The 57,671-nt window shown below is 36.4% G+C and carries 63 protein-coding genes and 1 tRNA gene (2 of these 64 running past the window's edge); 12 read left to right on the top strand and 52 right to left on the bottom strand.

The annotated features are described in order from the left end of the window. Positions 1-476 carry the final stretch of an asparaginase gene (ansA, locus tag AC27GZ_RS10740; protein ID WP_487095010.1) on the top strand. The gene continues 550 nt to the left of window position 1, outside the view, so the window shows 476 of its 1,026 coding nt (coding positions 551-1,026); the start codon falls outside the window, past its left edge; the stop codon is at positions 474-476. A 105-nt stretch (positions 477-581) separates the two neighbouring features. On the opposite strand, the gene AC27GZ_RS10735 is transcribed toward ansA, so the two are convergent. The 12 genes from AC27GZ_RS10735 to lrp form a co-directional block, all read right to left on the bottom strand. Next, positions 582-3,470: a DUF349 domain-containing protein gene (locus tag AC27GZ_RS10735; protein WP_487095009.1), complete on the bottom strand. Its 2,889-nt coding sequence runs from the start codon at positions 3,468-3,470 to the stop codon at positions 582-584. A gap of 111 nt (positions 3,471-3,581) precedes the next feature. Next, positions 3,582-3,890, bottom strand: a complete 309-nt coding sequence (locus AC27GZ_RS10730; RefSeq protein ID WP_487095008.1) for a YeaC family protein — start codon at positions 3,888-3,890, stop codon at positions 3,582-3,584. Between the two features lie 7 nt (positions 3,891-3,897). Beyond that, entirely contained in the window at positions 3,898-4,224 is a 327-nt protein-coding gene (locus AC27GZ_RS10725; RefSeq protein ID WP_487095007.1) for a hypothetical protein, read from the bottom strand. A gap of 111 nt (positions 4,225-4,335) precedes the next feature. Then, positions 4,336-5,844, bottom strand: coding sequence for an alanine/glycine:cation symporter family protein (locus AC27GZ_RS10720; protein WP_487095006.1), 1,509 nt, complete (start codon positions 5,842-5,844; stop codon positions 4,336-4,338). 58 nt (positions 5,845-5,902) lie between these two features. After that, the gene (locus tag AC27GZ_RS10715) at positions 5,903-7,045 is read right to left on the bottom strand and encodes a M14 family metallopeptidase (protein WP_487095264.1); all 1,143 of its coding nucleotides are present in this window, start codon (positions 7,043-7,045) and stop codon (positions 5,903-5,905) included. An 81-nt stretch (positions 7,046-7,126) separates the two neighbouring features. Next, positions 7,127-7,624, bottom strand: coding sequence for a TlpA family protein disulfide reductase (locus tag AC27GZ_RS10710; protein WP_487095005.1), 498 nt, complete (start codon positions 7,622-7,624; stop codon positions 7,127-7,129). Positions 7,625-7,815: 191 nt separating this feature from the next. Next, positions 7,816-9,096 carry a serine--tRNA ligase gene (serS, locus tag AC27GZ_RS10705; RefSeq protein WP_487095003.1) on the bottom strand — a complete coding sequence of 427 codons (1,281 nt, stop codon included), beginning with the start codon at positions 9,094-9,096 and terminating at the stop codon, positions 7,816-7,818. 86 nt (positions 9,097-9,182) lie between these two features. Next, complete coding sequence (gene crcB, locus AC27GZ_RS10700; RefSeq protein WP_487095002.1) at positions 9,183-9,584, bottom strand: fluoride efflux transporter CrcB; 402 nt, start codon at positions 9,582-9,584, stop codon at positions 9,183-9,185. Next, the gene (locus AC27GZ_RS10695; RefSeq protein ID WP_487095262.1) at positions 9,577-10,881 is read right to left on the bottom strand and encodes a replication-associated recombination protein A; all 1,305 of its coding nucleotides are present in this window, start codon (positions 10,879-10,881) and stop codon (positions 9,577-9,579) included. Before AC27GZ_RS10695 ends, crcB begins: the two co-directional genes overlap by 8 nt. 144 nt (positions 10,882-11,025) lie before the next feature. Further along, positions 11,026-11,736, bottom strand: coding sequence for an outer membrane lipoprotein periplasmic chaperone LolA (lolA, locus tag AC27GZ_RS10690; RefSeq protein WP_487095001.1), 711 nt, complete (start codon positions 11,734-11,736; stop codon positions 11,026-11,028). A 26-nt stretch (positions 11,737-11,762) separates the two neighbouring features. Next, positions 11,763-14,258 carry a DNA translocase FtsK gene (locus AC27GZ_RS10685; protein WP_487094999.1) on the bottom strand — a complete coding sequence of 832 codons (2,496 nt, stop codon included), beginning with the start codon at positions 14,256-14,258 and terminating at the stop codon, positions 11,763-11,765. Between the two features lie 64 nt (positions 14,259-14,322). Further along, on the bottom strand, positions 14,323-14,796 hold the full coding sequence (gene lrp, locus AC27GZ_RS10680; RefSeq protein WP_487094998.1) for a leucine-responsive transcriptional regulator Lrp: 474 nt from the start codon (positions 14,794-14,796) through the stop codon (positions 14,323-14,325). A 162-nt stretch (positions 14,797-14,958) separates the two neighbouring features. On the opposite strand from lrp, the gene ald reads away from it, so the two are divergent. The 5 genes from ald to infA all read left to right on the top strand — a co-directional run bounded on the left by ald (position 14,959) and on the right by infA (position 19,103). Continuing rightward, positions 14,959-16,077, top strand: a complete 1,119-nt coding sequence (ald, locus tag AC27GZ_RS10675; RefSeq protein WP_487094997.1) for an alanine dehydrogenase — start codon at positions 14,959-14,961, stop codon at positions 16,075-16,077. Between the two features lie 189 nt (positions 16,078-16,266). Beyond that, positions 16,267-17,214 (top strand): thioredoxin-disulfide reductase, encoded by a 948-nt coding sequence (gene trxB / locus AC27GZ_RS10670; RefSeq protein ID WP_487094996.1) that lies wholly within the window; start codon positions 16,267-16,269, stop codon positions 17,212-17,214. A 17-nt stretch (positions 17,215-17,231) separates the two neighbouring features. Beyond that, a complete protein-coding gene (gene aat / locus AC27GZ_RS10665) occupies positions 17,232-17,972 on the top strand; it encodes a leucyl/phenylalanyl-tRNA--protein transferase (RefSeq protein ID WP_487094995.1) in 741 nt (246 codons plus the stop codon). Positions 17,973-17,985: 13 nt separating this feature from the next. Then, a complete protein-coding gene (locus tag AC27GZ_RS10660) occupies positions 17,986-18,726 on the top strand; it encodes an arginyltransferase (protein ID WP_487094994.1) in 741 nt (246 codons plus the stop codon). 158 nt (positions 18,727-18,884) lie between these two features. After that, entirely contained in the window at positions 18,885-19,103 is a 219-nt protein-coding gene (gene infA / locus AC27GZ_RS10655) for a translation initiation factor IF-1 (RefSeq protein ID WP_011043571.1), read from the top strand. Between the two features lie 184 nt (positions 19,104-19,287). On the opposite strand, the gene AC27GZ_RS10650 is transcribed toward infA, so the two are convergent. From AC27GZ_RS10650 to AC27GZ_RS10625, 6 genes are all read right to left on the bottom strand, one after another. Continuing rightward, complete coding sequence (locus tag AC27GZ_RS10650) at positions 19,288-19,674, bottom strand: VOC family protein (RefSeq protein ID WP_487094993.1); 387 nt, start codon at positions 19,672-19,674, stop codon at positions 19,288-19,290. A gap of 66 nt (positions 19,675-19,740) precedes the next feature. Next, entirely contained in the window at positions 19,741-20,250 is a 510-nt protein-coding gene (locus tag AC27GZ_RS10645) for a DUF3087 family protein (RefSeq protein WP_487094991.1), read from the bottom strand. Between the two features lie 64 nt (positions 20,251-20,314). After that, a complete protein-coding gene (recD, locus tag AC27GZ_RS10640; protein ID WP_487094990.1) occupies positions 20,315-22,342 on the bottom strand; it encodes an exodeoxyribonuclease V subunit alpha in 2,028 nt (675 codons plus the stop codon). Further along, a complete protein-coding gene (recB, locus tag AC27GZ_RS10635; protein ID WP_487094989.1) occupies positions 22,343-25,924 on the bottom strand; it encodes an exodeoxyribonuclease V subunit beta in 3,582 nt (1,193 codons plus the stop codon). It abuts the gene before it with no gap. 8 nt (positions 25,925-25,932) lie between these two features. Then, a complete protein-coding gene (recC, locus tag AC27GZ_RS10630; RefSeq protein ID WP_487094988.1) occupies positions 25,933-29,421 on the bottom strand; it encodes an exodeoxyribonuclease V subunit gamma in 3,489 nt (1,162 codons plus the stop codon). A 204-nt stretch (positions 29,422-29,625) separates the two neighbouring features. Beyond that, complete coding sequence (locus AC27GZ_RS10625) at positions 29,626-30,480, bottom strand: hypothetical protein (protein WP_487094987.1); 855 nt, start codon at positions 30,478-30,480, stop codon at positions 29,626-29,628. Between the two features lie 245 nt (positions 30,481-30,725). On the opposite strand from AC27GZ_RS10625, the gene AC27GZ_RS10620 reads away from it, so the two are divergent. After that, positions 30,726-31,418, top strand: coding sequence for a crotonase/enoyl-CoA hydratase family protein (locus tag AC27GZ_RS10620; protein WP_487094986.1), 693 nt, complete (start codon positions 30,726-30,728; stop codon positions 31,416-31,418). Positions 31,419-31,465: 47 nt separating this feature from the next. Here AC27GZ_RS10620 and AC27GZ_RS10615 read toward each other — a convergent pair whose 3' ends face one another. Both AC27GZ_RS10615 and AC27GZ_RS10610 read right to left on the bottom strand, forming a co-directional pair. Then, a complete protein-coding gene (locus AC27GZ_RS10615; RefSeq protein ID WP_487094985.1) occupies positions 31,466-32,227 on the bottom strand; it encodes an SDR family NAD(P)-dependent oxidoreductase in 762 nt (253 codons plus the stop codon). 62 nt (positions 32,228-32,289) lie between these two features. After that, the gene (locus AC27GZ_RS10610; protein ID WP_487094984.1) at positions 32,290-33,405 is read right to left on the bottom strand and encodes an NADH:flavin oxidoreductase; all 1,116 of its coding nucleotides are present in this window, start codon (positions 33,403-33,405) and stop codon (positions 32,290-32,292) included. Positions 33,406-33,571: 166 nt separating this feature from the next. On the opposite strand from AC27GZ_RS10610, the gene AC27GZ_RS10605 reads away from it, so the two are divergent. Beyond that, positions 33,572-34,108, top strand: a complete 537-nt coding sequence (locus AC27GZ_RS10605; RefSeq protein ID WP_487094982.1) for a DUF6942 family protein — start codon at positions 33,572-33,574, stop codon at positions 34,106-34,108. Between the two features lie 109 nt (positions 34,109-34,217). Here AC27GZ_RS10605 and htpX read toward each other — a convergent pair whose 3' ends face one another. From htpX to AC27GZ_RS10475, 26 genes are all read right to left on the bottom strand, one after another. Then, positions 34,218-35,114, bottom strand: coding sequence for a protease HtpX (gene htpX, locus AC27GZ_RS10600; protein ID WP_487094981.1), 897 nt, complete (start codon positions 35,112-35,114; stop codon positions 34,218-34,220). 113 nt (positions 35,115-35,227) lie between these two features. After that, complete coding sequence (locus tag AC27GZ_RS10595; protein ID WP_487094980.1) at positions 35,228-35,563, bottom strand: zinc ribbon domain-containing protein YjdM; 336 nt, start codon at positions 35,561-35,563, stop codon at positions 35,228-35,230. Positions 35,564-35,718: 155 nt separating this feature from the next. Beyond that, on the bottom strand, positions 35,719-36,270 hold the full coding sequence (locus AC27GZ_RS10590) for a sugar O-acetyltransferase (RefSeq protein ID WP_487094978.1): 552 nt from the start codon (positions 36,268-36,270) through the stop codon (positions 35,719-35,721). Between the two features lie 53 nt (positions 36,271-36,323). Beyond that, a complete protein-coding gene (locus tag AC27GZ_RS10585) occupies positions 36,324-36,839 on the bottom strand; it encodes a lipocalin family protein (RefSeq protein WP_487094976.1) in 516 nt (171 codons plus the stop codon). A gap of 47 nt (positions 36,840-36,886) precedes the next feature. Next, entirely contained in the window at positions 36,887-37,357 is a 471-nt protein-coding gene (locus tag AC27GZ_RS10580; protein ID WP_487094975.1) for an HAD family hydrolase, read from the bottom strand. 35 nt (positions 37,358-37,392) lie between these two features. Next, positions 37,393-37,956 carry a dihydrofolate reductase family protein gene (locus AC27GZ_RS10575; protein WP_487094974.1) on the bottom strand — a complete coding sequence of 188 codons (564 nt, stop codon included), beginning with the start codon at positions 37,954-37,956 and terminating at the stop codon, positions 37,393-37,395. A gap of 44 nt (positions 37,957-38,000) precedes the next feature. Beyond that, complete coding sequence (locus AC27GZ_RS10570) at positions 38,001-38,615, bottom strand: DsbA family protein (protein WP_487094973.1); 615 nt, start codon at positions 38,613-38,615, stop codon at positions 38,001-38,003. A 64-nt stretch (positions 38,616-38,679) separates the two neighbouring features. Beyond that, complete coding sequence (locus AC27GZ_RS10565; protein ID WP_487094972.1) at positions 38,680-39,027, bottom strand: Fis family transcriptional regulator; 348 nt, start codon at positions 39,025-39,027, stop codon at positions 38,680-38,682. Positions 39,028-39,080: 53 nt separating this feature from the next. Continuing rightward, positions 39,081-39,551, bottom strand: coding sequence for a DUF2059 domain-containing protein (locus tag AC27GZ_RS10560; protein ID WP_487094970.1), 471 nt, complete (start codon positions 39,549-39,551; stop codon positions 39,081-39,083). Positions 39,552-39,837: 286 nt separating this feature from the next. Then, positions 39,838-40,419, bottom strand: coding sequence for a CAP domain-containing protein (locus AC27GZ_RS10555; RefSeq protein WP_487094969.1), 582 nt, complete (start codon positions 40,417-40,419; stop codon positions 39,838-39,840). Beyond that, the gene (locus AC27GZ_RS10550) at positions 40,413-40,538 is read right to left on the bottom strand and encodes a hypothetical protein (protein ID WP_487094968.1); all 126 of its coding nucleotides are present in this window, start codon (positions 40,536-40,538) and stop codon (positions 40,413-40,415) included. Before AC27GZ_RS10550 ends, AC27GZ_RS10555 begins: the two co-directional genes overlap by 7 nt. Before the next feature lie 117 nt (positions 40,539-40,655). Next, positions 40,656-41,993, bottom strand: coding sequence for an amidohydrolase (locus tag AC27GZ_RS10545; RefSeq protein ID WP_487094967.1), 1,338 nt, complete (start codon positions 41,991-41,993; stop codon positions 40,656-40,658). 455 nt (positions 41,994-42,448) lie between these two features. After that, the gene (locus tag AC27GZ_RS10540) at positions 42,449-42,811 is read right to left on the bottom strand and encodes a DoxX family protein (protein WP_487094966.1); all 363 of its coding nucleotides are present in this window, start codon (positions 42,809-42,811) and stop codon (positions 42,449-42,451) included. Positions 42,812-42,921: 110 nt separating this feature from the next. Beyond that, the gene (locus AC27GZ_RS10535; protein ID WP_487094965.1) at positions 42,922-43,326 is read right to left on the bottom strand and encodes a DUF1801 domain-containing protein; all 405 of its coding nucleotides are present in this window, start codon (positions 43,324-43,326) and stop codon (positions 42,922-42,924) included. 109 nt (positions 43,327-43,435) lie between these two features. Then, positions 43,436-43,822, bottom strand: a complete 387-nt coding sequence (locus AC27GZ_RS10530) for a hypothetical protein (protein ID WP_487094963.1) — start codon at positions 43,820-43,822, stop codon at positions 43,436-43,438. Positions 43,823-43,915: 93 nt separating this feature from the next. Next, on the bottom strand, positions 43,916-44,269 hold the full coding sequence (locus AC27GZ_RS10525; RefSeq protein WP_487094962.1) for a DUF1428 domain-containing protein: 354 nt from the start codon (positions 44,267-44,269) through the stop codon (positions 43,916-43,918). Positions 44,270-44,420: 151 nt separating this feature from the next. Then, positions 44,421-44,615: a glycine zipper domain-containing protein gene (locus AC27GZ_RS10520; RefSeq protein WP_487094960.1), complete on the bottom strand. Its 195-nt coding sequence runs from the start codon at positions 44,613-44,615 to the stop codon at positions 44,421-44,423. A gap of 135 nt (positions 44,616-44,750) precedes the next feature. Next, positions 44,751-45,005 carry a DUF2164 domain-containing protein gene (locus AC27GZ_RS10515; RefSeq protein WP_487094958.1) on the bottom strand — a complete coding sequence of 85 codons (255 nt, stop codon included), beginning with the start codon at positions 45,003-45,005 and terminating at the stop codon, positions 44,751-44,753. Positions 45,006-45,125: 120 nt separating this feature from the next. After that, on the bottom strand, positions 45,126-45,335 hold the full coding sequence (locus AC27GZ_RS10510) for a hypothetical protein (RefSeq protein ID WP_487094956.1): 210 nt from the start codon (positions 45,333-45,335) through the stop codon (positions 45,126-45,128). A 121-nt stretch (positions 45,336-45,456) separates the two neighbouring features. Continuing rightward, positions 45,457-45,753, bottom strand: a complete 297-nt coding sequence (locus AC27GZ_RS10505) for a hypothetical protein (protein ID WP_487094955.1) — start codon at positions 45,751-45,753, stop codon at positions 45,457-45,459. Between the two features lie 130 nt (positions 45,754-45,883). After that, complete coding sequence (locus tag AC27GZ_RS10500; RefSeq protein ID WP_487094954.1) at positions 45,884-46,333, bottom strand: hypothetical protein; 450 nt, start codon at positions 46,331-46,333, stop codon at positions 45,884-45,886. Between the two features lie 113 nt (positions 46,334-46,446). Next, positions 46,447-46,992, bottom strand: coding sequence for a hypothetical protein (locus tag AC27GZ_RS10495; protein WP_487094953.1), 546 nt, complete (start codon positions 46,990-46,992; stop codon positions 46,447-46,449). 110 nt (positions 46,993-47,102) lie between these two features. Further along, entirely contained in the window at positions 47,103-47,492 is a 390-nt protein-coding gene (locus AC27GZ_RS10490) for a hypothetical protein (protein ID WP_487094952.1), read from the bottom strand. 126 nt (positions 47,493-47,618) lie between these two features. Continuing rightward, complete coding sequence (locus AC27GZ_RS10485; protein ID WP_487094950.1) at positions 47,619-48,224, bottom strand: hypothetical protein; 606 nt, start codon at positions 48,222-48,224, stop codon at positions 47,619-47,621. Positions 48,225-48,354: 130 nt separating this feature from the next. Next, the gene (locus tag AC27GZ_RS10480; RefSeq protein WP_487094949.1) at positions 48,355-48,612 is read right to left on the bottom strand and encodes a hypothetical protein; all 258 of its coding nucleotides are present in this window, start codon (positions 48,610-48,612) and stop codon (positions 48,355-48,357) included. 104 nt (positions 48,613-48,716) lie between these two features. Beyond that, on the bottom strand, positions 48,717-49,181 hold the full coding sequence (locus AC27GZ_RS10475) for a hypothetical protein (RefSeq protein ID WP_487094948.1): 465 nt from the start codon (positions 49,179-49,181) through the stop codon (positions 48,717-48,719). Positions 49,182-49,679: 498 nt separating this feature from the next. Here AC27GZ_RS10475 and AC27GZ_RS10470 point away from each other — a divergent pair, with 498 nt between their 5' ends. After that, positions 49,680-49,802: a hypothetical protein gene (locus AC27GZ_RS10470; protein ID WP_487094947.1), complete on the top strand. Its 123-nt coding sequence runs from the start codon at positions 49,680-49,682 to the stop codon at positions 49,800-49,802. Between the two features lie 111 nt (positions 49,803-49,913). Here the strand turns inward: AC27GZ_RS10470 and AC27GZ_RS10465 are convergent. From AC27GZ_RS10465 to aroG, 6 genes are all read right to left on the bottom strand, one after another. Continuing rightward, positions 49,914-50,004, bottom strand: a tRNA-Ser gene (locus tag AC27GZ_RS10465). Between the two features lie 116 nt (positions 50,005-50,120). Beyond that, entirely contained in the window at positions 50,121-50,504 is a 384-nt protein-coding gene (locus AC27GZ_RS10460) for a DUF4870 domain-containing protein (RefSeq protein ID WP_487094945.1), read from the bottom strand. Positions 50,505-50,629: 125 nt separating this feature from the next. Then, entirely contained in the window at positions 50,630-52,729 is a 2,100-nt protein-coding gene (locus tag AC27GZ_RS10455) for a transglutaminase TgpA family protein (protein WP_487094944.1), read from the bottom strand. After that, positions 52,726-53,766 (bottom strand): DUF58 domain-containing protein, encoded by a 1,041-nt coding sequence (locus AC27GZ_RS10450; RefSeq protein ID WP_487094943.1) that lies wholly within the window; start codon positions 53,764-53,766, stop codon positions 52,726-52,728. Before AC27GZ_RS10450 ends, AC27GZ_RS10455 begins: the two co-directional genes overlap by 4 nt. Then, a complete protein-coding gene (locus AC27GZ_RS10445) occupies positions 53,766-54,725 on the bottom strand; it encodes an AAA family ATPase (RefSeq protein WP_487094942.1) in 960 nt (319 codons plus the stop codon). Before AC27GZ_RS10445 ends, AC27GZ_RS10450 begins: the two co-directional genes overlap by 1 nt. Positions 54,726-54,817: 92 nt before the next feature. Beyond that, positions 54,818-55,876 (bottom strand): 3-deoxy-7-phosphoheptulonate synthase AroG, encoded by a 1,059-nt coding sequence (aroG, locus tag AC27GZ_RS10440; protein WP_487094941.1) that lies wholly within the window; start codon positions 55,874-55,876, stop codon positions 54,818-54,820. 186 nt (positions 55,877-56,062) lie between these two features. On the opposite strand from aroG, the gene add reads away from it, so the two are divergent. The 3 genes from add to deoD all read left to right on the top strand — a co-directional run. Next, positions 56,063-57,061: an adenosine deaminase gene (gene add / locus AC27GZ_RS10435; protein ID WP_487094940.1), complete on the top strand. Its 999-nt coding sequence runs from the start codon at positions 56,063-56,065 to the stop codon at positions 57,059-57,061. Between the two features lie 34 nt (positions 57,062-57,095). Beyond that, positions 57,096-57,266 (top strand): XapX domain-containing protein, encoded by a 171-nt coding sequence (locus AC27GZ_RS10430; protein WP_487094939.1) that lies wholly within the window; start codon positions 57,096-57,098, stop codon positions 57,264-57,266. A 192-nt stretch (positions 57,267-57,458) separates the two neighbouring features. Next, positions 57,459-57,671, top strand: partial view of a purine-nucleoside phosphorylase gene (gene deoD, locus AC27GZ_RS10425; RefSeq protein WP_487094937.1) — the start only. Its footprint extends 492 nt past the window's final position; the window shows 213 of its 705 coding nt (coding positions 1-213); the start codon lies at positions 57,459-57,461; the stop codon falls past the right edge of the window.

Genomic DNA, 57,671 nt, shown 5'->3' with positions numbered 1-57,671 from the left:
CTGGTATTAATATCAATGTAGTTGAAGGTAAGGTTTCTCACAGCATTAAACATCAAGGCGATGTTATTGTTCGCGATATTACCCCTCAACCTATAGGGGTTGTGCATTTATATCCAGGTATAAGTAGTGAAGTGATTGAAAATGTGATCAGACAGCCAGTAAAAGCATTAATTTTACGCAGTTATGGTGTCGGTAATGCCCCGCAAGATGAAGCTCTGCTTGCCTGTCTTTCAAAAGCTAAAGAGCAAGAAATCATCGTTATTAATTGCAGCCAATGTATTAAGGGCACTGTCAATATGTCAGGATATGCTACCGGCAATGCCTTAAGCCAAGCTGGTGTAATCAGTGGTCATGACATGACATTAGAGGCTACCTTAACTAAATTACATTATTTACTTAGCCAAGCACTTAGTTACCAAGAAATATGTCACTTAATGCAAATGAGTTTACGTGGTGAATTAACTCAAAACCAATAAACAGGCGTCTGTATTAGTTACCTCAACAGCTTTCAAGGAGAACACGCTTAATCAGCTATTTAAGTCTTGATTAAGCCACAGTTAAGAAAGCTTAAGGTAAACTGATTAAGCCTGCTTGAGGTACACGCTTTCTAGTCGTTCTAGTAAACTCAAATCATCTGAGTTTAGTGCACCTAACTGTAACCATTCAACGAGTTGTGTCGTCAAATCAATCGTTGCGCCAGATAACATTTGCTCTTGCATTAATTCAACTTGAATTGCCATACGCTGTTGAGAAAGCTCTATTGGTGATTCAACTTGCGCTAATATTTCGATGATCAATGTTTTCTTATTACGTAAATCAGCCTCTGCAGTTTTAGAACTTTGCACTTGATCCTGTACACGCTTTTGCCAAGCAACAGTTAAGTGCTCATACTCTGCTAAATTAGTTACCTCATTAACCGTGATGAATTGTTCTGATTTAGCCAAAGTTTTCAATAAAGTAAACAAGCATTGCCAGTTAGCTTTTTGAGCTTTAACTTCAATATCTGTTAATTGACTTTGATTACTTTTGATAAAGTTTTCAATATCATTAGCTAAGGTTTTAATTACTGGTTTATTGGCCAGTACTTCAGACAAAAGGTTCTCTGCAGATTGTATCGCTTGTTTGAGTGAATTTTTATCAACAGTACTGCTTAGTTGAGTTTTTATGTTATCTAACGCTTGGGTAAATTGCGCTATCAATTCAGTTTTAGCACTTTGCTGTTGTAATTTTAATTGCTCACGTTTAGCAAATATTTCGTCATTCGCTTTTCTAAAGGTTTGCCAAAGTTTATTTTCTTGACGAGGTCCAGCATAACCAATATCACGCCATTGCTGTTGTAATTGCTTCACGTTTTCCACAGCTTGAAATACATCTTCTGTTGAGAGTTGTTGTATTGCTTGTTGGATTAACGCTTGTTTCTTCTCGGTATTAGTGACATGAAAAGCTTTGATTGTATTTTTGATAGGCGTTAACACGCGAGTAAATTGTTTTTGTAGAGATTGATACTCTTTCCTATCGACCTCACCTGCTTGCTTCCATGCCTGTTGTAACTTGTTGAGTTCGCCATCAATTGCTTTAAAGCTTACCGCTTGATCTTTTTCCGAAATTTCAGCATCTTGCTCAGAAAGTGATTCAGCTAAACGACTAGCTTGACTAATTAAATCACGACGAGCAATCAAGTGTTGTTCGCGAAGTTTTTCTTGCTCTGCGTAAAATAAGCGACAAGGGGCAAAGGCTTGCTCACATGCTTGGTTAAATTGCTCATTAAGCGCTTTGTCAATTTCCTCATCAGCATGACCAAGCGAATTCCAAGTATGTCGATATTGCTTTACCTTTTCAGCTTGATCATTTGGATTATCAAGTGGGTTTTCGATAAGAGCACTCACTTCTTCAAGCAATTGCTGCTTACGAGGTGTGGCAATATAATGCTCCCAGTCACTTATCTCAGCAAGTTTTTCACTCACCTGTTCAAAATCACGTTGTAGCTGCTGCTGTTGTTTAGCTGAAAGTAAAGACTGTACTTGCGTAACGCCTTTGAATAAACCAAAACACACTTTAAATTTACCGTTAACGAGTAATCGCTTGATATCTTGTAGCTTTTTCTTATTTTGAATAAATAATTGTCTTTGCTCTTCTTGCAAGGGTTTTAGTCCTTGCTGCCACATACAAGTGATTTCGTTATAAGCATCTATAATTGACTGAGGTAATGAACCATATGTTTTTTTCTCGACTTCATGCCATTTTGTTAACCATTGATGATAAGTTTCTTGACGATCATTGAGATCCGATAAATCTTGCGGAAGTGATAATTGAGATACTTTAGATATAAGGTGTGTAGCCGCAGTAACAGACTCTGCTATTTCAGGAAGCTGAGTTAAGCGAGTATTCAACTCATCGACTTGTACTAAGAAGACTTTCTGCTCTTTATCATTTAACACACTATCAGTTATCGTTTGCTGAAGTTCAGTAAGCTGTTGAGTAAAGCCTTGTTGATCAATACTTTGATCTTCGAATACTGAATTAGTGATCTGTTGATTAACATCATCAATAATTTGATTGAATTCGGTTGTCGCTTTTATCTTTTCTGCTTGAATTTTTTGAGCGATCTTTTCTTGCTCGTAAGCTTCAGCTTTACTAACAAATAACTGCGCTAATTGCCAAGTTATCTTTTGATATTTATCGTGCAAGAGTTTTTGTTGTTCTTCACTTAAACACGCTAGCTCTTTAACACCTTCTTGCCATTCTACGATTAACGCTTCACGTTTACTCAGATAAACGTCATAGTCAGCAACATCTTTTAAAGCAAATAACTTAGACAATACTAACTGTAACTGTTTTTGAAGTTTGATCGGTTTTTCAATAGCTGCCTGTAATCGCTCAAGTTTATTGTTTATTAATGAACTCACAGCTTCAGCGCTGGATTTCTTCAACAACTTAGTAAGAAAGTTAACATCTGATAATTCAGGTAAATCTAAAGAAAGCAATTGTGTTTGTATCTCGATAGATTGCTTTTGAGTGAATAACTGCATTAGTTTGTTGGCAGTATTTGTTTTTTCATTACATTGTTGATTAAAAATTGCGAGAACAATCTCAGGCTCCTGCTCTACCTCAAGCCACTTAGCAATGTATGCTTTACTATTCGGTTGTTGTAAAAACGCTTTTTTAGCCTCTGTAGTTAAACAAATATCATGGCTATTGGTTAATATTTTATTTATCTGTGACGCTGAAAATTGCTTTACTTTGTCATTATCATTGTTTTGACTAGCCGATAGGTAAATATCAAAGTCGTTTAATTTAACGAGTGCTGCCCGTCGAACTAACTCATTTTCATCTGTATTAAGTAACGAAATTAAAACCTGTTTTTCTTCTGGGTTATTAAGGCTTAGGGATTCATTGATTGCAGCTATACGGGTATTTATATCTTTAGCTTGCCAACTTTGTTTGGTTTTGAATAAACGAGAAAAAATCATAAAACAGTTTTTACTTATAAAGTTATTTGGTTAGTACTTGTGAAAAAGAATTGTCACTATCTTTTAATAATCCACAAAAAATTAAATCCGTGAAAATTAACCCCGTACAAATTAAATATCGGTGAAACGGGCAATATCTGGCTTTACACACGGGGTAATAGGCTCATCTTTGGCAGCAGAAGAAAACTCGGCCTTTAACTGACGTTTATTTTTATTAATAATGTTGCCATCATTTCCTATAGTTAGCATGTCATCATTGTTTAAATGACGTGCTTGATAAGCCATGGTTAATTGTAAGGCGGTATTTCGCTGAGCTTGATCTACAGGTGTTCCTTCTGGCCACTTTCCTGTTTCTGCAGCGCATTTTAACCGTAAATACATTGCTTCGCTCATCTGCGTTATGGTGCTTTCTAAATTCATGAAAATCCTATTTTTGACGTTTAAAGAGCAATAATTTTACTCGAATAACTATGTATAAAATAAAACCAATGACGCAACAGGTCATTGCTAAAGTATGCTGCCATGATCCTGGCTCAACATTATCCCAGAACATAAATAAAAAACCGCCGCAAAAGAGCAACATAGCAATAAAGGAATAATTCATTAATCTTTGCCCTTGATTAATGCGCTCAATACGATTCAAGCTCGCCAATTTTTCAGTATCTAATTCTGTCAAATCAAGCTTACAATAATTACATTGCTTGGCTTTATCTGAAATTTTCTTTTTACAACTAGGGCATTTAATAACTGCCATAAACTATACTTCTGTACGTAGATAAGTATTAAATATTCTACCTTTTTTAAGGCAAAAAAAAACGCCCCTAAGGACGTTTTTTACGATTAATATTTAACTAAGTAGCTTTTACTAAGTAATGTTTTCATCTTTTGCTTTAGATTTTGCGATACGATCTTCCCAGAATGTCGCTCCTTCAATACCAAGTGCTTTAGGATCAAAACTATATTCCTTAACACCTGCTTTTTGCTGTTGCTCATAATCTTTAAGAGCTTTAATTGCCGGTTTAGACATAAAGAATATGATAATAATACCTATAATGTTTAACCAAGCCATTAAACCAACACCTATATCACCAAGTCCCCAAGCAATATTAGCTGCTTTGATTGTGCCGTAGAAGGTCGCACTCATAATAACAACTTTAAGCAAAAATACGGCGCCAGGAATATTAAAGGTTCGCTTTATATAATAGATATTATTTTCAGCAATAAAGTAATACGCCAAAATAGTCGTAAATGCGAAAAAGAACAATGCTAGGGCTACAAAAGGTTTGCCAACACCGGTAAAGACACTATCAACAGCCATTTGTGTAAAAGCAGGACCATTTGCGGCAACGTCACTAGCAATGTTTTGAACAATAAATACATCACCTACACCATGAACATTATAGGCTCCTGTGATAATAATCATAAAAGCAGTAGCAGAACAAACAAATAAAGTGTCGATATAAACTGAAAATGCTTGTACTAAACCTTGTTGAGCTGGGTGATCTACTTCAGCAGCAGCTGCTGCATGAGGACCAGTACCTTGCCCTGCTTCATTTGAGTAAACACCTCGTTTAACACCCCAACCAATAGCAGCGCCAACACCCGCCATTGGTGTGAATGCATCACCTACAATTAACATAAATGCTTTTGGTAACTCGGTAATATTAAGTGCAATAATAATCAGTGAAATTAAGATGTAAGCTAACGCCATAAACGGCACAACAATTTGTGTGAAGTTAGCAATACGTTTAATCCCGCCAAAGATAATAAAACCCAGTAATAATACTATAGCCGTACCAGTATAAAGCTTAGCGTAGCTCACAACACCGATTGCAGTATCAATACTGCCGGCTCCAGAAAATACCTGTTCAATAGCACCGCCAATAGTATTTGACTGAACTGTTGGTAATAAAATACCGGTGGCTAAAATTGTGGCAATGGCAAATATCCATGCATACCACTTTTGACCCATGGCTTTTTCAATATAATAAGCTGGACCACCATGGTATTTGCCGTCATGCTCTTCTTTATATATTTGAGCATTGGCAGATTCGATATAGGCTGTTGCTGCACCAAAAAAGGCTACAACCCACATCCAAAAAACAGCTCCTGGACCACCGAAACCAATAGCCGCAGCAACACCTGCAATATTACCTGCTCCAACACGACCAGATAGAGAAACTGCTAACGCTTGAAATGAAGAGATACCCTGTGATGAACTTTTACCTGACATTAATAAACGCCACATTTCTGAAAATTGGCGAATTTGAACAAAACGAGTAAGTACGGTAAAAAATAAACCTGCGCCTAAGCAAAGATAAATTAATGCCGAGCTCCATATATAACCATTTATAGTATTGACAAGTTCTTGCACTGAAAACTCCTGATATTATTGTAATTTTTATTATGAAATAAATTGAAAAACGGATGATTTATCGTAAATCATCAACCATATGATATATGCCGGTTAAAAAATCACGGCCTAATAAACTACTGCGCATATCTGACCAACCAACACTATAGTCAGGTAACAAGTCATTATCTTTAAATGGCATTTCAATAGTATAGGCTAAGCACTTAAATTGATTACCTACCCAGTTTGTACCAACAGTAGGGTTAGCTTTACCTGGTTCGTCCTTATCATAACCTCGTTCATCTTGAAATTCAGGTGTAATAGCTAAAAGTATATCTTTAAATTTATCTTCTAACGCTTTATGACGTTCATCATAATTTACAACGCCTTCACAACCAGCAACAAAATTAACAGGCAGCGCTTCATCACCATGAACATCCAAAAACATATCAACGCCGGTTTCAAACATTTTTTCTCGAACCAAATAAACTTCCGGGCTACGTTCCATGGTTGGTGTTAACCACTCACGGTTTAAATTAGCACCAACGGCATTAGTACGCAAATGACCTCGCACACTGCCATCAGGATTCATATTAGGCACAATATAAAAAACGGCTTTATTTAATAATGCGCGCGCAACACCGTCATCTTCATCAAGTAAGCGCTCTAAAAAGCCCTCAATAAACCATTCAGCCATAGTTTCGCCAGGATGCTGACGGGCAGTTAACCAAATAACGCGTTTGCCCTCACCTTCATCTCCAACTTTAAGTAAGCTCATATCCCGACCATCAAGTGTTTGTCCTAACACTTGCAGTTGGCAATCAATATGCATTTGCGCACTATGTAATAAATCTTGATGACGTTCGTAACTATAAGGAGAGAAATAAGCAAAATAGACTGAATTGTATTCAGGCGTAAAGGAGATGGTGAGCTTTTCGCCATCATAACTCGTGGGTACTCGAAACCAATGGTCTCTATCATAAGAGGCTACAGCTTGATAATCTTCCCAACCTTCTACATAAGCAGCCTGCCCTGCATTGGTTAAATGAATAACATGCTCTTGAGATCCACTATTAGGATTTGCAAAGGTGTGAAGTTTGAAGTGAAACCATTGATAAAAATCAGATTGATTGTCATGTTTGATTTCACATTGAATATTACTGATATCACTGGCATCGATAACGCGAATATTGCCACTATCAAAGTTATCAGTTATTTGCACCGCTGGAGCTTGCATAAAGGCACCTTCATGAAGTTTTTAAAAAGATGAAAGTCACAGTGTACACAAACAAAAGTAAGATCACTACAATGATCTTAGATAAAGCCCTAATTCTGAAGAATATCCCATAGATTTAGCAATAACGATATTTTCTTCGTTAATAACATAATAACTAGGATAACCACTTATAGAAAAGCTTTGTTTGATAGCTTCGTTTCCTAGTGCAATGGGAAAGGTTAATTGGTGTTGTTGAGTAAAATTAGTGACCTCTTCGATGCTAGAATAATCGAGTACGACAGCAATAACATCAATATCTTCATTTTTCTCATAAAGGTTTTGTAAATTACCGATACTGACATGACAAACTTGGCACCAAGGGGCAAAAAAATATAAAACTGTTTTTTTATCTTGTGAGGTTAAATCTACAGCACCTCCTGTTAAGGTCGGTACCTTGGTTATGACTTGAGTTTCAAATTTAGTAATTTTGTCATCTTTAGACAACATGCTTGTTTCACGAAAAAAAGATAACACATGGAAAGCTAAAACAAAAATAATGGCTTGTATGATAAAACTACGTAACAAAACAACTTCCTTAACGGGCAACTAATAGTCAAAATAATAAAGTAGGTTCTTTAATAGACCCGATCATCGAAAATTTATTGCAATGAATCAGTTAGAATTTTCAGATAAGGTGAAGTTATTTGGCAATACCGTATAGTCAGGAAATAGCCGACTACCCTTCAAAAAAGATCAGTAGTCGACTTCAAGATAGCTTAACTAATATTTGTTAAGCCATTCATATAAGGTTGCAACGCTGTCGGCACATCAATACTGCCATCGGCTTGTTGGTAGTTTTCTAGTATTGCTACTAGAGTACGACCAACAGCTAAACCAGAGCCATTTAAGGTATGGAGTAATTCAGGTTTGTTTGTTTCACTATTTCTATAACGAGCTTGCATACGTCGAGCTTGGAATGCGCCCATATTCGAACACGATGAAATTTCACGATAGGTATTTTGAGCAGGTAACCAAACTTCTAAATCAAAGGTTTTAGCGGCACTAAAACCAACATCTCCACTACAAAGCACCATAGTACGGTATGGTAGTTCAAGTTTTTCTAAGATAGCTTCAGCGTGGCCGGTTAGTTCATCTAAGGCAGCAAATGAGTCTTCAGGTTTAACTAACTGTACCATTTCAACTTTATCAAACTGATGTTGACGAATTAAACCACGAATATCGCGACCACCCGAGCCAGCTTCACTACGAAAACATGGCGTATGAGCCGTCATTTTAATCGGTAACTCTGCTTCATCAACAATCTCATCACGGTACATGTTGGTTAATGGTACTTCTGATGTTGGAATTAAAGAGAATTTTTTACCGGATAAGTCAGTATGGAATAAATCTTCACCAAACTTAGGTAACTGACCTGTACCAAATAATGAGTTTGCATTCACCAAATAAGGCACGTACATTTCCTGATAACCATGCTCTTCAGTGTGCATATCTAACATAAACTGTGTTAATGCACGGTGTAATTTTGCAATTGTACCGCGCATAACAGCAAAGCGAGTTCCTGCTAATTTGGCACCACTTTCAAAGTCTAAACCTTTATCAATTGCTAAACCTAAATCAACATGGTCTTTGACTTCAAAGTCAAATTCACGAGGCGTACCCCAACGTTTAACTTCAACATTGTCATCTTCATCTTGACCAACAGGAACAGATTCATCTAACAAGTTTGGAATAGCACTGGCTATATCGTTAATTTTAGCAAGCACTTCATCTTGTTCAGCTTTTGCCACATCGAGATCATTACCTAGTTGGCTAACTGCAGCTAGTAAAGGGGCAATATCTTCACCGCGTGCTTTTGCTTGGCCAATGGACTTAGAGCGACTGTTACGTTCGCTTTGTAATTCTTGGGTTTTTACTTGTATCGCTTTTCGTTGCTCTTCTAAAGCATTTAAAGCCTCTATATCAAGGGTAAAGCCACGCTTTTTAAGTTGGCTAGCGATATTGTCTAAATCTGTTCTAAGTTGTTTTGCGTCGAGCATAATAATTCACGTTTTATCTGTTTTAAATTCAAAGTTAAAATATTAATAAATGGCTAAGTTTTCTATTATAAAACTCATCCTAAAATTTATTTAGCTAAACTGGATACTAAATAAAGTCCAAATCCAGCGGCTGCTATACATAGGGAGACATTAAGCAATACGTTAATGCCTGCTTTTAATACATCACCTTGTTGTAATAACAATAAGGTATCTAATGAAAAAGTTGAAAAAGTGGTAAAAGCACCTAAAAACCCTATACCTATTAATGTTCTATGCACATGAATTTCTATTAATTCATGACTAATCAACTGGTAAAGTACACCCATAACAAATGAGCCTGTGATATTAACTAGCAAGGTGGCAAAAGGGAAACCTTTTCCTAGCCAATTTAACACTAATTGCGAAATATAAAAACGTAAGCTTGCTCCACAGGCACCACCTAATGCAACAAAGGCATATAAAGTGAAATTGCTAACCGTATTAGTCATAGCGCTGCTCATTACTCTGTTGATTTAATTGTTTAAGGTAATTAAGTTTTTCTTTTAATTGTTTTTCTAAGCCGCGGTCAGTGGGCTGATATAACTCAGTATTGTAACCTGAAGCGTTAGCTAATGCTTCAGGAAAATAATTTTCACCACTAGCAAAAGCATTTTCTTCATTATGTGCATAGCGATAGCCAGCGCCATGACCTAATTCTTCAGTAAGTTTACTGGTAGCATTTTTTAAGTGATTGGGAACATCTAAGCTTGATGTTTGCTCAGCTAATACCTTAGCTTGATTAAACGCAATATAAACCGCATTACTTTTTGGCGCTAACGCTAAGTAAACCGCTGCTTGAGCAATAGCACGTTCCCCTTCACTTGGACCAACTCTATGATAAGTATCCCAAGCATTTATGGCTAATTGCATAGCACGTGGATCAGCGTTTCCGATATCTTCACTGGCAATGGCTAATAAACGACGAGCAACATAAAGGGGATCGCCACCACCCGTTAAAATTCGCGCGTACCAATATAATGCCGCATCAGGACTGGAGCCACGTACAGATTTATGAAATGCACTGATTAAATCATAAAAGGCATCACCGCCTTTATCGTATAAGGCAACTTTCGAACCAGCTACTTGGCTAATTAATTCAACCGAAATACTTTTTTTATTTTCTACTGTGCTAATACTATCTAGGCAATTTTCGACAAGGTTTAATAAACGCCTTGCATCACCGTCAGCTCTATTAATTAAACTTTGTTTCGCATCTTGACTAAGGTTGATGGAAATATTCTGACTGCTTTCTACGCTGGTTATAGCTCGATTTAATACTTGAGTTAAATCCTGCCTAGTGAGTTTTTTTAATGTATAAACCCGAGCACGCGATAAAATAGCCTGATTAAGTTCAAATGCTGGGTTTTCTGTTGTCGCACCAATGAAAATAATAGTGCCATCTTCTATAAACGGTAGAAAGGCATCTTGTTGGGACTTATTAAAACGATGAACTTCATCAACAAATAACACGGTTAGATTATCATTGTTGTCATTCGTTGCCCTGATTTTTGCTTGTTCAATAGCAAGGCGAATGTCTTTGATACCTGAGGTTACTGCTGACAACCTGATCACTTTGGCATTAACATGGTGAGCAATAATTTCAGCTAAGGTTGTTTTTCCACTTCCCGGTGGCCCCCAAAATATAAGGGAATGACAATGTCCTTGCTCAATACTGGTTCGTAGTGGCGAGTTTTCAGCTAATATATGTTGTTGACCAACATAGTCCGATAAACTTTTAGGGCGCATTCTAGCCGCAAGTGGTGCTGCATCATGGGTATTTACTTGTGCACTCGCCTCATTGTTATCGCATTCATTTTCTTCGAAAGCTAACAAACTTGCTTGTAGGGTTTCTTCACTCAAAACTAGGCCTTACTCTACACACGAATGAAACTAACGTTGATCATCAATTTGTGTATTGGCTGGAACAACAAATTTAAACGTTTTTTCATCAGGTGCATTTTTATCGTTAAATTGACTTAATTTAACATGACTTAACTGACCTGTGGCATCAAGAAAAGAAAACTCACTTAATTGCTCCCCTTGCTCATTGGTGTTGAAGGTCAAGGTTAAATGCTTAATTTGGCTGTTTACGTCAGTTGCACTAATGATGTATGTGTTTTCTTGTCCAGTTTTTTGTTCAACTGAATATTGTTGCCATAATGATTCATCATTACTGGTTAATAATAAAATCGGTGTACGTGCTATCGCTGATGATAGCGAATAAATGCTTACTTGCTCTATCCATGGATTATAAAACCAAACATTTTCACCATCTGAAACAATAGATAGCTCATCTGGCGTCTCTACCTGCCAATTGGCTAAATTAGGCTTGCTCAGTGCTAGATTGCCAGTGCTTTCTTCTATGATATCACCAGAATCGCTAATGACTTGCTGAGTAAAGTTTGCAGTAAAAAAATTAAGGTGTTTTAATTTTTTGATTAATATTGATTTACTATCACTTAATTGTATTTGATTAATTGAGTTTGCTTGATTTAAATTTTCAGTTGCTAACGGTAAATTATCCGCGTGAATCACTACACTGGTCGTAATTGAGCAAAAAGCTAACGTTCTAACAACGTTAGCTAATGATTTTTTATTCATGGTAAATGCTTTCTTTTATAAGTGAATTAATCTCTAATCGGAGGCGGCGCTAATACTTCTCGGGCACCGTTGTGTCCTGCTGAAGATACGACACCTTGAATTTCCATTTGTTCAACAATTCTGGCTGCACGATTATAACCAATTCTAAATTGCCTTTGAACACTTGATATAGATACACGGCGCTTCTCAGTGACAAAATTTACCGCTTCATCATAAAGGGCATCTAAATCTTCATCTCCACCTTCAGCCTGCTCGCCTGGCAACAACATATCTTCATCGCTACCACCCGCTAAAATTTCTTCAATATAGTTTGGCTCGCCACGTTGTTTCCAATCATTCACGACCGCATGAACTTCATGATCGTCTATAAAAGCGCCATGAACACGGGTTGGAACACCGGTACCCGGTGGTAAATAAAGCATATCACCCATACCGAGTAATTGTTCCGCACCTTGCTGATCTAAAATGGTGCGCGAGTTTAAACCTGAAGATACCTGAAACGCCATTCTTGTTGGAATATTTGCCTTAATCAAGCCAGTGATAACATCAACTGATGGACGCTGCGTTGCAAGAACTAAGTGAATTCCAGCAGCACGTGCTTTTTGCGCAATACGAGCGATTAATTCTTCAACTTTTTTACCCACAATCATCATCATGTCAGCAAATTCATCAACAATTACGACTATGCTCGGTAATTTATCTAAAAGTGGTGGCGTTTGATCTAGACCGTCACTCGGTTGCCATAATGGATCTATAATAGGCTCACCAGCTTCAATTGCACCAAGTATTTTCTTGTTATAACCTTTTAAGTTTCGAACCCCGAGTGCTGACATTAATTTATAACGACGCTCCATTTCACCCACACACCAACGTAAGGCATTTGCAGCATCTTTCATGTCGGTAACCACTTCGGCCAATAAATGCGGAATGCCTTCGTATACTGAAAGCTCAAGCATTTTCGGATCAATCATGATCAGGCGGACATCTTCAGGGGTTGATTTATAAAGTAAACTTACAATCATGGTGTTAACACCAACCGACTTACCAGAGCCCGTGGTACCCGCAACCAGTAGATGTGGCATTTTTGCTAAATCAACCACCACAGGTTCACCTGCTATATCTTTACCTAACACCATGGTTAACGCAGAAGATGACTCTTCAAAGGCTTGACAAGCAATCACCTCACTTAAACGGACAATTTCACGGTGCTTGTTAGGTAACTCTAAACCGATAACTGATTTACCAGGAATTACTTCAACCACACGAACACTAATAGCAGAAAGCGCACGAGCTAAGTCTTTTGATAATGAAGAGATTTTACTGACCTTCATACCCGGTGCTAAGTCTAATTCAAACCTTGTAATTACAGGTCCTGGGTATACTGCTACCACTTGTGCTTGCACTTTAAAATCGAGTAACTTAGCTTCAACTAAGCGGCTTACTTGTTCTAATTCTTCTTGGTTAATTGGGTTTTGTGCCTTATCAGGTCGATCAAGCAAATCAATAGAAGGCATGCCTTCGAAGCTTTCAGGCTCGTTGGCAACAAGGTTTACTTGGCTAGCATCACTGCTTTCAACCACAGCATTTTTAACTTGCTCTTGCTTATCATCTTCAACATTCACTTTTTCAACATTGGCAAATGCAGCGGTGATTTCAGTTTCACTGACATGTTCTTGAACATTGCCAGCAATGGGCCCTGAGATAAGTTCATCAATGTCAACAAACGGTTCAATGGCTTCTTCAGTAACGGGCAAATGTTCAACCATTGGCGAAGGCTCGTTAGTTACTTTAGCTGGGGGTTTTTCATTACTCTTAGCTTGTTGACTATTTTCAACAGGAGAAGTACCAAACTTATCAATAATATATCTCGGTAAATGTTGGATAAACATGATAGCTGCAATGGTATAGCGACCAACATTATCGATAAAATTCAACCATGAAAAGCCTGTCACTAAGACAAAACCTGCACAAGTAAATAAAACAAAAATCAATGTTGAGCCAACAAAGGAAAAATAAGGTAAAAAGCTATTGCTTAAAACGTCGCCTAAAATTCCACCTGCAGAAAAATAGAAAAGATCATCAAAGTTCATGCTAGCTAATGAGGTAATGCCTAGATAGAACATGAAAAAACCAATTAACTTTAAACCTAGTGTTAAATAGTCTAATTGCATCAGTTGATGAAATTTTTGAAATAAAAGCCAGCCAATAACGGCTACAACGAAAGGTAATGTATAGGCTAAAAAGCCAAATAAATTAAGTAGTAGATCAGACAAATAAGCGCCGACTGCACCACCAAGGTTTCTAACCGGTGTTTGGTAACCTGTTTGTGCCCAACCAGGATCTGCCGCATCAAAACTAAATAATGCCAACATAAGAAACATAGCGAACACGCTAAAGAAAAGTAAACCAGTTTCAAGTAGACGTTGTACACCACTTAACTGTTTAGGAGCAGGTTCATTTTGTTGAGTATTTTCTAACTCATCAAAGCTTTCATCAGTATTTTTCATAAGTTCTGAAGACAATTAATATTCCATTGATGTTATTCATTAAAAATGAAAGTAAGGCAGTAAGGAGTAAAGTAACAAATTATCGCTTAATTGGTAACATATTACTGGATTTTATTTCATCCATGACAACATAGGTTCTACTTTCACTTACCGCAGGTAATTTCAATAAGGTATCCCCTAATAATTGTCGATACGCTAACATATCTTTTACGCGGGTTTTTAACAGAAAATCAAAATCACCTGACACTAAGTGACATTCTTGAATTACATCAAGTTCATGTACTGCAGCAGCAAAATCGTCAAATACATCAGGACTCGTTTTTGTAAGGGTTATTTCAACAAATACTAATAAAGCGAGATCTAACTTCATCGAGTTTAAATTTGCTTGATAGCCAGTTATATATTGCTCTTTCTCTAAACGTTTTACTCGCTCAAGACATGGTGTAGGACTTAAACCCACACGTTTAGAAAGTTCAACATTGGAAAGTCGTCCATTTTTTTGTAGTTCAAATAAAATATTTTTATCAATACGATCAACTTTCTTATTCGTCATAATAACCCTATATATAATTATCTAGAATTTACCAAGTTTTTAGCATTATATACTGCAATTATTTATAATTCGACAGGTTATTCCAATAAACTACTCATATAATAGTCGCATCTAAAAGATACTCATTTGCTTTGTATTGCTAGAACTATAAGAGAGATTATTATGATTGTTGGTGTACCTAAAGAAATTAAAAACCATGAATACCGTATTGGATTAACTCCTGCTGGTGTAAAGGAGTTATCTGTCAATGGCCACGAAGTGATTGTTGAAAATAATGGCGGTGCCGCTATTGGTTTTGATAATGAACAATATATCGCAGCGGGTGCAAAAATAGTGAATAGTGCTGCAGAAATATTTGCCAGTGCAGATATGATAATCAAGGTAAAGGAGCCACAACCTATCGAGTGTGAAATGCTCCGTCCGGGTCAAATTTTATTTACCTACTTACACCTTGCCCCTGATCCACAACAAACAGAATTATTAGTAGCCTCTGGTGCTACCTGTATTGCATATGAAACCGTGACAGCAGAAAACGGAAGTTTACCACTTTTAGCGCCGATGTCTGAAGTAGCTGGTCGTATGTCAATTCAAGCTGGAGCCCACGCATTAGAAAAAGCACAAGGTGGTTTAGGTGCTTTATTAGGTGGTGTGCCGGGTGTTGCTCCTGCGAAAGTTCTTATTGTAGGTGGTGGTGTTGTAGGTACCCAAGCAGCTCGTATGGCTGTTGGCATGGGAGCTGATGTTACAATACTAGATCGTTCATTACCTCGTTTACGTCAATTAGATACCGAGTTTGATGGCCGATTAAAAACTGTTTATTCAACAGCAGATGCGATGAACCAACTTGTAGTTGAAGCTGACTTAGTAGTTGGTGCAGTTTTAATTCCAGGTGCAGCTGCGCCTAAATTAGTAACGAAAGAACATATTAGCATGATGAAAAAAGGTGCGGTTGTTGTTGATGTTGCTATTGATCAAGGTGGCTGTTTTGAAACATCAAAACCGACAACACATCAAGAGCCTACCTACGTTGTTGATGGCGTTGTACATTATTGTGTAGCAAATATGCCTGGTGGTGTGGCACGTACTTCTACAATGGCGTTAACAAATGCCACTATGCCGTTTGCAGTAACGCTGGCGAATAAAGGTGCTAAAGAAGCCTTACTAGCTGATGAACATTTATTAGCGGGCTTAAATGTTGCTGCAGGTAAAGTCACCAACAAACCTGTTGCTGATGTACTAGGTTATGAGTATGTTGCACCACAAATAGCGCTTAATGCATAACTGTTAAATTTTTATCTATAGCTTGAAAAAAATTATTTTTTTAAAAAGAGTGTACACACACTGGCAAATAAGTATATGTGGGCTCTTTTTTTTTTAGCATATAACAAACAAGTTATTTACCCCCTTGCTTTATTTCCTTATCATCCCTATTTATAAATAATAAGATAATTACTTTTTCTTGGAGAAATCATGAGTGACGTAAGACACTGTCCTTTATTAATTTTAGGCTCAGGCCCTGCTGGCTACACTGCCGCTGTATATGCAGCTCGCGCAAATTTAAAACCAGTAATGATTACCGGTATGCAACAAGGTGGACAATTAACCACAACTACTGATGTTGAAAACTGGCCAGGTGATGCTGATGACCTAACAGGTCCAGCACTGATGGAACGTATGCAAAAGCATGCTGAAAAATTTGATACTGAAATTATTTTTGATCATATCGAGTCTGTTGATTTTTCATCTAAACCATACAAATTAACTGGTAGCAGTGAGTATACTTGCGATGCCTTAATTATTTGCACTGGTGCATCTGCACAATATCTAGGATTGCCATCAGAAGAAGCCTTTATGGGCAAAGGTGTATCAGCTTGTGCTACCTGTGATGGTTTCTTCTATAAAAACCAAAAAGTTGCGGTTGTTGGTGGCGGTAATACCGCTGTTGAAGAAGCCTTATATTTATCGAATATTGCCAGTGAAGTTCATTTAATTCACCGTCGTGATACTTTCCGTAGTGAGAAGATTTTAACAGATCGTTTATACGAGAAAGTTAAAAACGGTAACATCATCCTTCATACTGACCGTACTTTAGATGAAGTATTAGGTGATAACATGGGCGTTACTGGTTTACGTTTAAAAGATACTAAGTCTGATGCAACCAATGAACTAGAAGTTCAAGGTGTATTTATTGCCATTGGTCACAAACCTAACACGGATATCTTTAAAGGCCAGCTTGATATGAAAGATGGTTACTTAACCATTCAAAGTGGCACTGAAGGTAATGCAACACAAACAAGTGTTGAAGGGATTTATGCCGCTGGTGATGTAGCGGATCATATTTATCGTCAAGCCATTACTTCTGCAGGTGCTGGTTGTATGGCTGCACTTGACGCTGAACGTTACTTAGATGCTCAATAGGCTTTATTTTTAATAAAGTGTTATATCAACTTAACGATGATCCTTTGGCTTTCCCCCCGCTGCATTACGCGCTAACAGAGCCAAATGGATTATTAGCTTTAGGCGGTGATTTATCCCCTCAACGGTTAATTGCCACTTATCGCCAAGGAATATTTCCTTGGTTTAGCGAAGGAGACCCACTTATGTGGTGGTCTCCGGATCCCAGAGCTATTATTAAACTTGATGATTTACGCATCAACCGAACCCTTCGTAAAGCAATAAAAAAATCACCTTATAAAATCACCTTAAACACGGCTTTTGAAGAAGTTATTGAGTTGTGTGCTGATGCCCCTTTTCGTGATGACGGAACTTGGATCTTACCCGATATGCAGGCGGCATACTGTAAGTTGCATCAGCAAGGTTATGCCCATTCAATTGAAGTTTGGCAAGTTAACGAAGCAACTAACTCACCTAAACTCGTTGGTGGATTATATGGCGTTGCTATTAATGGCTTTTTCTCTGGAGAATCAATGTTTTATACCGCAGCAAATGCTTCAAAATTTGCTTTAGTTGCTTTAGCAAAGCTACTTGGCAGTATTGATATTAAATTTATTGATTGTCAACTACTTAACCCATTTTTAGCAGATATGGGGGCTTCTGAAGTTTCACGTACTGAATTTGTTACTCTCAAAGAAACTGCTATAAATAAAGTAGTGTCTCAAACTTTTTGGCAGCCCAGAGAGTTAGATGAGAATTTAGTAATAGATGTACTGAAGTGATAAAGGGTGTTTTATGAATGACAATAGTTTTAAAGTTGGCATCACTAAAACCTTTCCTTGTAGTTACCTTCCTGAAAAACAAGAACGTTTACTTCTTGCGGTTGATGAGCGTTTACAAAATAGTCAAAGCTATAGTTTATTAATGTCAGAGGGTTTTCGCCGCAGTGGCGATCAAAGTTACCGTCCTTACTGTCCAAATTGTGATGACTGTAAATCAATTAGAATTCTTGTAGATCAATTTAAAGCCTCTAAAAGTCAAAGGCGCTGTCAAAAACGTAATAGCCATTTCATCATAAAGTTCTCTGATGAATTAAAACCGAGTTATTACCCTTTATATGAAAATTATATCAACACTTGTCATCAAGATGGCAGTATGTACCCTGCTAACTATCAGCAATTTGAAAGCTTTCTTACCACCAAATTAAGTCAACAGCTGTTTATCGAAACTTGGCATAAGATTGATGATGAAGAAAAGCTTGTTTGTGTGGCCATTACTGATGTTCTACCTAATGCCCTATCTGCTGTATATACGTTTTATCATACTGAATACAAAGCAAATGGTTTAGGCGTTTTTTCTATATTAACGCAAATTAATCATTGCAAACACCTTGGTTTACCCTACCTTTATTTAGGTTACCAAATAGATGCTTGCGCAAAAATGAATTACAAAAACCGATATTTTCCTTATGAAAAATTGATTAAAGGTGTTTGGGTTCATACCGATAAAAAGTCAAACAATTCGCAAATTAGCTAAAAAACACCATAAATAAAAGAAGAATTCTAAATAAACAAGCGCAAAGCTTTACTTTAGCCGTGCAATTAGGCATCATGCGCGCAGCTTTTTTTATCAGCTATAAATCAACCTAATTTAGATTATTAGCTAGTTTGCACAACACAGAGGTTTAGCGCCCCATGGCGAAAGAAGAAAATATTGAAATGCAAGGTACGGTTCTAGATACCTTACCAAACACTATGTTCAGAGTTGAACTTGAAAACGGCCACGTAGTTACCGCTCATATCTCAGGTAAAATGCGTAAAAACTACATTCGTATTTTAACTGGCGATAAAGTTACAGTTGAGTTAACGCCATACGATTTATCTAAAGGCCGCATTATTTTCCGCGCTAGATAATTTGCGCTACCTAGTTTTTTAATTCATTTTTAAAGTTAAAAACAGTAGCTGATGTTTGGCATTCATGTTTATCGCATGACTATAAATATGAATACCATAAAATAAAACCAGCATTATTTCGAAGAAATAGCTGGTTTTTTCATGCTTAAATTTTACGTTCGTATAGCCACTGAGCCTTTACTATTTAGTTTTTTGGCGTATCTATGCAAAAAGCATTGAGTTTATTGCCATCTAAATCACGAAAATAGCCTGCATAAAAACCTGTCATTTCACCTCGAGGCCCTGGTTTACCTTCACAAGTTGCACCTAGTGCAATCGCTTGTTGATAAAAAGCATCAACTTTATCCGTTGAATCAAGCATTATCGCTACCATAGTACCATTTCCAACGGTAGCTGGCTTACCGTCAAAAGGCTTTGTAATTGAAAGGCCTGCCTTGTCCATACCTGTGCTCCAGGCAACAAATTGCTCTGTTTCTAAAAAACGACCTGCGCCTATAGAGGCAAATAATTGATCGTAAAATGACACTGCTTTTTCCAAATCATTTGTACCTAAAGTGACATAACCTATCATTGGTAACTCCTTTTTTAGTTAACCTAAGTACTTAAGAAATTTTAAACGTAAATTTATCGACAGCTACTAAGCATAAGTAAGTAACATCGCCTTATCAAATTGTTCTGCTGTTACTGTTAGGCTATTCTCAATCATGATTTCTTCTAAGGTGGAAATTTCTTTTTCTACAGTAGACATCGTTAGAGTATTGTCATCAAGCGTATAAACTAATTTTAAACTTTGATAGTAAAATATTAAGATGATCAAGGCATTTTCCTCACCAGTTTGTGCAGCCCCTTTTATCTTACTTAACTTTCTATAGATACTGTTTTGTAATTGCTTTAATTGCCAAACATAATAAATTTCAGTGAAAAATGATGAGTGCTTTGCACTATGTAAAATTGCAGCGCAAGCAAGCAGAGCGAGAATAACACCCAGTAAATTAAATTTAAAATTACTTACTCCTTCTTCGCCAAAGCCCAAAATAAGCAGTTGTCCAAAAACAATGGCTAAAATAGCTAGTGTGGCAATAAAGCCACCAATAACTATATTTAAATTTTTACGATAAAGTGTTTTGTCGATATTTTTTAACTGCATGGATGAAAGTTCCGATAAAATAATAAAATATAATTAACTGATAACAAATGGACTGAAAAAGAGCTTAATCTAAGTGCTTGCTGAGTTTTAAACCTGAGTGTCGTTTTACTGCCTTAATAACACCTTGTTGCCAAACTGACTGACTACTTGCAATAGTAAGCCGTTTCTTAGCTCTGGTGATGCCAGTATAAAGCAATTCGCGGCTCAGTAATTGACTATTAATATTTTTAGGTAAAACCATGGCAACATGCTCAAATTCACTGCCTTGAGTTTTATGAATAGTCATCGCATACACAGTATCAAACTTTGGTAAACGTGATGGCAGCAATGGCTTTAAATAACTAACATTAGTTTCTTTATCTTGCTGCTCAAAATAGGCCATTAGCGTTGTTGACTCGTTGTGTTCTAACTTAGTCGACCAAATAATGCCAATATCACCATTATATAAACCAAGTTGATAATTATTTTCACTAATCATGATCGGCATACCGTGATAAAGACTGTGCTCTTGTGAGCTTCTATATGTTGAAAGCAATTCGATAATCCATTGATTAATAGCATCAACACCATACTCACCTTGGCGAGTTACACATAAGACCCTAAACCTTGCTAATAACTCAAAAGCTTGCTCGACAGTTTCACACTGAGCAAGTCCTTGATAATATTGTTTAACTAGCGGCAACAACCAACTATTAAGTTCACCTTGTACTAAAGCGAGTTGAGCATCTTTAATTGCCGTATTGCCAATATTTTGTTGCAACAATTGCCAACTTGCTACCTCGTCACCTTGAATAACCTTAGTGGCTATCTGCCCTATTTCCCCATCACCATCAAAGCGACGACTCTTTAATAACAAGCTGAGGTGATCACATGCTTTATTTTTAATATTGCTATTTACGCTAGTACTATCATTAACTAAAGCGTGTTCTAACTGTTGTGCATCCATTTGGCATACTTGTGACAAGTAGTGATAATTAGCTTGGCTAAAGCCTTGGTGTGGCCTTGGCGCTATATCAGCTAAAACACTTCCTACAGCAACTGAAGGTAATTGATCAGCATCGCCTAACAAAATAACTTTTGTCTCAGGGGTTAAAGCACGAAATATACGCGTCATCATAGGTAGATCAACCATAGATACTTCGTCAATTAATATAACATCATAATTTAACTGATTATCTTGATGATGACGAAAGTTGGGGCTGTTTGGAATTACACCAAGTAAACGATGAATAGTCTGTGCATCTCGCGGCATGCTCGATAAAATAGCATCATCAATCAAACCTTTGAAACCTTCAATAGCTTTAGTGATTGATTCACTTAAACGTTGTGCAGCTTTACCTGTTGGCGCAACCAATGCAATATTTAATGAAGGGAAATTATCAGTTTCATGGCTTCCTTTCACTAACATCAATAAAGCAGCAAGCAATTTAGTCACAGTATAGGTTTTGCCTGTACCTGGGCCACCTGCAATAACACTAAAATTTTTATTAATTGCGTTTGCAACCGCTATTTTTTGCCAATCAATGTCATCACTCTTGTCATTGCTACCTTCGTTCATTGATAACTGAAAAGGAAACAGTGTTTGCAAACAGTCAGATATTTGTGAAACAGAAAAATGACTTTGCTGTGATAATTTTTGACTGATAAAGCCTGCTAGTTCCGTTTCAAAATTGAAATAACGTCTCATGTATAAGTTCTGTTGGTGGAACACCAGCAGTTCTTTTTTGTCATCTCTTAATTCAAATCGTTGCAGAAGGTTAGATAGAGTAACTTCATCTGAAAAGGTATAGCCTTGGTGGCTACAAATTCCCTCATCATCATAGGCACTCCCCCAACATTTATTGGCGATATCAGCTATGGGTAAACAAGTATGTCCTGCTCGAAATTCAAAACTTAAGACAATACAAATAAACGCTAACGTTTCATAATCACTATCATGAATATTTGTTGCCTGACAAACTTCTTTAGCAAAGAAGTAATCTATCGCTTCAATACCGCAAATTCGTTGCTGAGCATGAGAAAAACTTGTAAGCGCTCTCTGTTCATGACTAGGTAAAGTATGACTAACCGAAGTATTCGTAACTAAAGTCATCTAACACTCCTGCTCTTGTAACGCAGGTTCACCTGCAAACAGTTTATCTAATTGTATTAATTCTTTACTCGTAATGTTACGAAAATATACACCTGCGCCACGGTGCGTTATATCATTGGTCATACCGCGTAAATATAGGTAGTAAATACCACCAAAGTGATCATCCGGATCATAATTTTCAAGGTTTAAAGACAAATAACGATGAAGGGCTAAACTATAAATAAGATATTGTAAGTCATAGTAATTATTCTCTACATTCACTTGTAAAGCATCTTGATGATAATCATCAAAATGATCCCCTAGGTGACTCGATTTATAATCACAAACATAGTATTTACCTTGATGTTCAAACACTAAATCAATAAATCCATGCATCATACCTTTTAACGATTGATAACTTGGCAACCTGACGTTATTCACAAAGCGTTTACCCTTTGAACTACTGTCAATAAGTAGGGTATTTCTATTTCGATGATCGGTTAACAATTTAGCTAAACATTGCATACTTGCTCCGGCTAACGGGAAGTAAAACTCACTTTCTCGCAGCGTTTTAGCACTAGCAATATCTGATAAATTAAAATGTGTAGCAGGATTATTTTGTGTATTTATTAATGGCGCTGCAATAACCTCTTCTATCCAATGGATCAAATCATCTGTAGTAAACGATGATGGTAAATCTCCATATTTTACTAATGGCCATTTAATTGATTCAAGCAAGTTACTATCACTAAAATCTGTATGCTCTAAAATATCATGTAATAAATTACCGCTATGAGCACCTTTAGCTAAGGAAAATCGCAACATACCTGCATCATGATTATTTAGATAATGTATTGTAGACTCAACTCCTGCATCTCTATCAGGTAGAGAAACACCACCATGGCGAAGATTTCTACTTAATGCTGAAAAAGAGCTAAGCCACCAATCACGCTCAATTTTGCCGACAAACTGGCTCGCTTCAAGTGCTGTTTTTTCTTGTTCAACGTAAGTTAAAGCAACTACATCCTCAATGCATACATCATCTAGTGATACTTGTTTGAAACTAGCCGCCTGTGGTATCTCAGCAATAAATTCTTCCAGTGCTTGGCTTAAGTCAGTATCGGTTTGCCACTGCAAGGTTTTGCCTAATGGTGATAAATGGAATTTATCAAAGGCGGCAGTCAATAAATAACACCGCTTTTCTGCGCGCGTTATTGCAACATAAAGTAATCGAATAGTTTCAGCGTAGGTTTCGTTAGCCGTAGCGAGTTTTGCTTGCGCATCTCCATCAAGCGATAAGCACAATTGGCCTTGCTCATCATGATATTCTAGATAACTAATATGTTGGTTACCGAACTTAAGGGGATCTTTATGTCTTGTGGCAAAGGGAATAAAGACAACAGGATACTCTAACCCTTTGGCACCATGCTGCGTAACAATGCGAATAAGATCACCATCACTTTCTAATCTAAGCTCTGCTTCTAACTCACTATTTAGCGAATCTAATTGGCATTGTTGTTCAAACCAGTACAGTAGCTCTTCAGGTTGTAAAAATCGTTGACTGGCCGCTTGTAATACCTCAAAAAGATGCAAAATATTAGTTAATGCTCTGTCTCTATTAGTTTCTGGCAAGTCAAAATGTTGATGCATTAAATTAATGGCCATGGCGATAAAACCTTGTTGTTGCCACTGTTTTTTATAATCAAAAAATGCAAATTTTAACTGCTGATAAGCCATTTCATCTTGTTGCAGTTGATGAAGCTTAGTTGGTGTCAGCCCTAATAAACCACTAGCTAGTGCTGCTAGATACGTTCGTTCATTCTCAGGGGTTAAAACGCCCTGTAACAACCTTAATAATTGTTGTGCTTGCTGGCAGTGGAACAAGTTTGCACGATCAGATAAAAAGACACTGGCAAGCCCTGACTCCTGAAGCGCTTGCTTTATGAATTGGGCTTCTCGACCATCTCTGACAAGAATGGCAATATCTTGCGGTTTAATCTGTTCATTCGTTAATAAATGGCTAATTTCATTGGCGCACCAAGTGGCCATCAAAGGAAATGCTTGCGATAAGGGGATTTTATCATCATCACTAACAAAATTGATAAACTGTAATGCCTTGCCTGATTGGTTTTCGTCTTTGAGTTTATCTCGTTGCTTTCCTGCTTTGACAATTTGATAATCAATTTGAAAACCAAATACTGCATCATCACTTTGCCCTGCTTTGCTCATAAAAATTTGATTGTAGGCATCAACCACATCAGGTGTAGAGCGATAATTAGTGTCCATTAACCAGTGATATTCGCAATGATGACGCGCAGTTAAGTAAGCGAAAATATCGCCACCTCTAAAGCCATAAATCGCCTGTTTAGGATCCCCTATCAAGTATAATGCAACTTCATTAGCGTTAGCTTGATCGCTATAATATAAGCCCTGTAAAATTGAAAACTGCAAAGGATCGGTATCTTGAAACTCATCAACCAAAGCAACGGGATATTGTGCGAGTAAGGCGTTAGCCAAACCATTTTTGGCATTATCAGCTGACAAACTGGTCGCTAGGTTACGAATAAGATCGTCAAAATCAAGAATGTTTAATTGCTGCTTATGTGCTGAGACTTGTTGGCGAATGGTATAAATAGCCTGACGGACAAGTTGAAAAGCTTTTGCTTTATTAATGGCTTTTGCTAGGTGTTTTATTTGCTCTTTAATTTTTTTACACTCAGATAACACCTCAGCTAATTGCACTTTATACGCTTTTGGGTGTCGGTTACCGTTAAGGAGGTAATCAGGCATTGCGATACTGACCGAACTTAATAGCGATGCTTCATCATGACATTGGCTCAGTTTTGCTAACCAAGTGTGTAATTTTTCTAATTCGACAGCTCGTTTGTCTTGTTCTTCCGATTTCTTATGACTAACAAGGCCAGCTTTTAATACATCCTCATGAGTATCCAGCTTATGTTTTGCTTGTTTAGTTAAAGCAATAAAATCGTCAATTATGGTTTGACTATCAATTGTACTTAACTCACCAGTTTGATTTATGGCTTTCGAAAAACTTTGCATGAAGCTGTTTGGATGAGGCCAAAATTGAGCAATTAATTCAAAGTGCTCTGTATTTTGTTTGGCTAATTGACGGTACCAATCTTGGCATGCTTGTAATACTAGTTCACTACTATTGGTAGATAGCGTGGCATTAAAGGGTAATCCACTGGCAAAAGCATGCTCTGACAGAGCTCGTTGACAAAAACCATGAATGGTGAAAATAGCCGCTTCATCTAAAAATAATAATGCTCGTTTTAATAAAAACTGTACTTTATCGTCATTAACGCGTTCACTGATTGTTTTAAAATAAGGATCATCAATACACAATTGTTGCCAATTGGCCAATGCATCACGGATAAAAGAATCTATCCGCCCACGTAACTCTTGTGTTGCATCATTAGTAAAAGTCATCAGCAATATTTGTTCTACTGTTAATTCTCGCTCGAGCAATAATCGTAGATAGATGCGGGTTATGTTATATGTTTTACCCGTACCAGCACTTGCTTCAATTAAGTGTTTACCTGTAAGTGGAATTTCGGCAGCGTTTAAGTTTTTTTGATTCATACTTCCCTCTACGCCATCTTAACTACATGCTGATATAATGCTTGATAAATGCATTCAATATCGTCGATATGTTGCATAATGTCAGGGCATTCCGGCCAAAAATATTGTCGGTATAAGTCATCGGCAAAACCTATTGTTGATTCATTACCCCACCACAACTGCTCAAAACGCTCTTGTGTCATGGCAATAGTTTTACCACGGCTTTTCTTATAAACTTGTGCTGCAATATCGCCATCTACCAGTAGCGCTTGTTGATGACCTTTTATGTAATAGCGAATAAGCTCTGCCAACAAATCTGATGACAGTTTTGCTGTATTGCCTTCAACATCATGATCTACTTGATCTTGAATTTGATACTGCTCAACTTTTTGTGCTTTAGTATTAAAGTAATAGCCTTTTACTCCTGATACTTCGCTAAGAATATTGTCTTGATAATCAATTATATGACAGTTCTGATTCTGCCAGCATTGTACAATTAAATGATGGATATACAGGCTGAACAAATCCTTTGCTTTTGCGGTAGAGCTACGATAAAAGGTAATTTGAACACCATTAACCGTGCGCTTAACAGGTACTTGAGCGCTTAATTGAACCACTTGCTTGCTATTAAGAGTAATAGCTAGTTGGCAATGGATTAATTCAGGGTTGTCAGCTTGTTGCTCAAGAATAACCTGCGCAAATTGTTCACTATCATTAAGCCAAGTTTGGTATTGCTCATCCATACTAGGTAAATCAGGAAAATTACCTGATAGTTGTGCTTTACGTAGTGCTTCTTGTGCACAAGTATCGTTACTGTCTAATTGAGAGGATAACAAAGCCTGCTTTAACAAATAACTATCTAAGTGATTAGCCGTGAATGGTTCGACATCTTCAAGTGCTTGTTCATTTTGATCCAATGATAAATTAAGCGCGGTTTGTGCAAAAACTTTGCTTGGCTGCTGAAAAAAACGAATTAACTGGTTGGCGTCTATTTCTAATGAGTTTAAAGATAAAGCGTCTGTCTCACTTATAGCCATGATTAATGGCTTAGAAGTAAGTTCATCAATAGTTTCACCATCAACAAAACGCTCTTGCTTAGCTAACTTCAACCAATGTTGATCAAAACTAGCTTTAGCATGGTTTTTTAATTGTTTATGAGAATAATAATTAGCTTCACTGAAGGGCTGCATTGGCATTTGAACAATAGAGTTAACTTGCTCATTTTCAAACTGCCAACCATAGCCGTGACTTAAGTAATCCATTAACTCTTTTAATACTATAGAAGGTTGTTTTTCATTGTTATTTTTTATATTCCTTCCTTGGTAACTCAAGTACAAATTTTGACGTGCTGAGATAATTGCTTCTAAAAACAAATAGCGATCATCCCCTCGACGTGATCTATCTCCTAGTTTTGATCTAGCTTGAGCCATTAAATCAAATCCAAGTGGTTGCCTTTGCCTTGGAAATTCACCGTCATTAAGTCCAAGGACTGCAATCACTTTAAAAGGGATGCTTCGCATAGGGAGCATAGAGCAAAATGTTACTTGCCCTACCATAAACTGCCTTGTTGTATCTCCTTGGCTGAAATGATTGTTGAGAAAATCAGCAACTATGCCAAGCTCAATAGTTTCAACGAAATTAGCCTGTTGGCAATACTCAACAAAGCTAGCGATAGCATTTTCAATGATCGCTAAAGCGTTATCAATATCATTATTTATGGATGATACATGAGGGTTTCGGGCAAATAGACGCTCGACTTGCGATAATAAAAACGTTTGCCATTGTTTTGGTGTACGGGCTTGAGTGATTTGTTGAGCAAATTGTTGTAATTGCTCAATCACTAACATCAGCTGGCCAAGCAATACGGCATCATCGCCTTCAATATCGGCTAAGAGCAACTGGTCTTGATAAATCGAGTCTTGATCAGCAAAAGAAAAACCGCGTAACAAACGGGATAAACCTTGTTGCCAAGTGAAACTATTACTGGCATTAGCACCGATTATTTTTTGTTTGTGTGCTGCATCAATGCCCCAATGAACACTGGCATGTTCAAGCCAAATACTGATCTTATCGATATCTTCACTGTTGATAGCAAACTTATTAGCCACAGCACTTTGTCTGATAAACGCTAAAATATGACTAACTTGAAAACGGGATTCTGGTAGTGATAACAAATCATTAAACGCTGCAACTAATGGATCACTATCCTTAGCACTTCTATCAGCAATAGAACACGGTAATGGTGGGATTTCATCCCCTAAATTTTGCCAACCTCGGGTAAACACAGCATTGACATAAGGAGCGTATTGCTCAATTTGAGGACACATAACTAGCACATCTTTAGGTGTCAATGGCTCAGCTGTGCCAGTTGAATGATTAAATAAATGCAATAAATAATCATGCAAGGCCTGTACTTCACGCAATGCACTATGACAACTGGTTATAGTAATTGAGTCATCAATCAGGGGAAGCTGTGTTTCTCCTTTTTGCATCTGTGTTGCATCATCAAGGTTTAAAATATCGTTTTGCAATTGATGTAAAATACAAACTTTATTCTGCTCATGATGCTTCTCACCCGCTTCAACAAACAGTTCAACATTTACAGTAGAGTATTCTTGTAACAGCACTAAAAACTCACGCCCTTGCTGGCCCAAGTTGGCTAATAAAGGGTTTCCTACAAATAAATGCTCGTCATCAGCACCTGCAGACCAGTCGTTTAATTTTTTCATGGCCTGTTTTTCGCTGAGAATATCACCCCAGAAGGCAAAGCAAGGGTTTAAGTGAAAAAAGTTAACTTCAATATGCTGACTTAAAGCATTAATAAAAGCTAACCACATAGGTGGCATAGTATTGATAGCAAAAAAGCTTAATCGTTTGGGCAGTATTGATGGATCAGCTGCAACTTTCTCTTGAATATTTTCAATCGCTTGGCTTATTAACTCAACAGGATTATAAGGTTGCTGCTTAATTAACAATTGCCATAATTTAGCTTGCCAAATAAGCTCTTTAGGTAATGACTGGCTAAAGTCATCCTTACATGAATTCAGTTCATTATCCTGCCAATGATTTAACCAATTCGGCCTAAAAATCAAATATTGCTCATATAAGTCAGCTAATTGTACCGCCAGTTGATAGCGCTTTAATTCAGCATTATTTTCAACTTGCCAATATGTATTGGCAGCAGAAAAGTCAGGATCAGATATAACCGTTTCACTCGCTAATAATGCGTAAATACGCCATGAAAGCACTTCTCTAGAATAAGGTGACTGCTCAAGCACTTTATTGTCGCCAGCTAGTGTTCTAATGAGCTTCCAGAGTAATTGCGACGGTAACGCATAACCAATATTCATACTGATACCGCGTTCATTTGCAATAGATAAGTTTAACCAATGCTGCATGCTAGGGTTTTGTACAACAATGACTTCTTGATTAAAAATACCTAAAGGAGAAACTTGAGAAATTTTGTTAAGTAGCGCTAATAAATTTTCCATTTTGTTAGCGGGATATAGGTTAATCAACGGCTTACCTTGGTTATGAATATTTTATATATAGCAGTCGTGATAAGTAGTGAATATTGCTATAACTAAATTTAACCACAAGATAGCTGATAACACTAGTAGTTAAGCACTATTATCAAGGTAATGTCCTATTGGAGACTTATCATTAGTTCTAACTTTAAGTCTTTATATTTATAGAAGGTTTAATGCTCACCTTAAAGGCAATTAATGTTCAAGTAAGCTTGAATAACTCAGCTCACGAGACAGTAGCTTTTTCGCTTCATAAGAAAACTTATGAGTTGTATGACATTGGGCGCAAGCCTGTACTGCTAAAGTGCCAAGTGCCCTACCTTGCTGTTTTAACGTACCGGTTTCAAGGTGAGTTGCTAAACTCGTAAGGGTTTGTTGCATAACTGCATTAGGGTAAGGTTTACTACCTTCTTTATGGCAATTAATACAGGTTTCACCAAGTTCATGCATCGATGCTTTTAAATCCTGAAACGCGTTAATCGATAATTGTTGTTGACCATCAACCATAGCTATTTTAATACTGTTTACTTGTTGCGTTAACTGCGTCATATGATCAGCAATAGGTAGTTTGTCATTAACCTTAATAGTAGAGAAGTCTGGCGCACGATATATAAGCGCTGTAGCCGTTTGAAATTGTTGATGGCAGCTATCACAGTTATCTTGTAACAAGGCGACATTTTTTAAAACTGCCGGATAATTTTTTTCAGTGACATTTTTGAGTAACAAGTTAGCCGTTAGATTATCAAGTTTACTTGCCCAACTCGGCACCATTTCACCAATTTTAAAATAATGTTCTGTCAACTTAGTTGACCATTTTTCAAGTAAAGCTTGCTCTTTATTTTCAGCATATAGCGTAACCGCTTGCATTTCTCTACGTAAGCTGAACATATTATGTAGCCATACTTGACGCTTATTTTCGGGTTTATACCACTGTCCTAATGCTTTAGGCGGAGTTTTGACGACACTCACTTTATCCTCATGTAGATGAATAAGATAAACAACTGCAAATACGACAAATATTTGTATGATGAAAAAATAAAGCCAGCGCATATATTAAGAGTCTTTAATTAATTATTCTGCTAGTTTAATCCGTTATAAAATTACTAAGTTGATCAGGCACAAATAAAGCGACATTAGTTACCATTATGCTAGTATTAGGACGATAACTCTAGAGCCCATTACTAAGTGAGACCTTCAAACGGTTACCTTTATTGATAAGGGCTAATTGAATTTTTTTTTAATACTCAGGAATAATACTTAGGTTATATACTTTAGTTTAATATTTAGGAAAAAACGTGAAATTAATTGACTTTGAACTTAACGAACAAATAGCAACAATCACTTTAAAGAATGGCAAAGTAAATGCTATTTCACATCAAGTTATTTCAGAAATAAATGAGGCATTAAATCAGGCGGAAACGGCCAAGGCTGTTGTAATCATAACAGGTCAACCGGGTATTTTTTCAGCCGGATTTGACTTAAAAACCATGAAAGAAAGTTCAGACTCTGCTGTTGAGCTCGTAACATCAGGCTCAACATTAGCACGTCGTATGCTTGCCTTCCCACAACCTATAATTGCAGCCTGTACGGGTCATGCTATTGCTAAAGGTGCTTTTTTACTATTAAGTTGTGACTACCGTATTGGCTGTTCAGGCCCATTTAATATTGGTTTAAATGAAGTGGCTATCGGAATGACGATGCATCAAGCAGGTATTGAAATTGCGCGTAACCGTATACCGACAAACTATTTAACACGCTCGGTTATCAACGCTGAGTTGTTCTCGCCAAAAGATGCTATACCTGCTGGTTTTTTAGATACTGTAGTTGAGCCTGAGCTATTACTATCAACAGCTAAAAAAATAGCTAAACAAATGCTCTCACTCAATATGACAGCTCATCACGGTACAAAATTAAAAGAAAGAAAAGCAATATTAGCCGCATTAGATCATGCTATTGAAATGGATAAAAATATCACCTTATCTTTTTAAGCCGTTAAACACACATGAACTTCAGGCTGTAGCGTATAACTTGGAATTCATTGTGCTGAAACACCGCCATCAAGCGCAATACATTGCCCAGTCAAATATGTATTAGCTGGAGAGAGCATCATTAACATCATAGCGACTACTTCCTTTGGTTGACCAAGTCGTTTCATGGGTGCAAGTAAGCTTATTTTAGCCTGCATATCTTCATCAATAAGATTAGTAACCATGTCCGTTTTAGTAAAAAATGGGCAAATAGCATTCACACGAATGTTAAATCGTCCATATTCAACCGCAGCAGTTTTAGTTAAACCAATTACCGCGTGTTTAGCCATTGAATAGGCAGAAGCTCTAGGTGCACCACTTAAGCCAGCCATTGAGCTTACATTCAAAATACAACCGCTCTGTTGCTTAAGCATCTGTTTTATTTGATGACTCATGCCAAACTGAACCCCTTTTACATTGATAGCAAACTGTTGGTCCATAACCGCTTCATCAATTTCATGTAACGCACAAAAGCCATGCGCAACGCCAGCATTATTTACCGCAATATCCACGCGGCCAAACTTTGTTACAGCAAGATCAACCATGGCCTCACATTCATTATTGTTCGCTACATCGCACTTAATTGCATGAACCTTTGCTCCTGAGGAGGCAATATTATCTGCAACTTTTTTAACAGCAGACGCTTTAATATCCCCTATTACAAGTTTCGCTCCGCGATTAGCCAGTTCAATGGCTAATAACTTACCAAAGCCTTGTGCTGCGCCCGTTATAATGACAACTTTTCCTGTAAAATCTAATAATGTATCCATATTCATCCTTACAGTTTACGTCTTTATAAAGCTAATGATTAATAGTAATGGTTATCTCAACATTAAGTTAGTTTCATTAACGCTTCTTTATTAAATGGCGCTATTTCATCATCTTTTTCATGATAAATTTTATTGACCCACTGAGGATCTACTAATAAAGCACGACCAATGGCTACAAGGTCGAACTCATTATTATTTAAACGGGTAATAAGACCATCAATATTAGTCGGGTTTGATGTGCTATCTAAGCCCTTAGTTCCTTCGCCAGTAAAATCACTATCAAGCCCAACACTACCAACTGTGATCACAGGTTTATTTGTTATCTTTTTAGTCCAGCCAGCTAAGTTTAATGGTGAGCCATCAAATTCGGGTTGCCAAAAACGTCGAGTACTGGCATGGAAAATATCAACACCAGCGTTACTCAATAAACTTAAAAAAGTTTCGAGTTCTTCAGGGTTTTGACATAACTTAGCGTTATAATCTTGTTGTTTCCACTGTGAGAACCTAAATATGATAGGAAAGTCTTCTCCCACTGCTTTTCGAATTGCTACAACAATTTCAACCGCGAAACGACAGCGGTTTTCTAATGAGCCACCGTATTTATCTGCACGCTGATTAGTGGCTTGCCAAAAAAATTGATCAATTAAATACCCGTGTGCGCCGTGAACTTCTATCGCATCAAAACCAATTGCTTTAGCATCAGATGCCGCTTGCGCAAATGAAGCAACAACTTCATTTATATCTTGTTGAGTCATGGCTACACCATTAGGTGCTCCCTGCTTGTATAAACCTGATGGGCTATATGCAGGAACAGACTTTTCTGGCCCTATACCTTCTTTTCGTACAGACCCTACATGCCACAACTGCGGCGCAATTTTTCCACCTGCAGCATGGACTTGTTCTACGACATGTTTCCAACCAGCTAGGGCTTCTTTACCGAAAATAGCCGGTACTCGTTCATAACCATTAGCAGCTTTGTGAGAAATAAAGGTACCTTCGGTAATAATTAAACCAACATTACCTTCAGCTCTACGGCGATAATATTGTGCAACATCATCTGTGGGGACATAGTTGGGAGAAAAAGTGCGTGTCATGGGCGCCATAACAGTACGATTTTTTAAATTTAACTTAGTGGTTGAAAATGACTCGAAAAGTTTAGCTGCGCTCTTATTGCTCATATCCATGTTACTCATACTAAAATTAGGCCTTAAATACTGGCTGGTTATGGACAGTTAGCCTAAAGTATTCGTTAAAAACAAGCTAGATAAAAATACTTTCCACCTTAAGCATAATGAATTTACAATATGAAGTTCTTTTTAGTGACATTAAATTAGGTAATATTAATTGAGTGATATAGGTTTAGGCTGTGAAAACTTTACGCTTGCTGTATATATTGGAAATAGACCTAATATGTTGGAATATCTACAACTTACGTCTGTTTCGCCCGTTACTTCTAGTGAGATCAATACCATTAATACCGCATGTGGTAATGGTTGGCGTAAGGTATTTAATGTTTATGCCAAGTTACTTTATGCGCTTGATGAAAAGCATTTTAATTATGCAACTTGTGCAGCGACATGGCAGAAATACCGTGATCATTTTTTACTTCAGCAACAAAGTAAAACAGCTTTATTGTTTTCTCCACCTCAGCCATCACAACATAAAACTGCCCTTCATATCATTTGTGGTAGAACTTATGCCAAACAGTTACTGGAAAATAATAAGTTAAAAGCTCATTTTGTCTGGTTAGATGATGAATTTGCCATTGATAGATCACAAAATTTAATTGTATGTCCGTACTTTGATTATCGACAATTATCAAATATTAAGATCGAGAGATTAGCAGCTTTATTAAAAGGTTTAAAAGTCACTGAAAATTAGAATAAGTGGAAATTAAAATTGCAGAGCACTATAAACAACAGACGATCAAAAAGAGAATAGCACGGCTATTCTCTTTTCATTTGGTTTACTAGCTACTGAGTAATTTAAGTTACTCACCCTTTTGCTGAGCCCTATACTCAAGAGCAGCAATTCTGTCTTCAATTGGCGGGTGTGATGACCACAAATGACTCATACCTTGTTTAGCCTTTTCTCCAATACCAAAAGCAGCCAGTTGCTCTGGTAATGCTTCAGGCTCTTTTTGAGCTAAGCGCTTTAATGCATTAATCATATTTTGATGACCCGCTAGATCAGCGCCACCGGTGTCAGCAACAAACTCACGTTTTCTTGAGAAATACATAACTACGATACTAGCAAGTATTGATAATACTACTTGAGCAATCATGACAGTAACGAAATAACCAATACCATGACCACGATCATTTTTTAAGATCACACGATCAACAACATGACCAACAACGCGAGATAAAAATACGACAAAGGTGTTCACTACACCTTGAATGAGGGTTAAAGTAACCATGTCACCATTGGCAACATGACTCATTTCATGACCAACAACCGCTTCAATTTCTCCTTGATTCATGCCATCAAGTAATCCTTGAGATACAGCAACTAAGGCGTTGTTTTTACTTGCACCAGTTGCAAAAGCATTCATTTGGCTATCAGGGAAAATAGCTACTTCAGGCATTTTAATCCCTACAATTTTAGCCTGTTTTTCTACCGTATCAATTAACCACTGCTCAGTATTATTACGTGGTTTGTTAATCACAACCGCCCCCGTCATACATTTTGCCATCCACTTAGACATAAATAGTGAAATAAACGCGCCACCAAAGCCAATAACGCCGGATAATATCACCAAGGATTGAATATTAAGATCTGAGCCATTTTCAGCTAAAATGCTATCAACACCTAATAGTCTTAACGTGATGCTTAAGACAAACATGATAGCGATGTTTGTTAATAGAAATAAAAATATACGTTTCATATGAACTCCTTTTTACAGAATACTAATAATGACTTTAGTGAATTCAAATATCATTATAAATAGTGTAATTAAGTGTAAGCTTTAAAAGCCACTTAAGTGGTAGGTAATAGAGGTTAAGCTTTTTTAATAAACTTAGCAGTAATCATCATTTCTCCTGCGCCATCAACTTTACAATCAAGTTCATGATCCTTTTTATCAAGTACACGTCTCACAAGGGCTTTTGTGCCAATTTTAATTACTTGTGAGCTACCTTTTATTTTTAAATCTTTTATAACAATCACTTTATCGCCATCAGCAAGCAATGCTCCATTAGCATCTTTAACATTGATTGCTTCTTCTTCGGCAACTTCAGCAGGGTTCCACTCGTGGCCACACTCAGGACAAATTAAATGACTTTGATCTTGATAAACATATTCAGATTGACAACTAGGACATGGGGGGAAAGACATAAACAAATTACTTAATAGATAAACATGGGCTATATGATAATCGCTCTTTACGGGCAAAGCGAGTAATAAACATGACTGGAAATACTTGAATTAACTTTCAGCAATATCGAACCGATTTGAAAATTTAACTGGCATAAATATAACCATATACATACTTAAATTTCTTTCAGCACTCTGGCAGGATTGCCGGCAATGACAACATTATCCCCAAAACTTTTGGTTACAACGGTCCCTGAGCCAACAACGACATTATCACCCAAGGTTACCCCAGGGTTTATGGTAGCGTGACCACCAATCCAACAATTATTACCTAGTGTGATCGGTTTAGCGTATTCTAAACCACTAGCTCGCTTCACAGGATCTAACGGGTGTGTCGCAGTATAAATGCCAACTTGGGGCGCGATAAAACAATTATCACCGATGCGAACTTCTGCTACATCTAAAATAACACAGCCGAAATTGGCATAAAAATTTTCGCCAACGTGAATATTCTCACCATAGTCACAGTTAAATGCTGATTCGATAAAAATAGTGTTTCCACTACTACCAAATAGAGCCTTAATTAACCGAATCCTTTCATTTGACTCTGCTGCACTCGTTGCGTTTAATTTCTCTGTTGCTAACCGTGCTTTACAGCGTAAAGCAACAAGTTCAGCATCACTGGCATCATAATACTGCCCTAGCAGCATTTTTTCTTTTTCTGTCACTTTTAGAGCACTCCAACATTAAAATTAATATTCTTTCGATTTTCATGGTATTACTACTTTTGCTGAACATAAATTAACTGCTCAATGGCAAAACCATTTTGTTTGGCCATACTCTCAAATTTTTCTCTAACCTCTCCAGGAACTTCAGGAGTTCTAGATAACAACCAAAGATAATCATTATTAGGGCCTGAAACAAAAGCATAGTTATAGTTGTTTTTTTCTAGTTCAAAGACAACATAAGAACCATAAAAAGGGCCAAAAAATGACACCTTTAAATATCCTTCATTCGCGCTATCAACAAAGTAAGCTTTACCAATAGCTTCCTTCCATTCATTATTTTCTGGCGAAAAACCTCGATTCAACACTGATACTCCACCATCCTCTCTCATTGTATATTCAGCAGTGACATGTGTTAAACCTCGCTCAAATGAGTGGTCTAGACGTGCAATTTCATACCATTTCCCTAAATATTTAGATAACTGAAAGTTACTCACTGGTTTTATCGTTTCAGGCATACCTAAACAACCAAATAAAGAAAGTAAAACAATTATTACAAGTACATTTTTCATAGATATCATCATTATCAACACATCAGTATGAGAATTAGGCTACTTTTTTAATGACATAAATCAGTTAATTTTTTTACAATCTTAATATTAGCTGTAGCAACGTCATTACTTTTAGAGGTAAACCAATAAGGTTTGATTCCTATATCAATAGCAGGTTGGATATCCTTTTCAAAATTGTCACCAACCATGGCAACATTACTCGCAGGTAAATTTAATTTTTTTAGAATAGCGTTAAGAAACTCAGGTGAGCCTTTTGAGAACCCTAAATTCGCTTTACAAAAATACCCTGTTATATATTGACTTAACCCTACTCGCTCAAAAGCTCGTTTAATGTCGAGTTCACTAGAGTCGGCAGCACCAGTTGCTACATATATTTCGGATTTTTCAGCTAAAGTTTGTAAAGTAACTTTAGCCCCTGAAACCGCTGCTACTTTATCCCAATCACACATTTTGCCACTGACATTTGGAAAGTCGACCATTAAGGTATCACCCCAATCAAATAGATAAACGTTAATCATTTAATCTCCAACAAATAACAGCACATATTGGCTAATTATAAATAATGGACGCTATACTTTTCTTGAATAAAGTCATTAGGAAAGGATATCGCTTCAGCATCAGAAAGCTTTACTTTGGTTTTTATATTGCCAAAAAGAGGAGTACCTGCACCTAAAATAACAGGCGCTTTAGTTATTATCATTTCATCGATTAGCTTTAGGTTGATAAAAGAAGTGATAGTAGCACCACCATCAACGTAGGCATGTTTAAAACCATCAGCCTCTAGCTGATTAATAAGGTGTACAATTCCACCTGAAAATATTTCTACCTTATCAAGTAAGTTATGTGGTGGCGTATTAATTGAGTTACTTAATACATATATCTTAATATTGCCATATGGCCATTGCTCAGGCGTTAAATTAAAACCAGCAATAACTTCCATGCATTTACGCCCCATAATCATACAATCAACCGAGGCAATAAATTTATCAAACCCCATATCTGGATTTTTACTCATATCGGCATCTAAGTTACCTGCCGAATGTAACCAATCAACACTGCCATCTGGATCGGCAATAAAACCATCAGCACTTGTTGCGATATATACGGAGCATTTCATCGTTCATTACCCTTTCAATAACATTTTCAATACAGTCACCTAATTCACTTTGAAATAACTTGGTTATAGCGATGCTCTATTTCAGCAGCTTGGCAAAAACCTGGAATTATTGGGTAAGCATGGTTCTCATCATCAATATAAAACAGGCTAGGATAGCTCCTTACCTGCAATTGAGCCGTAATAGCTAAATGCTGTTGAAAGCGCTGTTCCGTCTCTTTTGATTTAAATGCTGTTGAAAATTGATTTTCATCTAACCCAATTGATTTAGCACAGTCAATGAGTACTTCTTCAAGGGATGGATTTTTAGCTTCACGGTAATAAGCAGACTGAATTGCTTTAACCATAAATTGACTACTTTTTTGTTGGAGGCTTTCTGCAGCAATAACGGCTCGACATGCAGGGTAAGTTGAGCGATAAGGCGTGTTTAAAGTCCAAAAGTCATGATTAAAGCTAACTTGCGATCTTTTTTCTATTTCATACCAATATGAAGCAATAGCTTGCTTTAAATTATCAGCCATTGGCTCTTGGGAATCTGGCGCTAAACCGCCCATTATCCAATCAACCTCAACAGTTGGATGCTTTTCTAGAAAGGCTTCCAACTCTGGTTGAAAACCAAAGCACCAGCTACACATAGGATCCATCACATATACAATTCGCATCTTAATATCTGTCTCAATTGTTAGTTTTACACAAGTCAGTGCCAATCATTAATCGGCAATGAGGCTAATGCGCATTAAGCCTATTTCCCCAATGACCATTATGTTGTTTATCGCAATTTTCTTCGGTATCAAATGAAACATGGTTTGCGATATTTTTCAGTTTGATGCCTATCTGGTTAAGCTCAGAATTAACCAATGACTGTAAAAAGTGACTTTTTTTAGACTGCTTATAATTCTCTAAATTTTCATTGGTATCAAATATACAAATAACGTTTAAGCTATTTGGGAATGCTGAAAAGTTAACTAAATGAGTTAGCCACTGAAAGCCTGTGGTACTTTCCAACGCTTTTTCACACACTTGTGTCAGTGCTAAACGAAGTTGATTGTCTAGTTTTTTATCTGATTTACGCATAGGTTAAATAACTAATATTAGAGGTACTATCAAATTAATTAAGCTTGTTAATGCTATTTTTTAATACCATGTTTTTCTAAAAATGGTTGTATTCGTGCCATTAATTTAACTTGTTTAACTTGAGCCTCTTGCATACCAATTTGTGCTCCTGAGCGCATTAATCTAGGTGATTCTGCTAAAAACTTTTGCCCCGTTGGTGTTTGATAAAATTTAATTATTTCTTTAATTTCATTATCAGAAAATGTACCAGCATAAAGCTTTTTAACTTCATTCACGATTTTCACTCGATCTATATCTTCATTATACCAAGTGCGGAAGATCTCCTTTAATTCTTCTTTACCCTTACTATCTAATTTGAATTGAACAGACATTTGATCAACTACTGGCAACATAGCTTCAAAGCCACCGGCCATTTGTTTTTCAATCGACATAACCTTGAACATCTCATCAACAGCTGAATCATCTGCCTTCAAGCCAGAGGTAAATGTAAGACAAAGTAATGGTAACAGTAGAGTTTTTTTCACATGAAATCCTTAACGTATAACACCATATAGGCCAGTGTTATTGATAAAACAATTAAATAAGTGAACTCACATTAACCTTATCAATGCAGCTTCGCAACTATTACAGTCTTCATAATTGTCGCGAACAGTATGATTTAACGAGTTTTTTGGTTATTTACAAGGACTTTTTAACACACTGCTACCATACAGCATGTCAACGAGGCTAAGATTGAATATCGTAGGCTGGTTTAAAGGAAGTTAAAACTGAAGTATTATTTGAATTAAACAACCTTTTATTAGGTTTTTATTATTTATTCTTCTGTAATATCAATAAACTTTTATTAGGTATTTTATTCATATCTCCAGAATAAGACTGATTCTGTTCGTAGCCTTTAGTGAGATAAACCACCCAATACTCAACATGTGGAGAGTTCCACTTTTTTATAAAAGCAACACCAATTTCATCTTGCTCTAGATAAAATTCATGATCGCCTAATAAGTGAGTTCTATGCCCTGTAGAGTTTTTCAATGCGGCCCATACTTTATGAGCATTGGAATAACCACCAGCTATAGCTTCAACTTGATTACTATTAAATTGCGTACCGTAATGTTTGGGAAGTATATAACCTGCTTTTTCTAAATGCGAATTTGGACTGCCTCCTAAGTTGTGAACAACCAAACCAAATTCTGACATATTTTCAGCCTTAGCCTTGGCAGCTTCCATGAGTATTGTATTGCAACGAATAGCTGATCGTTTTTGAAATTTATCTTCTTTAATTAATCGAACCAATTCTCTAGCCTCTTCATTATTCCCACATGTTTGAGGCTCATTTGCATAAGTAAATGAAGAAAAAATCATTAATATAAAAATAAAATATAGTTTTAACATAAAAACCAAATACTTCCTTTAGCGACTATGTTTTCATCCACGTCTTTGTTGTCATTTTCAGCTGTAGTTGCACCACCACTTAAAAGAATAAGTAAAAACAAAACAACTAAAGGTTTCAATTTAACTCCTTAAAAGAAAGTTTTAGCTAACCCTTTGTTAAGCTAAAAATTAAAGCTACTTTAAAATAATCGTTAGATAAAAATAACTGTTTTGAGGCTTTTATAATACACCCAATTTTATTCTTTATTTAAAAAAGCAAGAACAGTAGCGGATAATGCCATTGTACCAGCAGCAATTGCTGGTTTTTCGACGATATATTTTGGGTTGTGGTTGAGCACCTCAGGTAACTTTTGACTTTCAATAAAGTCTTTATAAACCCCTTGCTTTGCAGATCCTACTTCAATAAAAAGTATACGCGTATTAGGAAATGGGCTGCCTAACATTTGGAAGTCTTCTGATCCCATCAATGGTGGCAAACCTAACAAAACTTTGTCTTTCCCTAACACTGTCTCCATAGCTTCTTTAGCGAGTTTAGTGTCTTCTGGATGATTATTAATAACCGGTACAGCATAGCCCTTCATGGTGTAACTTGGCATTCTGTCCTCAGGAATAGCATACATTTTTGCTATGTTATCTGTTACTGACTTAATACCTTCAATCATTTGTTGTCGTTCATTTTTGTTGTACCAACGTAAATTAACTTTTAACATCGCTTCTTCAGGAATAATATTATTGCTATCTCCTGATTGAAAGGCACCTACAGTCAAAACCGCTGGTTGATACTGATCTAGCGATCGGGTAACAATGGTTTGATATCCCATCACGGCCATCGCCCCCATTACGACGGGATCTTTTGCTGCATGTGGTGTTGACCCATGGCCTCCCACCCCTTTAATTTTAACATCTATCTGATCTGTGCCTGCCATTCTTCTGCCATCTCTAATAGCAACAGAGCCTGCAGGCATTACACCCATGGTATGGGCCGAAATAATAATATCTGGTTTCGGGGCAACCTTATAGAGACCATCGTTCACCATCGCGGTTGCACCTTCTATAAGCTCTTCAGCTGGCTGCGCCACGAGAACAAGCGTACCACTCCACTCATTCTTGCGTTGCATTAATTGTTTCGCCATACCAATCAGCCACGTGGTATGGGCGTCATGTCCACAAGCATGCATTACAGGTAACATGTTACCGTGTTGATCTTTTTTAATGGCGCTACTTTTATAAGGAAGGTTCGTTTCTTCTTTTATCGGCAAGGCATCCATGTCACTACGAAACATAACGGTAGGTCCTTCACCATTTTTTATGATGCCAACTACACCTGTTTTTGCAATGCCAGTATGAACAATAAAACCATTCTTTTTTAATTCATCAGCAACTAAGGCCGCTGTTTCATACTCCATGAAAGCGTGCTCCGGATTTTGATGTAGATGCTCAAATATTGACACTAAGCGTTGCTCATCTTTGCTCACCGACTTTTGAATAGTATCAGCAGAGGCATAGATTGAAAGGAGTAGTATTGATAAAGAAAAACTACCTGAAAAAAAATTTCGTTTACTGTAGCTAAACATAATTAATCCTATTGTATATAAATGGGCATAACGGATAATATGGCCTCCCCTTACCGAACGTTTTCTATGTTGCACATTGGAAGTTGATTAAATCTTCAATCAAACAAGAATCCATATATCCTCAATTAAAGTCGTTAGCTTTAATTTTGCCAAACTTGTTTTAAGTATTCATGGAATTTGCAAATATGACAAGCCAAAATTACGAAAAAACACTAAAATAAACAAGTTGTTATATTATCTAACTTAGAACCCTTCAACCAATGGAGAAATAGCACCAATATGATCTTTAGATAAAATATATAGTTAAAATTATTATTAAATTTGATAAAACATAATTGCTTTAAGTAAGGAATGACCTGAAATGTAGAATAATGTGATTTAACATAATCTGATAACCAAGGGTATTATTAAAAAAATCACCCCCCTACATAAAGCAACAGTTTATTAATCAACACTTATCTAGAAAGTAAACTTCTTAATATTCTTTTAATTTCTTCTCTACCAGAGTAGGCTTGCCAAAAGCTTAATAGCGTTATAACAGTTGCAACAATCAGCATAAACCACTCTTTATGAACAAGGTGTGTACCAATAGCTCCGAGCATAATCATTGTTAAACACAAAGAAACAAGTGCGGATAACTTAGGAATAAGTAAACCTACTGCCCCAATAACTTCGACTATACCTATAAAATACATAAATCGTGTTGAGTATCCCCATCTGGCAAAGGCTTCTACTTCGAATGTTAACGACAATAATTTTGCTACACCTGAAGCAAAGAAAATAATTGCGAGTATATAAATCGGGAAACGTGTGAACATATATAACCTTAATATTCCTACTGGAAGTGATAAAATAACCACTTAAGATAAGTAACTTAACAGCAAATGTAGATAAAAATTTATCGATATGTAAGAGCTTTATATTTGATTTAAGCACCCAATAAATCAAGATGCTTTAATTGTTTGTACCGTAATGCCATAGATAAACAGTGTGATAGTTCTTTAACTGGAATATCTTCACCTATTTTAAACACTAACGCTCGATTTCCCTCATAATAAAATAAATCACCATATACTTCTTTGAATGTTTCAATTAATCTTGTTTGGCAATGAAAACAAATACGATATTCATCAGGGTACTTTGATTTCCAATTATATCTTACAGTCGTACCTATTTTTGAAATATAACTAGGCTCCCCCCATTTCAGGGTTTCAAGCAGATCCGTTATTCCATTTTCTTTCGCGATCTCGAAAATAAGACCTCGAATAAAGTGTAGCGCCTCAGAAGTATCTTTAGGGTAACTTTTTAATGTATGTTTTACAGCTAAATCCATTTTATTTACTCAATATCTAAACGTTTAACAGCTTATTTTGCAAAGAATAAATGGAGCATAAGCACATGCCAAGCTTGATTTGTTACTACTTAGCTGCCTATGTTGCCTGTTAGTTGCCGATTACACCAATCGTTGATATATAAATCAAGAAGTTACCGAATATAAAAGAACCGACACCCGCAGGCCTGAATGTACTCTTAAATTTATGAGCTGACCAAACAGCAAATTTACGGTGTTTAACTGAGCCTAAGATTAGAAGCCCAATTCCTACTGCAATAAGTAAATAGCCAATACTTAAGATTAAATAAGGGTACAGTGTAGCTTGATGGAAAAATACAAAGATAAACCCTGTGATTAACCGGGTAATGATTTCAAACCAATGGAAGTATGGTTTTCTACTGAAGGTTATTATGCCATTCGACCAATAAACTGGATTAACAATCATGATTATGCTTAAGCACATCATGAGTAAACCAAATGCTGCAATGAAATACACTTAATTCTCCTAGATTACTAATACATAACTAACAGCAATATGGGGAAGAACAATGCCCGTTTAAGCAACTTGGTATATAAAATATACACGTTACTATTCCTCGAGAATAACTTCAAATCCGCCGTATATTAAACGCTTCCCATCGAAAGGCATGGGGTTCTGATCTGGGTGCATTCTAGGGTCGTCCATAATCGCTTTCCAAGCTGCATCTCGAACTTCCTTTGTTGGCCATACGATAGATGAAAATACGACTGTTTCATCTTCATTACATTTAACAGCCATTGGGAAAGATGTATGCTCACCATCAGGAACGTCATTTCCCCAACTTTCAGTAATCTTAATTGCCCCATAATCTTTAAAGATGATCGCCGATAACTTTGCATGTTTAATGTAATTTTCTTTATTCGCTGTAGGTACTGCAGCAACAAAACCATCAACATAAGACATAATTTACCCCTTGTATTTTTTAATAAAAATTAGAGTTCACATAACGAACAAATAATAAACAAATATCAGTTAGTTAAAATATGAAACATTGTAGTAAAACCAACTTTTTTTATTCTTGTTAAAAGTTTAATAGACAACTTGAAGACAATAGCTATTCATCACTTTTTCTTGAATCATCCTTATTTTGCATACTTACCCCAAAAGCGATACCTAAAGCAATGCCAACTCCCAGCCCAGCACCGATATTCCCCATTGAAGTACCTAAAGCTAATCCGACACCAACACCAAGAGCTATCCCAGCACCAATCTTATTTGATTTAGCTTTATCTTTTTTATCAGATGACATTTATTTCTCCAGAGTTCAAATTAGACTCGGTATATTGATAGATAACTATCACGCAAATCAGGGGCTAATATTGCTTAGTTAACTGTAAAGCGGAGCGAAACAGCAGACCCGATAATGAATTTACTTGTCGTAAATCTATTTAATCAAATTGACTTCTTTTTCTATAGCATAAATATCATCGTCAATCGTTTGAACACGCTCTTCGAAAATAGTTCTAGCATCATGTAATCCACGGTTGTAATAGAACGCGCCTAACTCTTTAGAAAAGAAGTCTAATAGAAATTCTGCATCAAATTGACCTAATTCTTGATCCAATTCTTTATCAAAATAAGATTGCAACTTATTAACCATCGCTTCTTTTTCTTGTTTTGTGAACTCGATATCAGACATTTATAACTATCAATCCTTAGGCTTATGATGCCCTAATTATGGGCGAGATTTTTTTAATAATACTTAGAGAAGCTGAGGATGCCAACAATTATAATTGTTCGATTGAAGTTCTTGTTAGCATTACTTTTCATTACTATGAAATTTTTCACTTTTTAAAATTGAAAGTTTGTTTAAAGCAACACCCATCAAAGAGAACATTATTCCAAAAACCACGCCTTCATTTGATAAAAACCTAACTTCTGGAAATGCATCAAATATTGAAGTAATTGAAATAGATAGGACTAAACCTAATACAGAAAAGGTTAACCAGATTTTTGTAGTTGAATTCATAAAGAGACTTTCCTTGTCATTTTAACGCCCTGTTAATGGGCAAATATCAGTTGGTTAAAATAAGGGACGCAGGAGCAAAAACCAACTGTTATTTGTCCTGTTAATTTGCTTGTTAGCTACACTACTGCTTAGTGTTCTTATTTATACTTGCATTTAATTGTTTAACAGTCTCAGTACATTCTGCTTTTTTTGAGCCTTTTAAGTCACTGCACCCCTTTGGTTTACTTTTAGTAGATAAAGGCTCTCCAGTAACAGCATGTTTTACTAGTTCAATATCGGCTTGTGTACCTAACTCAGCTAAAGTACGACCTCTTTGGTTGTCTTTATTTTCAATTCCAAGCTGCTCATCTAGAACAGCACCAACAATTGTGCATCCCTGAGATAAAACCATAAAAACTAGTAAAGTTAGAACTCTCATATATATCCACAACCCTGTGTAGCTAACGCCACGCTAAGCGGCAAAAAATGTTGGCTAAAATAAGCGAGGAACGAGCAAAAGCCAACTGTTTTTGTCCGTTCTTAAGCACCTTGTTAGGTGTTTTTGTAACCTAGCTAGCTTTTACACTTTGTATGCAACTAGATGATAAAACTATTGGCTCCATACTATAACGAATACCAGCTTTATCCATTTTACTTGGAAAACTATAAGCTTTTATCAACTCTAATGTATCCATATTTAACATAAATGTATATTCAATATTTTTAGCTGGATGAGAAGCTATGATATTAAAATACGGTGGTAATTTACTTCGAGTGTGATACCAAGAGCTTGAAAATGAAAGCTCATTTTTAGAGAAATATGTTGCGATGCACTCAGGGATTAGCAATTTACGATTTGATATTTGCAAAGTAAAATTTTGCACATTGAAATTTGCAGTTAAATACTTGGTTGGCAACCCTTTCAACTTGCCGTTTGCTTCAAGTGTAATACCTGTATCTTTATGAGCAAAACTAAATGAGCAAAAAAGAATTAAAAATAGTGAAAAACTTAACCGCATCCTGAGAAACACCTAACGCCCTCGTTAAGGGGCTTTTTATTAGTTTGCCATAATGTGTAGCGCAGCGAAACTCGGCAAACAGTAAAAAGTCCCGCTTGAACAGCTTGTTAGCCTTACTTTGGTACCAAGTTGAATGACGTTTTTAATGGAACTGAAACACCACGTATAGAGTCTTTCATTTCAAAATATACTGTCCATACGCCATATGGGTCACCCTTTTCACCAATATACTTAATAACTGTTTGAGTTAAAAATATTGATCTTGGGTCTTGCTCTAATTTCCCTTTAGCGCATGGAATATTTTTTTCATCTATAGAAAATGTACCATCTGGTTTCTCAACCTTTATATCGCATAAAATTTCGAAATTGGAAATTTGATCGAGTTTCGGGTTGGCAAAGAAAGGTAAAATCGTTAACTCCTCTCCTAGTTTTACATTTTCTGCTTCGGAAAAGTATGGGACATTTTCAAAAGGCGTATTCCATTTTTGTTCCCAGTCCTTATCAGGAGTGACAAGTAACCACCCACCAAAGCCAGAAATGCTTTTTTGATTTTCCCTATCAGGGGCTTTTGAACCATCATCCATTAGCCAATGAAAGTCATTACTACATATTGCTTGTGTAGAAAATAATAGAATCAAAAATACTAGAGTGTTTCTCATAACTATCCTTGTAAGGCTAACGCCCTTTTAAGGGGCTGGTAATAGTTTGCTAAAATTGTGAAGCGAAGCGGAACCGAGCAAACTGTTAGCAGTCCTGCTTTAAATGCTTGTTAGGTATTTTTTCTACTGAAGTCTTTAAATACAATATATAAAGATGTAACAATAAAGACCACATGAAGAATTACAACAAAATAAAACTCTTCTGGTTGTGTATCTAATAAATACTCATGATCTCGTTTATACCAGATGGAACCATTCTTATATGCTTGAATTAATGTCCACGAAAAATAAGCAGCACAAATAGACATAACTACTTTTAATATTGAAGCTTTATCTTTCTCATCGAGTTTGTTTGGCTCAGGCTCGTCATCGGGGTTTTCCTCTCTCAGCTTAATTTCATCTAAGAGTAACCCATACCTTTCAGGGTAAAGCTCTTTATCAATATTTTCTTTAACATCATATAACTCAATTAGAGTATATTTTTTATAGTCTGGATGCATGCCAATTTTGTGAAATACCTAACGCCTCATTAAGAGGCTAAAAATAGTTGGTTAAAATAAGCGACGAAGGAGCAAAAACCAACTGTTATTTGTCCTGCTTTAATGACTTGTTAGCTTTATTGGATACTAGCCTACAAATCTTTGAAAACCATCACAACTCTGGAAATATGTAGGTTTTTTCCGATTATTATGAGACTCAACTTCGTTAGTTAAATAAACCATATCTACAACTTCTAGAGTTGGGTATTTCATATATGTGTGAAAGTATTCTTTATTGATAGATTTTTTATAATCAGGTCCAAAAAAACAAAAGCTCAAACCTCCTTCTTCAGCACCTTTAGGAAAACCATGTCCATCAATAACTAGTTTATCAAAGAATATTTTTCCACCATTGATAGGAATAGATTTGACAATTACATAACCATTTATACTTAGTGACAGCAAATTTTCTATATCAACCCAAGCCTTTATTTCAGATTTTTCCAAGCTACACGTACTTGAATTGATATGCCCTGGGAATATAACATTCTGATTACGCAAATCTTCCAGCACACTTAATTTAGGCGTTGTTTCTCCTTGAGAAAAAAGCTCATTAGGGTGGTTAACGTATTCAAATTGTAATGTCGCAAAGTCCAAAGTTTTACTACAATTAAAAAAAATAAAAGGGACGCCATAATCAGCATGAGAAAAATTAGATAATATAATTGTAATTAAAAAAATATATAATCTCATCAAACACTCCTTTGTTGGATAGTAAAGCTAACGCCCTAATAATGGGCAAATTTTAGTTGGTTATAATAAGCGACGAAGGAGCAAAAACCAACAGTAATTTGTCCTTATTTATTAGCTTGTTATATGGCTTTTACTCTTGATAATCTTTTGGTATTTCAGCCTCGAATACCCGTTGAAGTTTTAAAAGAATTTTATGAGGTAACTCGGCTTCCGTTGAGATAAATTGAATTTCATTTTTTGCATCATTTCGGAATATTTCAGCAACAAAGACTTCCTTACCATCTATTAACTCTTTTAACTCAACTCCAATTCCGTCACGAACTATGTCACTAGCAACTTGGAATGTGAACTCCCGACCATTTATTTTCATGACAACTCCGAGAGCCATATAACGTCCCATTCAGGGGCTGATTAATAGTTTGCTAAATTGTGAAGCGTAGCGAAACCGAGCAAACTGTTAGCAGTCCCGTTACTGTAATGGCTTGTTATAACTCACCTACGCCAAACTTTCTTAAGCTCTCTGTAGATACCATCCATATCCTCATACTCACTAATAGCAATAAATTGATCATTAGTTAACTCAACTAAAATATGCTCACCCTTTTTCCCTTTATCGTTGTGAGATATTTTTGCGACATCACTAAGTTTGATCCTTTCATCAATTAAACCAGTCGACTGAATAATCTCTGTTGTATTAATCCTAATTTCTGAAAAGAACTCAACTTCTTTAAGATCTTGCCAATTGGAATAGTTCACGTAGCAAAAGAAACCCGCCAGTAAAAAAAGAATAATTTGATAATCAAACTTTAAGCGTTCAAAAAACTCTCTTAGAGTCAGGTTTTCATAAAAAAACCACAAACAGAAAACAACTAGTAAAAGATTAATTAATACATAAATTAAGCTATCTTTTTTCTGTTTTTTGTAATGAGACTTATCTAATTTATATACACGATTCATAGTGAGTTATAACAGCTTATTAGAAGGAAAAAGCCCTCTTTTCTACAAAGCTTTTTCTATCTAAATAATCATTTAATTTCTAATAAATTAAACTTTTAATGTCTTAAATTCAAACATTTATTTGGTGAACTAAGGTTTTATTCTAAAATTAGTTACTTTCTTTTAAACGTATTATGTTCAAAGGGTGTCCCCCCCCTTTCCTTTTATTAGTTAAAAGTGGAAAAAAATTTTAAATATACAGTAATGTCTTTATCGAAAATTTGTTTGAGATGTTAATTAAGTATTACTGACTATCAGCCTAACTAAGACACTAATTCTTTATATGGAAAGGACAAGAAAAAGTTTAATAGCGGTTACTATTAATTATCTCTTTAAATCGTAATTCTCTTACTAATTAAGTGATCTGAACCAAGTACGATTTAGTTTGCTTGATCAAATCTTTATATTTTCCTACACTTAAAATGTTAGCAATGACATTTAATGTCTAAGGTGGTTTTTATGATTTACGACCCTGATGCGGCAATGGATAGAGTTTTAATTTATTTTTCTGAAAATGTGAAGGAAATAACGAGTGAGGAGTACGAAGAATTACAGGCTGAGTTCCAAGAACTTGCCGCTTAATTAAATTAGCCAATAAACTTAAAAATTTATTGGCTTTTTTTATACATTTCGTTGAATAAACTCGAGTCGAAAAAAAACCGCAACATGACAAAGGTGCGGTTTTTAAGAATATGGCGGTGAGATAGGGATTTGAACCCTAGATGGGCTACAAACCCATGCCGGTTTTCAAGACCGGTGCTTTCGACCACTCAGCCATCTCACCAATTGCTTAAGCAAATAGAAACACTTGCTTGAAGACGGGGCGAATATTAAATAGTGTAAGAATATTTGTAAAGCGTTTATTTTTAAAATACGTAAGTTTTTTATCAAAACTTATAACTACTTGATAAAATCAAGGTGCTCTTGATAAAAATCTCCTAAGAAAGGTACTTTTTGTTGGTGCCCTTGTATTGCATGATATAGCGCAAATAGCCACGCCAGTATAACAGCAACATTAATTAGCCAACCTACAAGAGGAATAAAAGATAGTAGTGCTCCTGTAATAATTAAGCCCAATGATTGGCGCAAATGAAAGCTGGTAAAACTAGATTTATGTTTACCATAGAGTGCTATGGCAATTAACCAACCAATTAGGGTGAAATAACTAACTATAGATACCACTTTCGCCATGTCATAAGACTCAGACTTCAAGGGTGATTCGTAATAGCTTTCTCTGCTCGCATGCTGATGTTGCTTAGACTTATCCATTGAATGATACTGCATAAATTGGCACTCCATTGTGATAAAATCATTATCGTGCTATCAATTACAATCTAGTCCTAATAATCGTATTCGACAAGCCCTTTTTTATCTGTAGTTAGCATTTTAATCATAAGAGATTCTTATTATTAAGAATTTATTTTATCTTTTTTTTGTAACTGCTTTATTTTCAATAATTGAATAAAAGCAGTTGTTTGCTCCCTTAATTTCTGTATAAAGACTTGCGTATTTTGTTGATTGTGTTTTTGGTATTCTAACAACTCGAAACTATCTGTTAACTGTTTAATTTCATTTGTTAATTCTGGAAACCTTTCTTTTATAATTAACGAGAATTGATGGATAGTTTGGTAAGGCAATTTAACCAATCCATAAGACTCAAGAGCTGTTAAACACCTTTTAAACTCTAGCTGTGCAGGTGACTCTTTTAATTTACGAGGTTTATTGCCAGATAATCGATAAAACAATGCGAATAAGCCCATAACAGCGATTAAAGACATAGTGATAATTCCCGCTGTTTTCCATGGCATTTCTTTGCCAAACCAACGCTTTAATAGGTCATATTGCTGTTTTGCCGAATAACCTAATACCCATCGCGTCCATTGATAATCAATTGCATCGAGCTTTAAACGCAATGTATTTAACCAAGCTAATTGTTTAAAGCGATATAAACTGATCAAATCATTGTTTAAAGCTGATTGCTCTGCCAATAAATCTGATGACCACCCTTGTGAAACACGTTCGGGGTCTACCGCAGCGGTAGGGTCTACTCTATACCAACCTATACCATCAACCCAGATTTCAGCCCATGCATGAGCATCATACTGATAAATATTTAAGTGCCCGCCTTGTTCAGTACCCTCTTCGCTACTGGCATCATTATATTCACCTCCTAAATAACCTGTAACAACGCGTGCTGGTATTCCAGCAGCGCGCATTAAGTAGGTATAGCTACTAGCATAGTGCACACAAAAACCTGATTTTGTATCGAAGAAAAATTGCTCTAAGCTATTATTAGTGAGTATAGGTGGCTGTAACGTATAATAATATTCTAGACGACTAAACCTTGTTAATACCGCTTGAGAAATAGCTAATGCTGATGAATGTTTAATCTTTATCTCTTCTGCTAATTGCTCAAGTTTAGGGTATGTGCCTGAATGAATAGCAAGGTTACGCTTCCTACTTTGTGTAGATAAAGTTAATGCTATTGGCGCGTCAAGGTAGCTTTGAATTTTATAGTGATGTAATTGCGTTAAAATTCGACTATTTTGTATTGTATAATCGTCTTTCATTATCAGTTTAGGATCGGTTGTAGTCGCTACCGGTAAGGCAAAAAGCCAAGGCTGAAAACTCGGTTGCGCTATCACTTCGTAGGAAATTGGTGAGCCAGAAACCTCTGGATTGAAACGCCCTTGCCTTTCGCTATTATTTATTTCCTGTTTAGTCTTTTTTGCCCGCGTCCACTTTCTGCCATCATAATCCTCTAATGTCATCGAGCGCCAATAAAGTTTTGAATATGCGGGAATTTTTTGGCCATTAAAGTTTACCCGAAAAGCAAGTTCACTAGATAAAGCTAAATTAGCAATATCACCAGGGCTAACTTCATCAGAAAGCCCAGTTTTAGCTGATTTAACCAGTGGCACCTGCCAAAAAGGTGATAAACGCGGAAAAATCAAAAATAAAACCACGGCAAGAAAGCTACTTTGAAATAAGAGTATAAACACTCTTTTGCTTGCAAAGGTGATAGAAATAGATTTAGCAAACTGTTTATGCAACAAGCTTAAATTGATGGCTAGAAAAGATAAAATAAGCAAAGAAAAAGCTAAATGCTGAGTAAAAATAAGTGCTGAAGCTAATAAAAACATGCCTAGCAACATATGTTGATAATAATCAGCTCTTTTTTTGAGTTCAAAAGCTTTTAAGGTATAAGCAAAGGCAAGTAAATGTACCATTGAAATTAATATTCCAAATTGCCGCCCTGAAAAAGCTATAGCGACACAACCAGCAATAGCGAATAAAGTTAAAACCAGAGAATGGATCGTTTGCCTTTTAGTTGTTTGTCTAGATAAAAATAAAGCCTGCCAACAAAAACATAACGCCAATATAGCTATCATCCAACTGGAGAGTTCTGTAGCTAAGCTACTGAGATTAAGAAACTGACACAACAAAAGAAACCAAGCATCTTGCTTTGATAAGTTAAAAGGTAATGGCTGGTTTATCGTATTACTCATAATGCACCATTATCTTGGTTGACTTGACTCACTTGATTAAACTTGGCAAGTGCTAGTAAACAAGCCTTTTGATGTTCAATACCTGAGTTTGGCTCAATAATATTATTTGCATGTTCAGCGTTTTGATAACCAGCTTGGCTAAGATCAAGGCCAAAATCTTGTTCGCTAGCACAATATTCCAGCACTAAATAACACAGATGGCTTAGTTGTGTTTCAAGATCTGCTTTGGGCATATCATCTAGTCTTAACCAAAGGGCATTCGATTGCTGTCCTTGATAATGCTTTGTATAGGTTCCCTGCCCCCTAGCAAGCTGCTTCCATGCTATTTTCGCGCGTGATTCACCCAAAACGTAGTCTTTTAGTTCTTTAAAATCGTCAATACCTGTAGTGTGCTCATTTAATGTGTGAGTTTCATCTTCACTTGTTTGGCCTTTTTGTGAATATTGATTAGCATTTATTTTTTTAGGTTGAGGGTAAACAGTAACTTTATGCGAAAAGTCTAAAACAGCCCAAGCAACAAATAACCCAAAAGAGTACTCGCTCGACACTTTAACTCTGCCAGCACCCACAAAGCCACGTTTTGCTGCAAAAAAAGGTATAGCAAGCTCTGTTCTGCCGTCATTACAGTCTGCTATATGTACTTTATATTTTTCTTGCTGAACAAAGCCCAAAGTTAGATCGAAATGTTGTTTACTTGCAATGATATCAATTGGAATGAGAACTGTTTGTTTAGCAAACCCGAAGTGGTTTGCTGACGAGGATAACTCCAAAGTGGTGAAGTTATAGTAACTATGCATCATTACCGTAATAAAAAAGCTGGCAAGCAGGTAGCTCATCAGCATAATTATATTATTTTGGTAATTAGTCGCTAATAGAAATAACACCAAAACAAATAATAGATACGCAAAACCAAACTTTGTTGGCAATATAAAAATATTATTACGAAACAGTTTATGGCGACTTTTACCAGGTACTCGCCGTTTTAACCATGCTTCAAAGCGACGATTAAAAAAAGCTTTAATACTGATATTAGCCATTACAGTTTTAGTGGATTTAAAACATCCACACATTGAATAATATTATTGCATAATGAACTTTGCTGCTCATTATTGTGTTGTGCCGCCAGCTCAATTCTGTGGTGACATACGGCTGAAAAAACGGCTTGTACATCATCAGGAGTAATATAATCTCTATTATGTATAAACGCCCATGCTTTAGCTGAAGCGATCAGGGCCTTACCGGCACGAGGTGATAAAGGTTTACAATTTATCTCATCATTGACATTGTTCTGCTGATATTGACCTCGAGTTACTTGGCAAAGAGCAATCACATAGTGAGCAACTTCATCAGCCACATGCACTTGTTGACATTGGTTTTGCATTTGAGCAAGTGAATTAACATCAATAGCAGGCTTTAACGTACTCATATCCGCTGTATTACTTTTGCTAGCTAGTAATATTTGCTTTTCTGCTGCAACATCAGGAAAACCTAATGAGATACGCATCATAAAACGATCAAGTTGAGATTCAGGTAAAGGATATGTTCCTGCGTGAAACAATGGATTTTGAGTAGCAATAACAAAAAATGGCTCAGGTAAATAGTAAGTTTTACCATCAATACTTACTTGATATTCAGCCATTGCTTCAAGTAAAGCACTTTGTGTTTTCGGGCTTGCTCTATTAATTTCATCTGCAAGCACTACCTGATTAAAAATAGGCCCTTTGTGCAATTCGAAACTGTTTGTATCTCGATTAAAAACTGAAATACCTATAATATCTGCAGGTAGCAAATCACTGGTAAATTGAGCTCGTTGGTAACTAAGTCCAAGTGTATTTGCAAGCGCATGAGCTAGGGTTGTTTTCCCCATACCCGGTAAGTCTTCAATAAGTAAGTGACCTTGAGCCAATATGCAAGTGAGTGCTAAACGACATTCGTTTGGCTTCCCCAGTACAACTGATTCAATCTGGTTTAATATTTCATTAATTTCACGTTGCATAAAAAAAGCCTACTTACGAACTTATTAAAAAGAGTAAGTAGGCTTTTTAGCATGGATTTCAACTTATTGGTAGTAGTAACCCAAACGCTATATTATAAGGTGCTTCTTCTGGTTGAAACAGCTTGGTTTAGTTGAGCAAGCATAGTTTCCGTATCTTGCCAGCCAATACAAGCATCAGTAATACTTTGGCCATAAACTTGCGCTTTGCCATTAACCAGCTTTTGATTACCTTCAACTAAATGACTTTCCGCCATAATACCAAAAATATTTTGATTTCCATGAACGATTTGCTCACAAACATCAGTAGAAACTATCATTTGATTTTCAAACTTTTTATTCGAGTTTGCATGGCTAAAATCAATCATAATCTTCGTATTTAAACCAACTTGCTCAAGCTGGTTAGTCACCTCATTAACACTATCGGCATCATAATTTGTTGTTGTGTTACCACCACGCAAAATAATATGACAATCATTGTTACCTGTTGTTTCTACAATGGCAGCATGACCAAATTTAGTAACAGACAAGAAGTGATGTGAAGCTGCAGCAGAGCCAATAGCGTCTATTGCTATTTTAATAGTACCGTCGGTGCCATTTTTAAAACCAACAGGACATGATAAACCTGAAGCTAACTCACGATGCACCTGAGATTCAGTTGTACGAGCACCGATAGCTCCCCAACACATAAAATCAGCCATATATTGTGGAGTAATCATATCTAAAAACTCACCGGCTGTAGGTAAGCCAAGTTCATTAATATCTAGTAATAACTTTCTGCCCATTCTCAGGCCATCATTTAGTTTAAAGCTATTATCCATATAAGGATCATTAATTAATCCTTTCCAGCCAACTGTGGTTCGCGGTTTTTCAAAATAAACACGCATTACAATTTCTAAATTGTTTTTGTATTTTTCACGTAATTTCACCAAGCGTTGACCGTATTCAATCGCAGCTTTTGGATCATGAATAGAACATGGGCCAATTACAACAAGTAAACGATCATCTTTACCATTCAATATATTATGAATAGCTGCTCGTCCTGCAACGACTGATTTAGTTGCTTGCTCTGACGCTGGAAATCGTTCCAATAATGCGATAGGGGGTAATAAGTCTTTGATTTTATTGATGCGCACATCGTCAGTTTGGTACATTTTTCACTCTCTTTTCAATATTCCCTTTGTAGGGTTTGCGATAACTTTACTACTTAAATTACGTCTAGACGCCTAAACAGATAATTCAGTGCCAATTTACCAGTGTTAACAGGCTAATACCAGTGGAGAAAGTGCAAAATTCCCATATAATCAAAGATTAGTTAAATTCTATGAGATGTTTGTAAAATGATTGACACTACACTGCCTTTAATGGACTTACATCGTCACCTTGATGGTAACATTCGCCCTACCACAATTTGGCAATTAGCGCTTAAAAATAATATTGAATTACCAACAACAACATTTGATGCTTTTATTCCTCATGTTCAGATCCAACTCAGCGAACCAGATTTACTGGCTTTTCTTAAAAAACTCGATTGGGGTGTTGCTGTCTTAAAAAATCTTGATGATGTTAAACGCATTGCTTATGAAAATGTTGAAGATGCTTATAACGCTGGTTTACATTATGCTGAGTTACGCTTCTCTCCTTACTACATGGCGATGAATCATAACCTAGACATTTCAGAAGTAGTTACAGCCGTTATTGATGGCGTTAGCACGGCTAAAAAAAGTTTTAACATTCACATCAACTTAATCGGGATTTTAAGTAGAACCTTTGGTGTAGACCATTGCCAAAAGGAGCTTAATGCACTTTTAGCCCATAAACAGCATCTTATCGCCATTGATTTAGCCGGTGATGAGTATAATTTTCCAGGCACATTATTTACTGATCATTTTAAACAAGTACGCGATGCAGGCTTAAATGTTACTGTGCATGCAGGTGAAGCAGGCAATGCAGAAAGTGTATGGCAAGCTATAAAAGAGCTAGGAGCAACACGCATCGGTCATGGCGTTGCATGTATCAATGATAATGAATTAATGAATTATATGGCGCAACATAATATTGCCATAGAGTCTTGCTTAACCTCAAACTTCCAAACAGGGACAGTGAAAGATTTAACTCAGCATCCTTTAAAAACCTTTCTGGATAAGGGAATAAAAGCTTGTTTAAATACTGACGATCCTGCCGTAGAAGGCATTGAAATTAAGCATGAATTCGAACTTGCTCAAAAGGTATTAAACTTCTCTGAAAGCGAGATAAGTAAACTACAACAAAATGCCTTAGACGTTTGCTTTTTATCGCATAATGAGAAAACAGCGCTAAAACAAAATATACTGTTATAAGACTTACTATAATTTCAATAAAAAGGAGCAAAACATGACTGAAGTATTAATTTCTTTAGCTACTGGGGCAGTAGTTGGCATAATGTTTTCTTTTCTAAAACTCCCCTTACCTGCACCACCTGTTTTATCAGGAATTGCCGGTATCTTTGGCATTTATCTAGGTGGGGTTGGTTATCAATTTATTTTAACGCGTTTTTTTAGTTAGAAACTATAGCTAGAAATTTTAGTTAGAAAAAAATGTGATGAAAGCAATACACTTTACTTTTTCATATTGCTAAACTAACCGTTCAGTAAAACACCCTTGATAGTAGAAACAAATTCAATGTTATGTTGAATAGTTCTGGCTAGAAACTTACTGAATAATGACTTCTTAAAAATTTTTTACAAGGGACATTTCATGAGCACACCTCATATCTCCGCAAAAAATGGGGATTTTGCCAAAACGGTACTTATGCCGGGCGATCCACTAAGAGCAAAATTTATTGCCGAAAACTTTTTAGATGATGCTACCTGCGTGACCAGCGTTCGCAACGTATTAGGTTATACCGGAACCTATCAAAGTAAACCTATCTCTGTGATGGGCTCAGGCATGGGGATTCCTTCAATTTCG

This window comes from Colwellia sp. SU-HH00943 (assembly GCF_057546125.1).
The sequence above is the reverse complement of the archived record's forward strand: the minus strand, read 5'-3'. Positions and strand labels throughout refer to the sequence as shown.

Bases quoted from the DNA above. Each gene is read 5' to 3' on its own strand.
- htpX (WP_487094981.1), bottom strand. From the start codon at position 35,114: ATGAAACGTATATTTTTATTTCTATTAACAAACATCGCTATCATGTTT.
- AC27GZ_RS10450 (WP_487094943.1), bottom strand. From the start codon at position 53,766: ATGGCTAATATCAGTATTAAAGCTTTTTTTAATCGTCGCTTTGAAGCA.
- AC27GZ_RS10540 (WP_487094966.1), bottom strand. From the start codon at position 42,811: ATGTTCACACGTTTCCCGATTTATATACTCGCAATTATTTTCTTTGCT.
- AC27GZ_RS10625 (WP_487094987.1), bottom strand. From the start codon at position 30,480: ATGCGCTGGCTTTATTTTTTCATCATACAAATATTTGTCGTATTTGCA.
- recB (WP_487094989.1), bottom strand. From the start codon at position 25,924: ATGAATCAAAAAAACTTAAACGCTGCCGAAATTCCACTTACAGGTAAA.
- AC27GZ_RS10730 (WP_487095008.1), bottom strand. From the start codon at position 3,890: ATGAATTTAGAAAGCACCATAACGCAGATGAGCGAAGCAATGTATTTA.
- AC27GZ_RS10545 (WP_487094967.1), bottom strand. From the start codon at position 41,993: ATGTTTAGCTACAGTAAACGAAATTTTTTTTCAGGTAGTTTTTCTTTA.
- AC27GZ_RS10615 (WP_487094985.1), bottom strand. From the start codon at position 32,227: ATGGATACATTATTAGATTTTACAGGAAAAGTTGTCATTATAACGGGC.
- AC27GZ_RS10455 (WP_487094944.1), bottom strand. From the start codon at position 52,729: ATGAGTAATACGATAAACCAGCCATTACCTTTTAACTTATCAAAGCAA.
- AC27GZ_RS10610 (WP_487094984.1), bottom strand. From the start codon at position 33,405: ATGAGCAATAAGAGCGCAGCTAAACTTTTCGAGTCATTTTCAACCACT.
- serS (WP_487095003.1), bottom strand. From the start codon at position 9,096: ATGCTCGACGCAAAACAACTTAGAACAGATTTAGACAATATCGCTAGC.
- AC27GZ_RS10660 (WP_487094994.1), top strand. From the start codon at position 17,986: ATGAATGACAATAGTTTTAAAGTTGGCATCACTAAAACCTTTCCTTGT.
- AC27GZ_RS10575 (WP_487094974.1), bottom strand. From the start codon at position 37,956: ATGAAATGCTCCGTATATATCGCAACAAGTGCTGATGGTTTTATTGCC.
- AC27GZ_RS10470 (WP_487094947.1), top strand. From the start codon at position 49,680: ATGATTTACGACCCTGATGCGGCAATGGATAGAGTTTTAATTTATTTT.
- trxB (WP_487094996.1), top strand. From the start codon at position 16,267: ATGAGTGACGTAAGACACTGTCCTTTATTAATTTTAGGCTCAGGCCCT.
- AC27GZ_RS10695 (WP_487095262.1), bottom strand. From the start codon at position 10,881: ATGCGCCCTAAAAGTTTATCGGACTATGTTGGTCAACAACATATATTA.
- AC27GZ_RS10570 (WP_487094973.1), bottom strand. From the start codon at position 38,615: ATGCGAATTGTATATGTGATGGATCCTATGTGTAGCTGGTGCTTTGGT.
- AC27GZ_RS10650 (WP_487094993.1), bottom strand. From the start codon at position 19,674: ATGATAGGTTATGTCACTTTAGGTACAAATGATTTGGAAAAAGCAGTG.
- AC27GZ_RS10430 (WP_487094939.1), top strand. From the start codon at position 57,096: ATGACTGAAGTATTAATTTCTTTAGCTACTGGGGCAGTAGTTGGCATA.
- AC27GZ_RS10645 (WP_487094991.1), bottom strand. From the start codon at position 20,250: ATGCAGTTAAAAAATATCGACAAAACACTTTATCGTAAAAATTTAAAT.
- AC27GZ_RS10510 (WP_487094956.1), bottom strand. From the start codon at position 45,335: ATGAATTCAACTACAAAAATCTGGTTAACCTTTTCTGTATTAGGTTTA.
- AC27GZ_RS10445 (WP_487094942.1), bottom strand. From the start codon at position 54,725: ATGCAACGTGAAATTAATGAAATATTAAACCAGATTGAATCAGTTGTA.
- add (WP_487094940.1), top strand. From the start codon at position 56,063: ATGATTGACACTACACTGCCTTTAATGGACTTACATCGTCACCTTGAT.
- recD (WP_487094990.1), bottom strand. From the start codon at position 22,342: ATGACTTTAGTTACGAATACTTCGGTTAGTCATACTTTACCTAGTCAT.
- AC27GZ_RS10525 (WP_487094962.1), bottom strand. From the start codon at position 44,269: ATGTCTTATGTTGATGGTTTTGTTGCTGCAGTACCTACAGCGAATAAA.
- AC27GZ_RS10515 (WP_487094958.1), bottom strand. From the start codon at position 45,005: ATGTCTGATATCGAGTTCACAAAACAAGAAAAAGAAGCGATGGTTAAT.
- AC27GZ_RS10735 (WP_487095009.1), bottom strand. From the start codon at position 3,470: ATGATTTTTTCTCGTTTATTCAAAACCAAACAAAGTTGGCAAGCTAAA.
- lolA (WP_487095001.1), bottom strand. From the start codon at position 11,736: ATGAATAAAAAATCATTAGCTAACGTTGTTAGAACGTTAGCTTTTTGC.
- AC27GZ_RS10500 (WP_487094954.1), bottom strand. From the start codon at position 46,333: ATGCGGTTAAGTTTTTCACTATTTTTAATTCTTTTTTGCTCATTTAGT.
- AC27GZ_RS10490 (WP_487094952.1), bottom strand. From the start codon at position 47,492: ATGCATCCAGACTATAAAAAATATACTCTAATTGAGTTATATGATGTT.
- AC27GZ_RS10725 (WP_487095007.1), bottom strand. From the start codon at position 4,224: ATGGCAGTTATTAAATGCCCTAGTTGTAAAAAGAAAATTTCAGATAAA.
- AC27GZ_RS10555 (WP_487094969.1), bottom strand. From the start codon at position 40,419: ATGTTAAAACTATATTTTATTTTTATATTAATGATTTTTTCTTCATTT.
- AC27GZ_RS10485 (WP_487094950.1), bottom strand. From the start codon at position 48,224: ATGAGATTATATATTTTTTTAATTACAATTATATTATCTAATTTTTCT.
- AC27GZ_RS10595 (WP_487094980.1), bottom strand. From the start codon at position 35,563: ATGTCTTTCCCCCCATGTCCTAGTTGTCAATCTGAATATGTTTATCAA.
- AC27GZ_RS10505 (WP_487094955.1), bottom strand. From the start codon at position 45,753: ATGAGAGTTCTAACTTTACTAGTTTTTATGGTTTTATCTCAGGGATGC.
- lrp (WP_487094998.1), bottom strand. From the start codon at position 14,796: ATGACGAATAAGAAAGTTGATCGTATTGATAAAAATATTTTATTTGAA.
- AC27GZ_RS10565 (WP_487094972.1), bottom strand. From the start codon at position 39,027: ATGCGTAAATCAGATAAAAAACTAGACAATCAACTTCGTTTAGCACTG.
- AC27GZ_RS10580 (WP_487094975.1), bottom strand. From the start codon at position 37,357: ATGATTAACGTTTATCTATTTGATTGGGGTGATACCTTAATGGTCGAC.
- AC27GZ_RS10585 (WP_487094976.1), bottom strand. From the start codon at position 36,839: ATGAAAAATGTACTTGTAATAATTGTTTTACTTTCTTTATTTGGTTGT.
- AC27GZ_RS10475 (WP_487094948.1), bottom strand. From the start codon at position 49,181: ATGAATCGTGTATATAAATTAGATAAGTCTCATTACAAAAAACAGAAA.
- AC27GZ_RS10495 (WP_487094953.1), bottom strand. From the start codon at position 46,992: ATGAGAAACACTCTAGTATTTTTGATTCTATTATTTTCTACACAAGCA.
- AC27GZ_RS10520 (WP_487094960.1), bottom strand. From the start codon at position 44,615: ATGTCATCTGATAAAAAAGATAAAGCTAAATCAAATAAGATTGGTGCT.
- ald (WP_487094997.1), top strand. From the start codon at position 14,959: ATGATTGTTGGTGTACCTAAAGAAATTAAAAACCATGAATACCGTATT.
- AC27GZ_RS10535 (WP_487094965.1), bottom strand. From the start codon at position 43,326: ATGGATTTAGCTGTAAAACATACATTAAAAAGTTACCCTAAAGATACT.
- AC27GZ_RS10480 (WP_487094949.1), bottom strand. From the start codon at position 48,612: ATGGCTCTCGGAGTTGTCATGAAAATAAATGGTCGGGAGTTCACATTC.
- aroG (WP_487094941.1), bottom strand. From the start codon at position 55,876: ATGTACCAAACTGACGATGTGCGCATCAATAAAATCAAAGACTTATTA.
- crcB (WP_487095002.1), bottom strand. From the start codon at position 9,584: ATGACTAATACGGTTAGCAATTTCACTTTATATGCCTTTGTTGCATTA.
- AC27GZ_RS10460 (WP_487094945.1), bottom strand. From the start codon at position 50,504: ATGCAGTATCATTCAATGGATAAGTCTAAGCAACATCAGCATGCGAGC.
- infA (WP_011043571.1), top strand. From the start codon at position 18,885: ATGGCGAAAGAAGAAAATATTGAAATGCAAGGTACGGTTCTAGATACC.